Here is a 57,671-nt window from a genome sequence, read left to right as displayed (position 1 = left end):
TAGGTTGGCTGTTAGAACTCAATCTGTACGAGTGCCCACACAGATGATTGCTTTATATTTTTAAAGAACGTTTTGAGTCGCTTTAGCGCCTCAAGGGATGCGAATAATACACCCTTTATTTTTTGAGTCAACACTTATTTTTAAACTTTCTTTTGGAAGATTTAAAACCGAAGTTTTATTTAACTCTCTGAGTAGTTCGTGCCTCGCTATGCGTTGGCGTTTCCTGTCTCAGTGGGGTCGCATTATAGGGAGATTCGAGCGGGGGTCAATGTTTTATTTCAGCTTTTTGACAATTAAATGAATTTAGTATGAAAGCTATACAAATAAAGGGCTGTAGGATACTTTTAGTTTAAAAAACACTCATAATTTATGTATCAATTGATGATGTATTAGTAAGGTTTAAACTAAGCTGTATGTTAAACAAACAACACACAGCTTTATTTAAAATTAAATATTTATTTAGATGCTATTTCCCATACGGCAATAGAGCCTGATATTTCATTTCCAACAATTAAGAGTGGATTTCCTGTTGCACTTTGCTCTGCTGAAACGAATACCATTCCTTCAGGTGCCAAATCGCCTGTAATATTCGCTCCTTTAATTAAGCCTCTATTATAGAAGTAGTCTTCAAACTGCACATTATATGGATTGGTAATGTCGTAAGCCATAATCCCACCCATACGCTCAAGCCCTATAAAAGCAAATGTACGATCGTCAATTTTACCAATAGTCAGCGCTTCAGGCTCTGCGCCTTTATCATCTGAACGTGAGTCACCTTTGTTTTCATCTTCATTATTGTTAAATGATTCACCATGCACAGATGCTGTTATACGTGCTATATCGTCACCTGAATCAAAAACCACCAGCCCATTGCTATCCCAAATAGTAAAAGAACGTGCACCATAAGCATAAAGCGATTCGTATTGTCCGTCGTTATTGGTATCGCCTTTTATTGTTGTTACTTTTAAGCGACCAATATCATCATCGTCATTATTTAAGTAATCAAAATTAGCAGCAAGCGTTAAGTCTTCAACGCGGCTTTCATCTATATAAGCTAAGCAGCCATCGTCTTTATCGTAATCAAGCCCGCCCTTTGCTATACAGTCTGCTTCATCAGCTGTATCAAAAAAGTATTCTCTTGCGTCACCTTCGTTGGCAGTGACTATAAAGTTAGCGCCTTTCCAACTAAAGCTTGAAATAGTATCGGGCTGGTACATACCATAGAGCCCTGGGTATGATTTAAAATTCACGCCGCCGTCTTTATCTGAGGCATCAAGTTGTAAGCTTGACCAATTTTTAAAGCCTAAGCCCTTTAGCTCAAGACTGTTGTCTTGTAGGTTAACTATTGCAAGTGCATTGTTTTCTTGAATAGATACATAAGCATATTTGTTATCTTTAGAAATGCTAACGTACTCGGGCTCTAAATCCATAGCTACGGTGGTATTTATTAGATTACCGTTAATAGTACGACCATTTGGGTTTGCAAAAACTCCCCCTTGCGCTTCTAGTTCGGTTTGTTTGTTGTTATAGGCTTTAAAATCAATATTTATTGCTGTATCGGCTATTACATTATTTGTTATATCGATAATACTAATAGAACCTTCAGGATCTACGCTGTAGTCGCCACTTGGTTCACCTTCGTTAGCAACCACTGCCTTTGCACCATCATGGGTGAACGTCACCATGTCTGGTAAAAATCCGACTGTAACATTTTTAATAAATACAGGTGAGTCGCCGCTTATATCGTAAAAAGCAATTTGACCTGCATCACCCGTGCTTTCAGCAGCCATTGCCACTGCAAGTAGATTGTTATTTTCATCAATAGCAATGCTGTTTGCATCGCCTTGGGTAAACTCGTTTAAAGGCAACGTAATAACGGATGTTAAATTTGTGCCGTTTATAACCCCTTCGTTATCTTTAACGAGTGCGGCAGTATCAAAGGTGTCTGCGGGTAAAATATTAATAACAGCGTCATCACCTGAACTGTTAATAGCGTAAATCCATTTTTTAGATGCTTGATATGCAACTATTTCAGCTGCACCTTCTGGGCTTTGTGCATTTAATACACCTCTACCCACAAGGTTAATATTTAATGCTGAATTGGCATTTATACCATTTAACCCATTAGTCCCACCTGTGCCTTGTTCTCCCTGTAATCCTTGAGAGCCGTTTTGACCATCGTCACCATCAAGTGAGCAACCAGTAAGAACAGATATAAGTGACAGCGCAATAATTGATTTTTTAAACATGTAATTTTCCTTAGTATTGTATTTGCTAAATATCAACACACAGGCATGACAAGATTATGGCAGTTTTAATACAGCCCCTTAGCCTAAGTAATTAGCTTATACGCTAGCGGAGTTATTAAAATTAAAGCGGCCGTATAGCCAATCGTTTTTACAGTCGGGGAATAATTTCGTTTAATTGCAACCCCTAGCAAAGGTCTAAGTACATCAATACGTGTAATACCCCATGTAATAACACCGCAAAAAGACCAAGTCCCTGTAATAATGATGAATGGTTCAGCAACAGGCCCTAAACTTAAAGGCTGTAGTAAAAAACACAAAACAATCAAAATGCTTTGATGCAATAAATAAAAGGGAAACACCCATACATTGAGCTGTTTTAAATAGTAAGTATTAAAATTTAAAAATCGACGAGCGAGCGCAAGTACAAAAAATACACCTACAACACGTTGAATATTGTAGCTACCGATTAAAATAAAATGAGGAAGAGTAAACACCTTCTGATAACTTAATATTATAAGTACAAACAAAACCGCAAAACTCAAAGCTAGTAATACCAAGTTTTTATTTAAGCAGTTCCAAAAGTAAGTGTTTTTAGCAAGTATGTATCCTGCGAGTAGCAGTATTAAGCCGTTAGTCTCTCTGATTGAATCGCCAGTTAAGTAATGGCTTGTAAATAGTGTGGCAATAGTGAGCAAGGTAATTAAAAACCCAAATGACATACCCCCCTTAACAAATGTTTTTAAAGGCGCAATAAAGGGCAAGCGTGCAAAAAGAGTTAAAACAATAATGATCAGCATAAATTGCCACAACGAACGCAAATACCATAAGTGATTTACATCCACATTCGGCCACACTCCAGACTGATAATTAATAAAAAGCGTATTGTTCGTCTCTATAAAAGCTAAATAAAATTGCCAATAGCTAATATCAATAACACCTTGCTGTGACATTTCTGCAAACAGCTGTAAAGGCACTATTAACCATAACCCCACCAGCAAGGGTAATAGTAAAAAAATAGAGCGGTATAAGGTGAAATGTAACCAAGACTTAAAGCTGCGTACTTTATCAATCATAAAACGCAGTGCTACGCCCGATATAAACCAAATGAGCAACATGCGCCAAGGTGAAAACACCAACATTAAATATTCAACATACTGTGATGTATAATTACCTTTAAAATGAAATCCCCAGTTTTCGCTATACAACATGCCAATGTGATAAAAAATTAGCGACGCAAATGCGATTACCCTAAGCCAATCAAGATAATATTTACGCGAATTAACTAATGAAGGTTGTTGTACTTGAGTGCTCATGCTTTTACTACTTTATATATGTTATGCGTTATTCATACCTAAAGCTCTCGCTAAAACTATCTATAAGTGCTTATATTACAAGCAATAGTGATAAAAGGTGGTATACAGGGATAAGCGTGCCACGTCAGCAATAAGCATACATTTATGAACCTACAGCACTTTCAACGTTTTCAAAGCATTTACGCATCAGTATTACTGTGTGCTTACGTATTAATTAATAATACAGTAAACGCTACAACCCAAATAATGGAAGCCCAAAGAGAAGGGGCTTTAACTTTTTTAATGTGGGAGCCATTTGTTTGGGAGTATTCAAGTGCCTTGAGTACTTTGCTTATATTCCCTATTTTAATTTGGTTTTTAAGACACTTATCTTTTAATTGGCAAAATATTACGGCTTCATTAGGTATGTACTTTGGTGCCTCTATTATATTTAGCGTGTTACACGTTGGTATTATGGTAGGGGTTCGTAAATTCATATATTTGTTGAATGATGGGTCTTACAACTTTGGACTTAGCTGGTTTGAGCTTATTTATGAATACCAGAAAGACGCTATAAGCTTTGTGTTTTTCATCGTACTTATCAAAGTATATCAATATGTGGTGCAGCAGTTACTAGGTGAAGCCTCTTCAATTGAAGAAAGTGAGCAGCAAACAACATCGACCATAAACCGCCTATTAGTTAAAAAGCTCGGAAAAGAATTCATTATAAAAATAGAGGATGTTGATTGGCTTGAATCGTCGGGTAATTATGTAAACCTACATATAGGCTCACGCATATATCCGTTAAGGGCAACGCTTACAGCATTGAGCAAACAACTTGAAGTACAGGGATTTTGTAGAATTCACCGCAGCCATGGCGTAAAACTCGATAAAGTGGAGTCCATTACAGCACTCCCCAGTGGCGACAGTGAAATAAAACTAACAACAGGTAAAGTACTTAACTTGTCTAGACGCTATAAAGAGCAATTTAAACTTCAGCTAAAATAAAAAAGGCTACCTAAGTAGCCTCTATTGTTATTTTTTAACTGGGCGTTTCCAACCCGTTAAATTACGCTGTTTAGAGCGTGCAATTGCTAATTGGTCATCTTCAACGGTACTGGTGATCACAGAGCCTGCACCAATTGTTGCAGTTGCACCTATATTTACTGGGGCAACGAGTGATGAATTAGAACCAATAAAGGCATTATCGCCAATAATAGTTTTTGCTTTGTTAACACCATCGTAGTTACAGGTAATAGTGCCAGCGCCAATATTCACTTTTTCGCCAATTTCAGCATCACCTAAATAACTTAAGTGGTTGGCTTTAGAGCCTTTACCTAGTCGGGTTTTTTTCATCTCAACAAAGTTACCAATGTGCGAGTCTTCTTCCATTACAGCGCCTGGGCGAAGGCGAGCATAAGGACCAAGCGTACACTTATCTGCAACTGTGGCATCTTCAATCAGCGTATTAGCTTTAATAATAACGTTATCGCCAATACTACAATTTTTAAGGACACAGTTAGGACCTATTTGTACATTATTACCAAGCGTGACCGTGCCTTCAAAAATAACGTTTACGTCGATAAGTACATCTTCACCGGTGGTAACTGTTCCTCGCACATCAATACGCGCAGGGTCAGCAAGTGTTGCGCCATTTAACATTAACTCTTCTGCTTGCCATGCTTGGTAAGCGCGCTCTAAGCCTGCAAGTTGTACGCGGTTATTTGCGCCCTCAACTTCCATTGCATGGTCTGGCTGAGCTGAAGTGATTTCTACGCCTTCACTGTGAGCCATTGCAACGATATCTGTTAAGTAGTACTCGCCTTGTGCATTATTGTTAGATAAGTTACCTAACCATGTTTTTAATAGCTTACCGTTAACAGCCATAATGCCTGTATTTACTTCGTTAATAAGTAACTGCTCTGGGCTTGAATCTTTTTGCTCAACAATACCGACTAACTTACCACCGGCACGAAGCATTCGACCATAGCCATTTGGGTTTACCAAATTTACCGTTAATACAGCTAAACCATTTTTAGGTGTTGCGGCTAATAAACGCTCTAGTGTTGATTGCTTTGTTAGTGGTACATCACCGTATAAAATTAATACCGTGTCTTCATCATTAACATGAGAGTTGGCTTGCGCTACTGCGTGGCCAGTACCAAGTTGTTCAGCTTGAAGTACCCAATTTACATTGTTATCGGCAAGTTGTTGTTGTAATAGTTCGCCGCCGTGTCCGTAAACTAGGTTTGTAGTCGTTGCACCTAATGCCATCGCATTATCAATAACGTGCTGTACCATTGGTTTACCTGCAACTTTGTGCAAAACTTTAGGTAGAGCAGAGCGCATACGAGTACCTTTACCCGCAGCAAGAATAATAGTTGTTAGAGCCATTAAAACAATTTCCTTTTTTCGTTGTTTTAGCTAAATAAGTCTTATGTTTGATCAGAAGATTACGTAAATCACTTCTTGTGCAAATACTCAGTAGGTTAGTTTATTAGTACTGAATCTTGACTGAAAAAACACACTTAATTGGATGACGTTATTGTAGCGAGGATTGGTGAAGGATATAAGTGTAAAAGTGTAGATAATAATCGGACTAAGGTATTTAGTGTAAATACAAAAGTAACAGGCACAAAAAAGCCCACTTAAAGTGGGCTTTTTACAAACCGGATAGGCTTACTTGTGACGTAATTGCTGAATTACGCGTAACTGAGCAACTGCTTCTGCCAGTCGCGTAGCCGCTTGCTGATAATCAAACTCAACAGCTGACGAATTCGCCATATGTTCTTCAGCTTCACGTTTAGCTTTTTGTACAGAATCTTCATCTAAATCTTCACCACGAACCGCAGTATCTGCAAGAATCGTGATGTGATTTGGTTGAACTTCTAATGTACCGCCAGCAACATATATCACATCTTCGTGACCAAATTGCTTAACTAAACGTACCATACCAGGTTTAAGGGCAGTTAGTAGTGGAGCATGGCCTAGGTTTACACCCAGCTCGCCTTCACTACCAGATACTTGAATCGATTCAACAAGACCAGAGAACAAACTCTGCTCAGCGCTTACTACGTCAAGATGTACAGTCATAGCTGTCATACTACCCTCCTAGTTACATGCCTTTGGCTTTTTCTTGAGCTTCTTCGATAGAGCCAACCATGTAGAACGCTTGCTCTGGCATATCATCAAATTCACCGTTTAAGATGCCTTTAAAGCCAGAAATTGTATCTTTCAGTGATACGTATTTACCAGACGCGCCTGTAAACACCTCTGCCACGAAGAATGGCTGAGATAGGAAACGTTGGATTTTACGTGCACGAGATACAAGTTGCTTATCTTCGTCAGAAAGCTCGTCCATACCTAGGATTGCAATGATGTCTTTAAGTTCTTTATAACGCTGAAGAACTGTTTGAACGCCACGTGCTGTATCGTAGTGCTCTTGACCAATTACTTGTGGGTCAAGTTGACGTGAAGATGAATCAAGTGGGTCTACCGCTGGGTAGATACCAAGTGATGCGATATCACGTGAAAGTACTACTGTTGCGTCTAAGTGAGCAAAGGTAGTTGCTGGAGATGGATCCGTTAAATCATCCGCAGGTACGTATACCGCTTGGATTGATGTAATTGAACCCGTCTTAGTAGAAGCGATACGCTCTTGAAGCACACCCATTTCTTCAGCAAGTGTAGGCTGGTAACCTACCGCTGATGGCATACGACCAAGTAGTGCAGATACTTCTGTACCAGCAAGAGTATAACGGTAGATGTTATCTACGAAGAAAAGTACATCGCGACCTTCATCACGGAACTTTTCAGCCATAGTAAGACCTGTTAACGCTACGCGTAAACGGTTACCAGGAGGCTCGTTCATCTGACCGTATACAAGCGATACTTTATCAAGTACGTTTGAATCGTTCATCTCATGGTAGAAATCGTTACCCTCACGTGTACGCTCACCAACACCTGCGAATACTGAGTAGCCGCTGTGCTCGATTGCGATGTTACGGATAAGTTCCATCATGTTTACAGTTTTACCAACACCGGCACCACCGAATAAACCAACTTTACCACCTTTAGCAAACGGACATACAAGGTCGATAACCTTGATACCAGTTTCTAAAAGTTCAACTGAACTTGATTGCTCTTCGTATGAAGGTGCTGCACGGTGAATAGACATACGGTCTTCTTCGCCGATTGGACCCGCTTCATCGATTGGCTCACCAAGTACGTTCATGATACGACCAAGTGTTGCTTTACCAACTGGAACTTGAATCGATTCACCTGTATTCATAACTAAAGCACTACGACGTAAACCATCAGTAGTACCCATAGCGATAGTACGCACTACACCGCCACCTAGCTGTTGTTGAACTTCTAGAGTCAAACCAGCTAAATCGCCATCTGTTACTCTTAGTGCGTGGTATACCGCTGGCACGCTATCTTGTGGAAATTCAATATCCACAACGGCGCCGATAATTTGGACGACCTTACCTAAACTCATGTCTATTCCTCTCGTTAATCTTTACCCGAAGCATTAAACTGCTGCTGAGCCAGAACAAATCTCACTAATTTCTTGTGTGATTGCTGCTTGGCGAGCCTTGTTATAAACAAGCTGTAGCTCGTCCATAAGGTCACCTGCGTTATCAGTTGCAGCTTTCATTGCAACCATACGAGCAGCCTGTTCAGAGGCAGCATTTTCTACCACACCTTGGTATGCTTGAGACTCAATAAAGCGTACTAACAAAGACTCTAAAATAGCCTCTGGATTTGGCTCGTATAAGTAATCCCATGTGTGAGCAGATACTTCTTCTTCAGCTTTTGGCAAAGGGAGTAACTGATCTATAATTGGCTCTTGCCTCATGGTATTAACGAATTTGTTATATACCAAGAATAAACGGTCTATTTTGCCTTCAGAAAATGCATCAAGCATAACTTTTACAGGACCAATAACGTCTTGTACTGAAGGTTTATCTCCTAGGCCCGCTTTTTTAGCGAGTAGTTGACCACCAAAACGTTGAAAGAAGCCAGCTGCTTTACTACCTAAAGTAGCAAATTCAGCATCAACACCTTTTTCTTTCCACGCTTTAACATCAAGTGCAACTTTCTTAAACTCGTTTGAGTTTAGACCGCCACACAGACCACGGTCTGTAGAGATAACAATATAACCAACTCGTTTCACTTCACGATCTTTTAAGAACGGGTGAGTAAAATCAAGATTTGCTTGAGCAACACGACCAATTACTTCACGTAATTTGTCAGCGTATGGACGGCTTGAAGCAACGCGTTCTTGCGCCCTTTTCATTTTAGACGCAGCAACCATTTCCATTGCGCTAGTGATCTTTTGAGTATTTTTAATACTCCCGATCTTGCTTTTAATCTCTTTTCCGCTGGCCATGACTCTCTCTCCGAATCAAGGTGTGCTTTAGTTTCCTAAAGCGCACCATTAATAACTAAATTACCAAGTTTGCGTAGACTTGAACTTCGTTAGAAGTTCTTTAAGCTGCGCTTCGATCTCGGCATTCAAGTTACCAGTTTCATTGATTTGAGCCACAAGCTCTGCGTATGTGCTATTTGCATACGAAAGTAAAGCTGCTTCAAAGTCACCGATTTTCGCGATTTCGATGTCTTGAAGGAAGCCTTTTTCAGCAGCAAATAACGACAAAGACATATCAGCAACAGACATTGGCGCGTACTGTTTCTGCTTCATTAGCTCTGTTACACGCTCACCATGCTCAAGTTGAGCACGAGTTGCATCATCAAGGTCAGACGCGAACTGCGAAAACGCAGCTAATTCACGGTACTGAGCTAGGGCTAGACGGATACCGCCACCTAGTTTCTTAACGATTTTAGTTTGTGCAGCACCACCAACACGCGATACCGAGATACCAGCATTTACTGCCGGACGGATACCTGAGTTGAATAAGTCAGTTTCTAAGAAGATCTGACCATCGGTGATAGAGATAACGTTAGTCGGTACGAACGCAGAAACGTCGCCGCCTTGAGTTTCAATGATTGGCAATGCCGTCAATGAACCAGTTTTACCTTTCACTTCACCATTAGTGAACTTTTCAACGTAATCTGCGTTTACACGCGATGCACGCTCTAAAAGACGAGAGTGGAGGTAGAATACGTCACCTGGGTATGCTTCACGGCCTGGTGGACGCTTAAGTAGTAATGAAATTTGACGGTAAGCAACTGCTTGCTTAGACAAATCATCATATACGATTAATGCGTTTTCACCACGGTCACGGAAGTATTCACCCATAGTACAGCCCGCGAACGGTGCTAAGTACTGAAGTGCCGCAGATTCAGAAGCAGATGCAACAACTACGATAGTATTTGCTAATGCACCATGCTCTTCTAATTTACGAACTACGTTTGCAATAGTAGATGCTTTTTGACCAATCGCAACGTACACACACTTAACGCCTGTGTCTTTTTGATTGATGATTGCATCGATTGCTAGTGCAGTTTTACCTGTTTGGCGATCACCAATGATAAGTTCACGTTGACCACGACCAACTGGAATCATCGCATCAATAGATTTATAACCAGTTTGAACTGGCTCATCTACAGATTTACGCTCGATTACACCTGGTGCAATTTTTTCTACAGGTTCAAACCCGTCGTTATCTAGAGCGCCTTTACCATCGATTGGAGCACCTAGTGTGTTTACAACACGACCAAGTAAACCAGGACCAACAGGAACTTCTAAAATACGACCAGTTGTATATACTTTTACGCCTTCAGTAAGGTCAGCGTACGGACCCATTACTACTGCACCAATTGAGTCGCGCTCAAGGTTTAGTGCGATAGCATAACGGCTGCCAGGAAGCTCAATCATTTCACCTTGCATACAGTCAGCAAGACCGTGGATGCGGATGATACCGTCAGTAACAGATACAATAGTACCTTCGTTACGAGCTTCACTTACAACTTCGAACTTCTCAATACGTTGTTTGATCAGATCTGAAATTTCAGTGGAATTAAGTTGCATGCTCTTTTTCCCAATTACGATTGTAGTGTTGTAGCTAAGCGGTTTAATTTACCGCGAATAGTACCGTCGATTACAGTGTCGCCAGACCTAATAATAAGTCCACCAACCACTGACGCGTCTTCACTACAATTCAGCTTAACTTTGCGTGCGAAACGTTTTTCAAGTGCCGCTACCAATGACTCTTGTTGCGCAGCAACAAGAGGAGTTGCAGAAATCACATCTACTTCGATTTCTTTATCGTATTCTGCTTTAAATTCAGCAAATAACTGTGCAACTTCAGGTAGAGCTGTCAAACGTCCATTTTCAGCCATCACCTTAACTAGGTTCTGACCTTGTTCGTTGAGCTGCTCAGCACAAAGTTGAATAAATAATTCAGCTTGTGCAGTAGCTGTAGGCATACTCGCTAAAACAGACGATGCTTGCTCATTGCTGGCTACATGGCCTGCAAAGAACAACATATCATTCCAGCTTTCTAGAGTGCCTTTCTCAACGGCAAGTTCAAAAGCCGCTTTAGCGTATGGGCGAGCGATAGTAGTCAAATTAGACATGCTCATACCCTCCTAATTACAGCTCAGCGACAAGTTTTTCAACGATGTCACTATGTGCGGCTTGATTAATTTCACGCTCTAAAATACGTTCTGCGCCAATCACTGCCAGAGTTGCTACTTGCTTACGTAGTTCTTCTGTTATGCGATTACGTTCAGACTCAACTTCAGAGTGCCCTTGAGCAATGATACTTTCACGCTCTTGTTGACCACGAAGTGTTTCTTCGTCAACAATTAGCACTGCACGCTTTTTAGCTTGATCAATGATATCAGCCGCTTGAGCTTTTGCATCTTTAAGCTGTTCAGCAGCTTTCTTTTGCGCAAGTTCTAAGTCTTTTTCGGCTCTATCAGAGGCAGCTAAACCATCTTCGATTTTTTTCTGGCGAGCTTCAATTGCACCGTTTAGTGGTGGCCATACGTATTTCATACAAAATAATACGAACACCGTAAACGCAATCAATTCACCGATAAGAGTGGCGTTTAAATTCACAACCGCTCCTCCTTAAATAGTAAGCTGTTCAAAGAATAAAATTAAAGTACGAACAACAATACCATAGCGATACCAACACCAATCATTGCTACAGCATCGATTAGACCAGCAAGAATAAACATCTTAACTTGTAGCGAAGGTGCAAGCTCAGGTTGACGCGCACATGCTTCAAGGAATTTACCGCCCATGTTACCAAAACCGATTGCTGTGCCGATTGCACCGAAACCGATTAGTAAAGCTACTGCGATGTATTTTAAGCCTGTTAATAATTCTAAAGCTTCCATTTATTTCTCCAAAGTTTCAATTGTAAAGTTAAAAGTAAAAGTAAAATTGTAAATCTAAAAATTAGTGATTATCTGAACTTGCCATGCTTAGGTATACAATCGTAAGCATCATGAATAAGAATGCTTGTAATGTAATAACTAGAATATGGAATACTGCCCAAACAAAGTGCAACGGTAGTTGCATAAAACCGATAGCGCCGATCAAGATGAAAATCAACTCACCAGCATATAAGTTACCAAACAAACGTAGTGCTAATGAAAACGGTTTAGAAACGAGTGCAATCAGTTCAAGTAATAAGTTAAATGGTATCAAAATAATTTGAACGAACACGTTATTTGAGTTGAACGGATGAAGCGTTAACTCTTTAATAAACCCGCCAATACCTTTTATTTTGATTGAAAAGCCAACCATTAGTATAAATACACCCAGCGCTAGCGCTGAAGTCATATTAATGTCAGTCGTTGGTACAATTTTCATGTACACATCGTGTGAATCCATACCAAATGCAGTCTCACCAACGAAACCTGCAAATGCTGGAAGGAAATCAACTGGTATTAAATCCATTAAGTTCATTAAGAACACCCAAACGAAAATCGTTAAGGCTAATGGTGCAATAAGCTTGCTTTTACCATGGAAAGTATCGCGTACGTTGTCACCAACAAATTCTACGATTATTTCAATAAAACACTGAAATTTTCCAGGTACACCTAGTGTTGATTTTTTAGCGGCACTACGAAAGATCCATAAAAATATAAGACCTAAACCGATAGACCATGCAAGGGTATCTATATGCCATGTCCAGAATCCACTGTCCGTACATGCTTTATTGAAGGCGAGACCTGTATCGGTCGAACACATCTTAGCATTGGTCAAATGGTGCTGGATATGGCCAGATAGAGTAACTTCTTCTGCTGCCATGTTATATCCCAAAAGTTAATGTTTAAAAAAAACGGGTGCGAACAATCCAGTAAAGAGCGCCAGTATATAAGTACTAAAAAAGGGTAATAAAATTACCGGAAAATGCTTCAGTACTAGCGCAAACAATACAATTGTTAGCATAAACTTTAATCCGTTGCCGCGTTTCAACGAGGCATACGCTTGATTTGCTCGACTTGCACCCATATATCTGAATGCATAAAGTGCAAATACAAAGTGCGGAAGTACTGCTACAGTTCCACCAGCGAGTGATGAAAGCGAGGCATTGACTCCCGAACTAAAAAAAATAATTACAGCAGCAACTAATGCTACAACACCCTGAAGGCAAATTAACTTTAATACGGCAAGTCGATATGGACTCGCTAACTTATCAGTCACGTTTAGTTAACCTTTATTGCGTTCTAATTGTTAGGGTGTGAAAACTGGCGAAATTATACTTAATCCTGCCAGTTTTGCAACTTGAGTAGATGCTTTGTAACACGAAATAGCTACAAATGTCCCTTTTTAGACATGTAGAAAACTAATGGTGGGTATTGTCGTGATTGATACGATTTAAAATGCCGTCAAGTTCATCTAGGTTAGTATACGAAATAACCAGTTTACCTTTGCCTTTTTTATTGTAGTTAATCTCTACTTTAGCACCTATATTTTCAGCGAGTTGTTGTTCTAACTGCTTAACATCTGGATCTTTTTCGGTTATTTCTTTAGCAGGTAAAGGTTCTAAAATTGAGCGTACGAGCTTTTCAGTTTCTCGAACTGTTAATGCTTTAGCTACAGCTAAACGAGCAGCATCTGACTGCGCTTCACCTTCAAGGGCTAACAGGCAACGAGCATGGCCCATTTCAATATCGCCATGTTCTAACAGAATTTTTACATCACTATTTAAGTTATTTAAACGAAGTAGGTTAGTTACAGTCGTACGTGATTTACCCACCGCATCTGCTACTTGCTGATGTGTTAATTCAAATTCTATTAGCAAACGATTAAGTGCAACTGCTTCTTCCATGGCATTTAAATCTTCACGCTGAATATTTTCTATCAGTGCAATCGCAACAGCTGCTTCATCAGGTACATCTTTAATAATACAAGGTACTGTTTCAAGCTTAGCTATTTGCGCTGCGCGCCAACGACGCTCACCCGCTATAATTTCAAAGCTATTATGTGCAATAGGGCGCACAACAATGGGTTGAATAATACCTTGTGAGCGAATAGAACTAGCAAGCTCTTCTAGCGCCTCTTCAGACATGTCTTTACGAGGTTGGTATTTACCAGAGTGTAAAAACTCTATTGGGAGTTTTTGTAATTCACTATTATTAGCCGCGGCATTTTGCACAGCCTCAGAAACATTTGATGTGTCTTGTTCCTTGCTTGGGCTTGGTGCAGGCTTTGACGAACTTAAAAGTGCATCGAGTCCTCGGCCTAAACCTCGTTTTTTAGCAGACATGTTATTTTTTTACCTCAAAGTTAGGCGACAACGGACGCTGTTTTTTCTTTTCTGCGTAACATTTCACCAGCGAGTGCTAAATATGCTTTAGCGCCACTTGATGCCCGGTCATAGTACATAGCAGGAGTACCAAAACTAGGTGCTTCAGCTAAACGAACATTACGCGGGATCACCGTACGGTATACTTTATCGCCAAAATGTTGTTTTAATTGTTCTGATACATCATTTGCCAAACGGTTACGCGGGTCGTACATAGTACGAAGTATGCCTTCAATTTGTAAGCTAGGATTCACTAACTTAGCAAGCTGCGTAATCGTATCCATTAATGCGGTTAACCCTTCAAGTGCATAATACTCACACTGCATTGGCACTAAAATAGAATCAGCTGCGGCCATTGCATTAACAGTTAACATATTTAGAGAGGGTGGACAGTCGATAAAAATAAATTCGTACTGGTCCTGAATTTTTTCAAGTGCATTACGTAAACGCACTTCACGGGCAAATAATTCCATCAATTTAACTTCTGCAGCGGTTACATCACCGTTTGCAGCAATCATATGGTATTCGCCAGACGTTTCTTTAATGATAACGTCTTCTATAGGTTTATCTTCAATAAGTAGGTCGTAAATAGTTGGCACGTCGCCATACTTATCTACGCCACTACCCATAGTCGCATTACCTTGCGGATCGAGATCAATTAACAGCACTTTACGTTTCGTTGCAGCCATAGACGCAGCGAGGTTAACAGCGGTTGTAGTTTTACCCACTCCACCTTTTTGATTTGCTAATGCGATGACTTTTGCCACTGTGTCTCTGATCCCTAGTCTTTAGAAAGAATAATTAAATGTCGTTGTGCATCTAAATTAGGTACTTCTAATGCAATTTTTTGCTCAAACTTAACGCCTGCAGGTAGTGACTCTAGCTCTTCGCTAGGGAACACGCCTTTAAGTGCTATAAATTTACCCGAATGATCGATTAAGTGCGAACACCAGTCAACCATATCTTGTAATGAAGCAAAAGCACGACTTAGTACGCCGTCTAATTTAACACTTGGTTGATATTCTTCAACTCTTGACTGAACCGGGGTTACATTATCAAGACCAAGCTCATGTTTAACATGCATTAAAAATCGTACACGTTTACCTAAGCTATCTAATAACACAAAATGTGTATTAGGTAATGCAATTGCTAATACGATACCCGGTAATCCAGGACCCGTTCCAACATCAATATAATGATGACCGGGTAAGTGAGGCGCAACAACTAAGCTATCCATTATATGCTTAATCATCATTTCTTCAGGTAAGCGTACTGAGGTTAAGTTATAAGCCTTATTCCACTTATTCAATAACTCGACGTAACGAACTAGCTGTTGCTGTTGTTTTTCTGTTAGCGCAATATCAGTTTGCGCTAACAATGTAGTTAATTGTTGCTGTAACACTATGTACCCTTACCGTTACGCGGATTTGCGTAATAAGCCTTGCTTCTTCAGATACACTAATAATAGCGAAATCGCCGCTGGGGTGATACCAGAAATACGCGATGCTTGACCAATAGTGTCAGGACGCGACTCAATAAGCTTGGCAACTACCTCATTTGACAAACCAGATACGGTTTTATAATCAAACTCTTTTGGTAAAATTGTTTGCTCATGACGAAGCTGTTTGTTGATCTCATCTTGTTGACGCGCAATATAACCTGCGTACTTAGTATGGATCTCAACTTGTTCAAGTGCCGCTTTGTTTGTAAATTCAGATCCTAATCCTTCTATAGCCATAAGATCGTTATAACGAATCTCTGGGCGACGAAGTAATTCTTCTAAACTTGCTTCACGTGTAAGCGGTGTTTTCAGTAATGCATTTACTTGTTCTACAACGGCGTGATCTTTATGAATCCACGTATCTTTAATGCGTTGCTTCTCTTTTTCGATTACTTCCATTTTTTCGTTAAATGCCTGCCAGCGTTCGTCATTAACTAAACCTAGTTCACGGCCTTTTTCAGTTAAACGAATATCAGCATTATCTTCACGAAGTAATAAACGGTATTCGGCACGACTGGTAAACATGCGGTATGGTTCTTTTGTACCCAGTGTTGCTAAGTCGTCGATTAATACACCAACGTAAGCTTCATCACGACGTGGTGTCCAAGAATCTTTGCCTTGTACTTTTAGTGCAGCATTCATACCTGCAATTAAGCCTTGTGCACCCGCTTCTTCATAGCCGGTAGTACCGTTAATTTGACCCGCAAAAAATAAACCTTCAATAAATTTAGTTTCTAAAGATTGTTTTAAATCACGTGGATCAAAGTAATCATATTCAATTGCGTAACCAGGTCGACAAATATGTGCATTTTCAAAACCTGTAATCGATTGCACAATTTCAAGTTGTACATCAAACGGTAAACTAGTCGAAATACCATTTGGGTATAATTCGTATGATGTTAAACCTTCAGGCTCAACAAATATTTGATGTTTATCTTTATCTGCAAAACGAACAATTTTATCTTCAATTGAAGGGCAGTATCGTGGACCAATACCTTCAATAACACCTGAGTACATAGGTGAGCGATGTAAGTTTTTACGAATAACATCATGTGTTTTTTCGTTTGTGTAAGTGATGTAACACGGTATTTGTTGTGGGTGATCAGCTTGCTTACCCATAAATGAAAATACAGGGGTAGGTGTATCACCTGGTTGTGCTTCCATTTTAGTAAAATCAACAGTACGTGCATCAATACGTGGTGGAGTACCCGTTTTTAAACGATCAACTCTAAATGGATGTTCACGTAAACGATCAGCTAAAGCGATTGAAGGAGGATCGCCTGCACGACCGCCTTTATAATTTTCTAAACCAATATGAATTAAGCCGCCTAAAAAAGTACCCACGGTTAAAACAACACTTGGTGCACTAAAACGTAAACCCATTTGAGTTACTACGCCAGTAACACGATCGTTTTCAACAATAAGATCATCACATGATTGTTGAAAAATCTTAAGGTTATCTTGGTTTTGTAATGTTGTTTGAATAGCCGCTTTGTACAAAGCGCGATCTGCTTGTGCTCGAGTAGCACGAACAGCAGGTCCTTTTGAAGAATTTAGTGTACGAAATTGGATCCCGCCTTTATCAATGGCCTGTGCCATTGCACCACCAAGAGCGTCGATCTCTTTTACCAAATGACCTTTGCCAATCCCACCAATTGCTGGGTTGCAAGACATTTGACCAAGGGTATCCATATTGTGAGTCAGTAGCAGGGTATTCATCCCCATACGGGCAGCTGCTAATGCGGCTTCAGTGCCAGCATGTCCACCACCTACTACGATAACGTCAAAATTTTCGTGAAAAATCATTAATGGGATCCTACTTAAATCAAACCGGTAAACTTCAAAAGGGAGCGTATTCTACCTAGAAATTGGCAGAAGATAAATGATTAAACAAAGGGCAAGATCTAAGTATGTGATCTCTAATAATATAAAGGATCTTTTAAAGAGATCTTTTATTACTATTACTACTACTGATCGACTTTTCTGTTGATAAGGTTTAGATCTTCATTTAAAACATGAAATTAGATCAGATCTAAAGGTGTTAATATGATCGGATCATCCAGCAAATAAGCTCTGATCAAAAAGGCACTTTATGCACAGGGTTGAATCAGTTGGATCTTATCCAATGGATAAGCATGCTTTAAAACGCAGTTTATTCAATCTTTATCCACAAAACCTATTAAATTATTAGTAAATTGTGGGTAACTTTATATATAACTTTTTACTTGATCTATCTATTTTATGCCTGTTTGAGCTATCCAAGAGTCTAACCACGTTAATGCAGTGTCTTCTGGTAGTGCTTCATCGAGAATATTAAGCTCTAAACGTTCTGCTACTTTTATAGCGCCTTTTTGAGTTAATAAGGCATCTATATTACGTCCTGCTAGGTTATAAGTGTCATAACTAGTGTCGCCTAAAGCGATTACTGAATATTTTAATTCAGATAAATCATCTGCTTGAGTTACATCTTCAACAAAACTAATAAGGTTTTCAGGGTAATCACCTGCACCATAAGTTGATGTGCAGATTAACCAAATGGTATTTTGCTGATCAATATCGCTAAATTCAGGTTGATCATGTAGTTGCGTAGTAATACCAAGGTTATTAAGCGCGTCGCTTAATTGCTCTGCAACATACTCGGCTGATCCCATTTGGCTGCCGACAATAAGATTTACTGAACTCATGAATATTAGTGATCACATTGGTTATAATTGCCGCCTATGATAACTGAGTGAGGATAACAGTAAAGTTAAGAGTGCTTTTTTGTATAACTATTTTTGCGGTAATTTTACACTCATTCAAAATTGTGTCTTTAAGTTGTTGATAATATAGTGTTTAACAAATTATCTTTAAATGTAATCTTCTGATCAAGTTGTTGATAACAGTGGGGGAAGCTCTGCTTAAACTGTTTTTTTAGGTTGTTTTATATTCGCTAAGTTATTGATATTACTTATCAGTAAAAAATTAAATTGTAAATATCTCAATTAAAAATACATGTTGATCATAATGTGGATATAAAGCCTGTTGATAACCTTAAATTTAGATCGAAAATAATTTTTAAAAATGATCTAATAAAGCAGATCTAATGAAATTAATTAAAAATAAGTTCATAAATAGATAAATTACAATTGATCATGAGGTTTTTGCGACTGATTTACCTCGTTTTGGTATTTATTTGAGCTGAAAATTAGGTATTGTGGATAAGTGATCTCGGTATTTTTAATTTTATGCGAATTTAGAGCTGCTATTTTTATTAATTTTGCTGGTGGAGTTAGCAGATCAAAAGTGTTGAATACTTAACAGTTGAGTTATTTTATTTAAAAATCACGGTGATTATCAAATTATATGTTGTCAAAAGTAAGCTTTTTAGAGTACTAATCAGTGTTTTTTAGCTCTTTAATTGAGCGAATAGCATTATTTTTTGCGTGTATGAGGTGTGTTTTAGTGCATTTTTGTGAGCTAAAGTAAGTATAAGGAAGCCATTTATAACTACTTTTTGTATGACATATAATGCTATTAAAGCGTGCGGTTGTTTGAAAAGGCATCGGTTTTAGCCTTAATAATAGGTGTAATTTGTGCTATTAATTCCCCCAATAAGCACTCTCAGTATTGCCTACTTTATATAATCTGACCTCTCTTAGCACGTAACAAAGGTAGTTTTGGATATGATTTTATTGGCAGTAATTTGCAGGCATCAGGTGTATAAATACATATTTTACAGCAGAATATTTTACATAAAAAAAGAGCACCTAAGTGCTCTTATAATAAAAATATATCTGTAATAGGGTGTTTATTTACCAATACAAAACGAGCTAAATATTTTGCCAAGTAAGTCGTCTGAGGTAAATTCACCTGTAATTTCATTTAAATGCTGTTGTGTTAAACGCAGTTCTTCAGCGAGTATTTCACCAGCAATGTGCATTTCTAACTGCGTTTTACCCGTTTCTAAATGATACGCAGCACTTTCTAGTGCATCCAAATGACGACGGCGTGCCATAAAGCCACCTTCTGTTGCGCCTTGAAAACCTATACAAGCTTTTAAATGCTCGCGAACAAGTTCAATACCGTCAGCATTTTTAGCACTTAAGCTGATGACCGGGTATTGTTGCTCTTGCTCCATTCCGACTATGTCGCCCGATAAATCAGCTTTATTTCTGATGACCGTAACCCCCATACCTTCTGGTAATTTTGCCATAAATTCAGGCCAAATTTTGTGCGGGTCAGTATCTATAGTGTCAGTGCCATCAAGCATAAATAAAACGCGGTCGGCTTGGTTTATTTCATCCCATGCACGCTCAATACCTATTTGTTCTACTCTGTCTGGGCTTTCACGAAGGCCTGCGGTATCTATAATATGCAGTGGCATACCATCTATATGTATATGCTCTCTTAGTACGTCGCGAGTGGTACCGGCTATTTCTGTTACGATTGCGGCTTCACGACCGGCTAGAGCGTTAAGCAGGCTTGATTTACCCGCATTAGGGCGACCTGCAATAACAACACGCATACCTTCGCGCATGATGCTGCCTTGCTTGGCTTGGTTGGTTACAGTGTTAAGCTGAGTAATAATCGCGTCTAAGTCGCCTGACACTTTACCATCTGATAAAAAATCAATTTCTTCATCAGGAAAATCTATTGCCGCTTCTACATACATACGTAAGTGAATTACTTTTTCTACGAGTGTTTCTATGTGCTTAGAAAATTCACCTTGGAGAGACTGTAGGGCACTTTTAGCGGCTTGCTCGCTCGTAGCATTAATTAAGTCGGCGATAGCTTCTGCTTGTGTTAAATCAAGCTTGTCATTCATAAATGCGCGCTCTGAGAACTCACCAGGCTTTGCTAAACGAACGCCCTCTATTTTACTAATTTCTTTAAGTAACATATCCAGTACTACAGGACCGCCGTGGCCTTGCAATTCAAGTACGTCTTCACCAGTAAATGAGTTAGGACCTGCAAAGTAAATGGCAATACCTTGATCAAGTTGCTCGCCAGCAAGGCTTTTAAATGGCACATAATCGGCGTAGCGAACTTTAGGTATTTTACCTACTACTTTTTCGGCGACACTTTTAGCAAGGCTACCTGAAACGCGAATAATACCAACACCACCACGTCCAGGTGCTGTTGCTTGTGCTGCAATTGTATCTTGATTGATCATGCTATTAATTTGCCAACGATGAGTAACTTTATGCCCGTATTGTAACCTATCGATTTATTTGTAGCGAATAGCTGTGGTGAAAAACAGGCAATAAAAAAGGCGACCGAAGTCGCCTTTATATAAGTAGGAGCTTAGTTAGCCTCTTACTTTAATTCCTTTCTTTTCCATGCCACGGTAGATGATTAACATCTGGACAATAGAAATAAGGTTAGACACTAACCAGTAAAGAACTAAACCAGATGGGAACCATAAGAAGAATACAGAGAAGATAACCGGCATAAAGGTCATCATTTTTTGCTGCATTGGATCAGTAACCGTCATAGGTTGTAGCTTTTGCGTTACAAACATACTCGCACCAAATAATATTGGCAAGACGTAGTACGGGTCTTTCGCAGAAAGGTCAGTTAACCAAAAAATGAATTCAGCATGGCGAAGTTCAGTAGACTCTAAGAATACGTAGAACAAGGCTAAGAAAATTGGCATTTGTAGCAAAATAGGGAAACAGCCACCCATTGGGTTAACTTTTTCTTTTTTGTACATTTCCATAGTTGCTTGGCCGAACTTTTGACGGTCATCACCAAACTTTTCTTTAAGGGCTGCCATTTTAGGCTGTAGGGCACGCATTTTTGCCATTGAAGTGTATTGCGCTTTAGTAAGTGGGTACATTAACGATTTAACGATAATAGTGATGGCAATAATTGCTACACCCCAGTTACCTAAAATGCTGTGTAGCCATTTTAGCAATACAAATAAAGGTTGCGAGATAAAAAATAACCAACCGTAATCTACGGTTAGGTCTAGGTCTGGGTGAATCGCTTCAAGAATATCTGACTCTTTCGGGCCCATATAATAAGTAGCAGTTAATGTTTGCTCACTACCAGCTTGAATATTTACAGCGGGATCTTTAGCACCAATAATAGCGGCATTACTTTTTGTAATTAAGCTATAAAGTGTATTTGATTGATCCTGCATTGGAACCCAAGCACTTACAAAGTAATGTTGAATAAAGGCAACGTAACCACCTTGTGTGCTTTTATTTAGGTTTTTATCAGCCATATCTGAAAAACTATACTTTTCGTATTTTTCTTCATCAGTACCGTATGCAGCACCTAAATAGTTTTGATCAACCATGCTACCTTTTTCTTGTACGGTACGCTTAATTTGCGTGTATAGCTGTACTTGAAGAGGTGCGCTGGTAGTGTTGTTAATTTTGTATTCTAAGCCTACGTCATACTGACCTTTTTTGAATACATACGTTTTAGTAAAACTAACACCATTACTATCAGTAAACTGAAGTGGAACGCGAAGCTCATCACCCGTTAAGGTATATGACTTTTGTTCGGTATTGTAAGTAGGGCGACCGTTAGCTGATGCGTCAGGGCCATTTAAGCCAATTAAGCCACTTTGTGAAAAGTATTGTTTGCCACCATCAAGCTGACCAAGAAGCATATAAGGCGTTTCACTGCCTTTTGTCTCTTCGTATTGAAGAAGGTCTGTTTCAACAATGTCACCGCCTTTGGTGTCAATTTTAACTTTAAAAACGTCAGTTGTAATTTCAATAACTGAACGCTTAGCTAAAGTTGCTGAAGCAGGTAACTCTGAATCTGACGATGAAGGAATATAATCATCCGACTCTGGTGAATTTGCTTGTAGTGTTTGTGTTGTGGCACTTGGATCGACTTTAGGCTTGTTGTAATCATTATCCCATTCTTGGAACAATAAAAACGACACTAGCATTAGGCCAATTAATAAAAACGTGCGTTGCGATTCCATAACAGCTCTTATTTCTCGTGTTGGTGGTTAATATGGGTTAATTTTTCAGGAACGGGGTCGTTTCCGCCTGAATGTAAAGGATGGCATTTTAATATGCGTTTTAAAGCTAACCAACTACCTTTTATAAATCCATGCAAATTAATTGCTTGAATTGCATAATGTGAGCAGCTTGGATTAAAACGACAATGCGGACCTAACAGCGGGCTAATCCACTTTTGATAACCGCGGATAAATAACACTAAACAAATCTTAGGAAAAGCAACAAGTGGTTTAATTAACCTCATGATGTTTATGCCCCTACTTAAGTTTAGTGAGATAGATATCATGTATTTAAAGACTCAATTAGAAAATTTAAATGCATGATTAAAAGGTGAGCTAAAGATACATTAATTAACCCTGCAATTCTATTGCAATTAGGTTTGTTTATTAGATTTAGCTGATTTGTTTGGGCGTTTCTTAAAAGGTGGCGGTTTAGGTGCACCTGGTTTACAGCGTTCGTTAATTTTTCGCCATAATTTAGTAAGTTGTTTGGTTATTTCTTCATTAGACTGCTCATCAATACCATTTTTAACCATAAGCACAATATCAATATTATCGATGCTGTGTTGATTTAAACGAAAACTTTCGCGAGCGAGACGTTTAATACGGTTTCGTTGGCATGCCTTTTTTACACGTTTTTTAGCAACAGTAAGACCTAACCGAGGTTTTTCTTGGTCATTTGGTTTAGCTAATAGAGTAAAGAAAGGAGTTGCAGCCCGAGCGGGTTCATTAAATATGCGAGAGTAATGCGAGGGAGTTAACAGACGTAACTCCCTGCCAAAGCTAAAGTCTTCCACTTATAAATTAAGCAGAAAGAACTTTGCGGCCTTTAGCGCGGCGACGTGCTAATACTTTACGGCCATTTACAGTTGCCATGCGAGCACGGAAGCCGTGTGCACGTTTGCGTTTTAAAACGCTAGGTTGAAAAGTTCTTTTCATAACAATCTCATCCGATCGGTTAAAGTTAAAACATCCTATACAGGTCGCGATCCTGGCATAGGTGCCATTGCGAGCGCGAGATATTATAGAGTAAGTAATGTAAAGTCAATCATAATTACGTTAAGGGTATATAACCCACCTACTACTATATAAGAGATCATATAAGGCGATCTGTTAGGATCATCATAAATAAGAAGTTTTCCACAGCCCCTGTATAAAAAGTGAATAAAAGCGGGGGAAAAGTAAATTGGATCGTAAATTTGGTTCGCGATCTTGGTGTTATTTTGTTATGATCTCCTCTCAGGATCTAAAATAAAAACTGTTTTAAATCAGCTTGTTAATGATTTTATACATCGATATCAACAATTTTATAAAAATCAATCTTTTACTTGTGGATAAAGTGTCTTCATAATACGCGGTCTTGGGTCGCTTATTGGACCATTTGAACGCAATAAATGTATGATTTATAATCATTAATGATGTGCGGGAATAAAAATTATATCTCTGGGAGTTTAACTGTGTATCTGTCGGTTTGGCAAAGTTGTTTATATGTATTGCAAGATGAGCTGCCTTCGCAGCAATTCAGTATGTGGGTAAGACCGCTACAAGCAGAAAGTACCGAAGATACCTTGACGATTTATGCACCTAATCGCTTTGTGCTTGATTGGGTGAGAGAAAAGTACCTAAATAGAATTAACGAATTACTAGTAGAGATTTGTGGTGTTGAAGCACCAAAACTACGTTTTGATGTAGGTAGTAAACCTTTATTAAATGCACAAGCTGCACCGGTTATAGAAACTCAATCGGCACCAAGTGCACACGCTTCAGCAAAACAACAGCCTCGCGAGCAAAAGCCAGTTGTTGAACCTGCACCTAAGTCAGGTTACAAATCTAACATTAAAGAAAACTATACTTTTGATAGCTTTGTTGAAGGTAAATCAAACCAACTAGCAAAAGCTGCGGCCACACAGGTTGCCGACAATCCTGGCTCTGCTTTTAACCCTGTATTTATATACGGTGGCACTGGTTTAGGTAAAACTCACTTATTACATGCAGTAGGTAATGGCATTATGGCAAATAAGCCAGATGCTAAAATTGTTTACATGCATTCAGAACGCTTTGTTCAAGACATGGTAAAGGCACTTCAAAATAATGCGATAGAAGAATTTAAGCGTTATTACCGTAGTGTTGATGCATTAATGATTGATGATATTCAATTTTTTGCTAACAAAGAGCGTTCACAAGAAGAATTTTTTCATACCTTTAATGCATTGCTTGAAGGCAACCAACAAATTATTTTAACCTCTGACCGTTACCCTAAAGAGATTGAAGGTGTTGAAGACAGGCTAAAATCACGTTTTGGTTGGGGATTAACAATTGCGATTGAGCCACCAGAGCTTGAAACACGCGTTGCTATTTTAATGAAAAAAGCCCAGCAAAGTAAGATTAACTTACCACACGAAGTTGCTTTTTTTATTGCCAAAAAATTACGTTCAAATGTTCGTGAACTAGAGGGTGCACTTAACCGTGTAATCGCTAATGCGAACTTTACTGGTCGTCCAATTTCAATTGATTTTGTAAAAGAAGCGCTACGCGATTTACTTGCCTTGCAAGATAAACTGGTTACCATAGACAATATTCAGCGCACTGTTGCTGAGTACTATCGAATTCGTATATCAGACCTGTTATCTAAGCGCCGCAGCCGCTCTATAGCGAGGCCACGCCAGGTAGCTATGGCATTGTCTAAAGAATTAACTAATCACAGCTTACCTGAGATTGGTGACGCATTTGGTGGGCGCGATCATACGACCGTATTACATGCATGTCGTAAGATAAAATCACTACGTGATGAAAGCCACGAAATTAAAGAAGATTACCAAAACTTAATAAGAACATTGTCATCTTAGGGCTGACTTTATTATGCAAATAACAATATCAAGACAACAATTTTTAAAGCCATTGGTGCAAGTGTCGGGCGCAATAGAGCGCAAACACACGTTGCCAATTTTATCTAACGTTTTGTTAGTGGTAGAAAACGGACAACTTTCAATGACGGGTACTGACCTTGAAATTGAACTAGTTTCTGGCGTATTTGTAGGTGATGATATTGCCGATACAAAACTAACGTTACCCGCTAAAAAGTTACTCGATATTTGTAAAAGTCTACCAGATGGTTCAGACATTACTTTAAGCTTGCAAGAGCATCAATTACTTTTGACCAGTGGTAAAAGCCGTTTTTCATTAACGACTTTATCGGCTGATGATTTTCCTAACTTAGAAGAGTGGGACGGAGAGGTTGAATTTCAACTAACTCGTTTAGAGCTTCGTAAGTTACTCGAAAGCACGCATTTTTCGATGGCAAATCAAGACGTACGTTATTACTTAAATGGTATGTCGTTTGAAGTAGATAATACCGACATAAAAACAGTAGCAACAGATGGTCACCGTTTAGCTATAGCGCAAAAGCAATTAACGCAATCGCTTAATACGCAGCGCCAGCTAATTATACCTCGCAAAGGTGTGCAAGAAATTATGCGCCTTATGGTAGCTGACGATGAATTGGTAACAATTCAGTTTGGTGCTAACCATATCCGTATTATTGATATTGAGTTTACATTTACAAGTAAACTGGTTGATGGGCGTTTTCCAGATTACCGTCGTGTATTACCACGTGGTGGCGACAAAGTAATTACAGCTAACCGAGAATGGTTACGTAATGCGTTCCAACGAGTGTCCATTTTATCTAATGAAAAGTTTCGTGGTGTACGCTTAAACTTATCAAATGGTTTATTAAAAATTACGGCCAACAATCCAGAGCAAGAACAAGCTGAAGAAGTTGTTGAAGTAAGTTACGAAGGTGCCGACCTAGAAATAGGGTTTAACGTGTCTTACGTATTAGACGTACTAAACACATTAAAAACAGAAGACGTACTATTTACATTAGCCGACTCAAACAGCAGTGCATTAATTGAAGGTGCAGGCGATGAAGAAGCAATGTACGTTGTTATGCCTATGCGTTTATAAGACTATAAATACATAATGAGCTTAAGTCATTTGAGCCTCAAATATTTTCGTAATATTGAGGCGCTGACGCTAGAACCAGTTAACGGCGTTAATATAATATATGGTGAAAATGGCAGCGGAAAAACCAGCCTTTTAGAGGCTATCTATTACCTTTCTCACGGCAAATCTTTTCGTACTCCAAAACACAAAAGTATTATCGCGCATCAGCAAGAGCAGTTTGTAATTCACGGGCGCAAAACAATACACGACTTATCTATTCCAATTGGTATTAGTAAAACCCAAACGGGTGAAACTAATTTAAAAATTCAAGGTAAGGCGAGCCGTAAAATATCCGAACTAGCTCAACTCATGCCAGTGCAAATTATTACACCAGAGAGTTATTCTTTATTTTTTGGTGGGCCTAAAGAGCGCAGAAAGTTTTTAGATTTAGGTTTGTTCCACGTGGAACATGAGTTCTTTTTTTTATGGCAATCGTTCAATAAAGTACTTAAACAACGTAATGCATTGTTAAAAACTAAGCCCAAGAATTATTTTGACCAAATTAAGTTTTGGGACAAAGAATTTGTTAGACTGGCTGAAGAAATAAATAAATTAAGATTGGCGTATATAAGTAGGTTTAAGCAGCAGTTTTTTGATAAAATGTGTGCAGAATTAACGCTTGTACGTGATTTAGAAATGACCTTTAACGCAGGCTGGAAAGAGACCGAATCTCTTGCAGATGCGTTAGAGCAAAACTTTGAGCGAGATGCTCGCCAAGGATTTACAAGTAAAGGCCCTCATAAGGCCGATTTTAGTTTTAGTGTCGCTGGCAACAGTGTGGAGAATACATTCTCACGCGGTCAATTAAAGTTACTATTGTATGCGTTAAAAGTTACGCAAAATAGCTTAATTGAGTCAGAGACAGATAAGCAATCTATATTGCTAATAGATGATCTACCTTCAGAGTTAGGCGAAGATACAAAAGAGAAAGTGGGACAATTACTTGCTCACTGCAGTTCTCAAATTTTTATCTCTTCAATTTTGTCTGAAAGTATTTCTGCTGTGGTGGAACCCATGCAACGAGAACTACAAATGTTCCACGTGAAACATGGCAACCTAATAACAAGATAAGTGGGATTAACCATGTCTGAGAATTATGACTCGTCGAGTATTAAAGTACTTAAAGGATTAGACGCAGTAAGAAAGCGTCCTGGAATGTATATTGGGGACACCGATGATGGCACAGGCTTACACCACATGGTGTTTGAGGTCGTTGATAACTCGATCGATGAAGCCTTAGCAGGTCATTGTGATGATATTTATGTAACGATTCACTTAGACGGTTCTGTCTCAGTACGAGATAACGGTCGTGGTATTCCAACTTCTATCCATGAAGAAGAAGGCGTATCAGCAGCCGAAGTTATTATGACGGTACTTCATGCCGGTGGTAAGTTTGATGATAACTCTTATAAAGTATCTGGTGGCTTACACGGTGTTGGTGTTTCTGTTGTAAATGCACTTTCAGAAAAGCTAAAACTTACAGTTCGCCGTGAAGGTAAACTTCATGAGCAGTTTTACACTATGGGTGTTCCAGATGCTCCTTTAGCTGTTATTGGTGAATCAGACACGACTGGTACAGAACTGCGTTTTTGGCCAAGTGGTGAAACATTCACAAACTTAGATTTTCATTACGAAATTTTAGCTAAGCGTTTACGCGAGCTTTCATTCCTAAATTCAGGTGTGAGCATCATTTTAAATGATGAACGTGAAGAAAATAAATCTGACCACTTTAAATACGAAGGCGGTATTCAAGCTTTCGTTGAATACTTAAACCGTAATAAAACACCTATACATAAAGGTGTATTCCATTTTACTCACGAACGTGAAGAAGATGGTATTAGCGTTGAAGTATCAATGCAGTGGAATGATGCATACCAAGAAAATATTTACTGTTTCACAAATAATATTCCACAACGTGATGGTGGTACTCACTTAGCCGGTTTTAGATCAGCGCTAACACGTACACTTAATAACTACATGGAAAAAGAAGGCTTTAACAAAAAAGCTAAAACAACCAGCAATGCTACCGGTGATGATGCCCGTGAAGGCTTAACGGCTGTTGTTAGTGTTAAAGTTCCTGATCCTAAGTTCTCATCGCAAACTAAAGACAAGCTCGTTTCAAGTGAAGTTAAGTCTGCAGTTGAACAAGCAATGGCTGAAAAATTTACTGAGTTTTTATTAGAAAACCCAACTGATGCCAAAATTGTTGTAGGTAAGATTATTGATGCCTCACGTGCTCGTGAAGCGGCGCGTAAAGCCCGTGAAATGACACGTCGTAAAGGTGCAATGGACTTAGCAGGCTTACCTGGTAAGCTAGCTGATTGCCAAGAAAAAGATCCTGCCCAATCTGAACTATATATAGTGGAAGGGGACTCTGCTGGCGGATCAGCCAAGCAGGGACGTAACCGTAAAAACCAAGCTATTCTTCCGCTTAAAGGTAAAATCTTAAACGTAGAAAAAGCACGTTTTGATAAAATGTTATCTTCGCAAGAAGTAGCAACACTAATTACTGCATTAGGATGTGGTATTGGTCGTGACGAATATAACCCTGAGAAATTACGTTACCACCGTATCATCATCATGACCGATGCGGACGTGGATGGTTCTCACATTCGTACGTTACTATTAACATTCTTCTATCGCCAAATGCCTGAAATTGTAGAACGCGGCTATATTTACATTGCTCAACCACCACTTTATAAAGTGAAAAAAGGTAAGCAAGAGCGTTATATTAAAGATGACCCTGCATTAGTTGAATACCTAACATCGCTTGCTCTTAATGGTGCAGCGTTGTATGCAAGTACAGATGCACCTGCTCTTGAAGGTGAAGCACTAGAAGAAATCGTTCACGATTATCAAAACACAGTTAAAGTAATTGAGCGTTTAAAGCGTAAATACCCTAACACGGTAATGGAACGCTTAATTTATCAGACAGAATTGAAAACTGATGACCTTTCAGATGAAGCTAAAGTAATTGCTTGGACTAAAGTGTTGGTTGACGACCTAATTGCACGTGATGAAGATGCGACTATTTTCCATGCTGGTACAGAGCATGATGCTGAGCGTAATATGTATTACCCGGTTGTGAATATTCGTCAGCACGGTGTAGATAAAGCACACGTACTTCATTATGACTTTATTGCGTCACGTGACTACCAACGCATTGCTGTGACTGGTACTAACATCGCAAACATCCTTAGCGAAGGTGCATATATTCAACGTGGTGAGAAAACAAAACCTGTTGATAACTTTGTGGATGCTTTGGAATGGTTGATCACAGAATCGAAGCGAGGGATCTATATTCAACGCTATAAAGGACTGGGCGAAATGAACCCAAGCCAGCTTTGGGAGACCACAATGGATCCTAGTGCTCGTCGTATGTTACAAGTAACGATCGAAGATGCTGTTGGCGCGGATCAATTATTTGCGACCTTAATGGGTGACCAAGTAGAGCCTCGTCGTGAGTTTATTGAAAAGAACGCACTACGTGTAGTTAACTTAGACGTGTAAAAAATATTGCTTACATAGAAAAAGGAGCCTAATGGCTCCTTTTTTATTTTCTTCAATTACACAAACTGCTTAAAACCTGAGTGTACACACGGTATACTAAGGGTAATTTTCACGCTACTTCTTAGATAGTAAAAAGCCAAATATGCAAAAATATGACGTAAAAACCTTTCAAGGTTTGATCCTGGCTTTACAGGATTATTGGGCGCAGCAAGGCTGTGTCATTATTCAACCACTTGATATGGAAGTGGGCGCAGGGACATTTCACCCGCAAACTTTTTTAAAGTCTATTGGTCCAGAGCCAATGGCGAGTGCATACGTGCAACCGTGTCGTCGTCCTACCGATGGTCGCTACGGTGAAAATCCAAATCGCTTACAACACTACTACCAATTTCAGGTAGTTTTAAAGCCATCGCCAGATAACATCCAAGAGCTTTATTTAGGCTCTTTAGCGGCTATGGGTATCGATACACTAACTCACGAAGTTCGCTTTGTAGAAGACAACTGGGAATCACCTACGTTAGGTGCTTGGGGCCTAGGTTGGGAAATTTGGTTAAACGGCATGGAAGTAACGCAGTTTACCTACTTCCAACAAGTTGGTGGTATTGAGTGTTCACCAGTAACGGGTGAGATCACTTACGGCCTAGAGCGTTTAGCAATGTACATTCAAGGCGTAGATAGTATTTACGACTTAGTATGGGCAGACGGTCCACTAGGGCGCGTAACCTACGGCGACGTGTTCCATCAAAATGAAGTAGAGCAGTCTACTTACAATTTTGAACACGCAAACGTAGAAGACTTATTTGCTCAGTTTGATAAATGTGAAGCAGAGAGCCAAAAGTTAATTGAAGCAAACTTACCACTACCGGCTTACGAGCAAGTAATGAAAGCATCGCACGCATTTAACTTACTAGACGCACGCCACGCAATTTCGGTAACTGAACGTCAACGTTATATTTTACGCGTTCGTGCATTATCAAAAGCGTGTGCACAAAGTTACTATGACAAACGCGAAGCGCTTGGTTTCCCGCTGTGTAAGGATAAGTAAGTATGTCAGCACAAAATTTATTAGTAGAAATTGGCACAGAAGAGTTGCCACCAAAAGCACTGCGTAAATTAGCAGAAGCTTTTGCTGCAAACTTAACTGCAGAGCTAGAAACACTAGAGTTAGCACATCAAGGTGTAAGCTGGTATGCATCGCCTCGTCGTTTAGGTTTACAAGTAAAAGCGCTTGAAGCTAAGCAACAAGACAAAGAAGTTGAAAAACGCGGCCCAGCAACTAAAGCCGCATTTGACGGTGACGGTAACCCAACAAAAGCAGCAATGGGTTGGGCACGTGGTTGTGGTATTGAAGTAAAAGACGCACAAACACTCGAAACAGACAAAGGCGCATGGTTATTGCACATTGCTAAAGTTGCAGGGCAAGAAACTAAAACGCTAATGACAGGTGCAATTACTAAAGCGTTGGCTAAATTACCAATTCCTAAACCAATGCGTTGGGGCGCGAATAAAACACAATTTATTCGTCCTGTGCATACGGTAACTATTTTGTTTGGTGATGAGTTACTTGAAGGTGAGATCCTTGGTAAGAAAATAACTAACCAGCTTCAGGGTCATCGCTTTCACCACCCAGAAAAAATTAGCATAAACCATGCGGACGACGTTTTTGACGTACTTAAATCTGCTTACGTTATTGCCGATTACGAACAACGTAAAGCACAAATTCGTACGCAAATAGAAGAGGCTGCAAAAGCAGTTAATGCTGTTGTTGCAATGGATGAAGATTTACTAGAAGAAGTAACATCACTTGTAGAGTGGCCAGTTACTTTAACGGCAACATTTGAAGAAGCATTTTTAGATGTACCAGCCGAAGCGTTAATTTACACCATGAAAGACGATCAAAAATACTTTCCGTTATTAGATCAAAACGGCAAACTTTTAAATAAATTTTTGTTTGTATCTAACATCGAGAGTAAAGATCCAAGTGTGGTTATTTCTGGTAATGAAAAAGTAGTGCGCCCGCGTTTAGCCGATGCACAGTTCTTCTTTGAAACAGATAAAAAGAAAACTCTAGAAAGCCGATTAGAATCGCTTGATAGCGTATTGTTCCAAAAGCAACTTGGTACGCTTAAAGATAAGTCTGAGCGCATTAGTGAGCTTGCAGGTTATATTGCTGAGCAATTAGGTGCTGATAAAGTGTTAGCGCAGCGTGCAGGCTTATTAAGTAAAACTGACCTAATGACTGAAATGGTAATGGAATTTACCGACGTGCAAGGTGTAATGGGAATGCATTACGCTCGCCACGATGGTGAAGCCGAAGATGTAGCCGTAGCGCAAAACGAGCAGTACATGCCACGCTTTGCAGGCGACAACTTACCTACAAATTTAATTAGCTGCGCAGTAGCGATTGCTGATAAGTTTGATACGCTGGTGGGTATTTTTGGTATAGGCCAAGCACCTAAAGGTGACAAAGACCCATTTGCTCTTCGTCGTGCTGCTATTGGTGCACTTCGCATTATGGTAGAAAAAGAACTACCACTTGATATTTTAGACCTAGTAGCTAAATCGCAAACATTGTTTGGCGACAAGTTAACTAACTTAAATGTATCAACTGACGTATTTGAATTTATGCTAGGGCGCTTCCGTGCTTGGTATCAAGACGAAGGTATTGAAGTAGACGTAATTCAAGCAGTGCTTGCACGTCGTCCGACTAAACCTGTTGATTTTGATCGCCGTGTTAAAGCCGTAAGCCACTTCCGTACATTAGACGCAGCAGAAGCGCTTGCAGCAGCTAATAAGCGTGTAGGTAATATTCTGGCTAAAAACGACATTACCAGCCAAGGTAGTGTTGATGAGAGCTTATTAAGCGACGACGCTGAAAAAGTATTAGCATCACAAGTAGCAAAATTTGCCACTGACCTTGCACCACTTTACGCAGATGGAAACTACCAAGAAGCATTAAGCCAATTGGCAGGTATTCGCGAAAGTGTTGATAACTTTTTTGACAACGTAATGGTTATGGCCGACGATGAAGCTGTTAAGCAAAATCGTCTTGCGCTGCTAAGCCAGTTAAGCGGATTGTTTTTAGGTATTGCAGATATTTCTGTTTTACAAAAATAACACCGATTAGCAATTTTAAAAGCCAGCGTTTTGCTGGCTTTTTAGTTTTCACTGTATGCAAAGGAAACCCCATTGATGATTTCTATGAAACGAATTTTAACCTTAGCAATTGCTGGTTTACTTACTGCCTGTACAAGCCAAATTTCGATTAACGATGTATTACCACAGCAAGAGCTTGACCGCACAATTTACTTACGTGGCGACTTTACACTGTGGGATGCAGAACCCCAGTATCAGTTTGCACCAGTTGGCCCTGCGCTTTATCAAGCAGAAGTGAAATTTTCGACGCCTGGTAAAGTGTACGAATTTAAAATAGCCGATGTCGATTTTAGTGAAGGTTACAACTGTGGTTACAGCGACGCACAACCAGCAGGGCAAAGCCTAACACTCGGCCAACCAGCTATCGCAGACTGTAATACTATTTATAACTACTTTAGTTTCACACCAGCAATAAAAGGCACATACATAGTAAGTATTGATTACAGTGACTACGACAAGCCACAAGTGACGATAACGAAGAAGTGATAGCTGTATTTTTAAAGCAGCCCGAGTGAATTAATGGATTTGTGACAAGGACGTTGTAGTGTTTATTCAGCATTAACACCAAGGGGATTTCGTAGGTTGGGTAGAGTGAAGCGAAACCCAACATGTGTGGCGAATAAAACTATTTTGGTGATTATTAAATATGTTGGGTTTCGTAAAACTCAACCCAACCTACGTTATTTTAAAGCCCTTTCTTAACCACATATCTATACGGTGCTTCTTCTGCATCTTTAGCCACCAGCGTGTGATCCATAAACGTACAAAAACTCGGAATGTCGCGAGTTGTTGACGGGTCATCAGCAGTTATTAATAACGTTTCACCATCACTCATTTTACGAATAGCAGCACGTACCATCATTACTGGCTCTGGGCAGCGAAGGCCTATGGCATCTAATTGGTGATCGGGATTATCAAAGCTCATAATAAATTGACCTGTTTAATTAAAGTGATTGCTGCGTACGCGAGTGCTTAGGTATAGCAATTAATAAGTTTGGGAGTTTAACGCAATTTTAAGTGTAATTTAACTATTTTACTTATCTTAATATGTTCATTTTATTTGAAACTTTATTGCTTCAAAATACGTTATTTAATAATACGCCCGATCACATAATTCCGTAGTACTACATACTGGTGTTATAGCTGATAATTTTTACTAAATTAAAGCTAATAAAAAAGGCGAACTGAATAAAATCAGTCCGCCTTTTTAATCACCAAGATGGTTTTACATGTTTAAAACTAATTAGTCTTGAACACGTTCAAATACAGTTGCAATGCCTTGGCCTAAACCAATACACATAGTTGCTAAACCGTATCGTACATTTTTGTCTTCCATTAAGTGAATAAGCGATGTGCTAATACGCGAACCCGAACAACCCAGAGGGTGACCAAGTGCGATTGCGCCGCCATTTAAATTCACTTTTTCGTCAACAACATCCATTAACCCTAAATCTTTCATTACAGGTAATGATTGTGCTGCAAAGGCTTCGTTAAGTTCTACTACGCCTAGGTCATCAATTGTAATACCGGCTTGAGCAAGTGCTTTTTTACTTGCTGGTACTGGGCCGTAACCCATAATTGATGGATCGCAACCAGCGACTGCCATTGCTTTAATACGCGCACGAATTGGTAAGCCAAGTTCTTTTGCTTTCTCTTCGCTCATTACTAACATTGCAGATGCGCCGTCAGAAAGTGCAGAAGACGTACCGGCTGTTACCGTACCCGATGCAGGATTAAATACAGGGCGAAGTTTTGATAGGCCTTCTACTGTTGTTTCTGGGCGAATTACTTCGTCGTCTTCAACTAATATAAGCGAACCATCTGCTGCGTGACCTTCCATTGCTAAAATTTCGCGACGAAAACGGCCTTCAACAGTTGCAGCTTGTGCACGTTGATGTGAGCGATAAGCAAATTCATCTTGTTGCTCACGGCTAATGCCATGAAGTGTTGCAAGGTATTCTGCTGTTAAACCCATTGAGCCCGATGCTTGTGCAATCGTTGTTGCAAGGCCAGGGTGAAAGTCGTTGCCGTGAGTCATAGGTACGTGACCCATGTGCTCAACACCACCAATTAGGTAAGTGTCGCCAGCGCCTGTCATTATTGCGCGTGCAGCGTCATGCAATGCTTGCATTGACGATCCACATAAACGGTTAACCGTTACAGCAGGTACGCTGTGTGGGATACCGGCAAGTAATGCTGCGTTACGTGCTACGTTAAAGCCTTGCTCTAATGTTTGCTGTACACAACCCCAATAAATATCGTCAATTGATGCTGGATCAACTGCTGGGTTGCGATCAAGTAAGCCTTTCATTAAATGTGCGCTTAAGTCTTCAGCACGTTTATGTTTGAATACACCACTTTTAGAGCGACCCATTGGTGTGCGGATACAATCTACAATTACTGGATTATTCATGATATTAACCTTCCACCTTATAGAAAACACGACCTTCTTCGGCCCACTTGCGAGTTTGCTCAGATACTTGGTAAATCGCACCTAGGTGAGCGTATTTGTCTGCTGCTGCAACAAAGTTAGCTAAACCAGTTTGATCTAAGTAACGGAACGCGCCGCCTCTAAATGGAGGGAAACCAACACCGTAAACTAATGCCATATCTGCTTCTTGCGGAGAGGCAACAATGCCTTCTTGCAAACACAGTAGCACTTCGTTAATCATTGGAATCATACAACGGTCGATGATTTCTTGTTTATCAAATTCTTTTGGTGCGTCTGTAATTGGGCTTAGTAGCTCAACTGCTGTCTCGTCATGAGACTTTTTAAGACGACCGCGACGATCTGTTTCGTATTTGTAAAAACCGGCTTTGTTCTTTTGACCAAAACGTTTTTCGTTGGCAAAAATAGTTACAGGGTCTTTATCAGCACGCGCCATACGCTCAGGGAAACCGTCAGCCATTACGCCAGTACAATGGAATGCTGTATCAATACCTACAACATCAAGTAAGTAAGCCGGACCCATAGGCCAGCCAAATACGTTTTCCATTACTTTATCTACTTTTGCAAAGTTAGCGCCTTCAACCACTAATTTGCTAAAACCTGCAAAGTAAGGGAATAAAACACGGTTTACAAAAAAGCCTGGGCAATCGTTAACAACAATTGGCGATTTACCTAATTTAAGTGCGTAATCAACTACTGCATTAATTGTTTTATCTGAGGTTTTTGCGCCACGGATAATTTCTACTAATGGCATTTTTGGCACAGGGTTGAAAAAGTGCATACCACAGAAGTTTTCTGGCTTATCTAGCGCTTGTGCTAGTAAATCAATACAAATAGTTGATGTGTTTGAAGTAAGTACCGTACCTTCTGGCATGGTCTTTTCAAGATCAGCGAGTACTGCTTGCTTAACTTTAGGGTTTTCTACAACGGCTTCAACAATAATGTTGGCGCTTTGTAGGTCTGACGCGTTAAGTGTTGGCTTAATTTTGCTAAGTGTTGCCAACATTTTTTCCATTGGCATGTGGCCACGCTTAACTTTTGCACCTAATAACTTAGACGCTTCACCCATACCTAAATCAAGCGCATCTTGTTGGATGTCTTTCATTATAATAGGTGTGCCTTTATAAGCAGACTGGTATGCAATACCGCCACCCATAATACCAGCCCCTAATACAGCGGCTTGTTTAATTTCTACATCGCTTTGTTTAGCAAATTTACGTGCTTTACCTTTAATGTATTGGTCAGCTAGGAATATACCTGTCTGTGCAGCTGCTTCTGGTGTACGTGCTAATTTAGCAAAGTTAGCGTTTTCGATTGCCATTGCTTCATCGCGAGTACAGTTTGCCGCTGCTTTAATAGTACGTACAGCCATAACCGGTGCAGGATAGTGGCCTTTGGTTTTACCCATTACCATACCTTCTGCCATAGCAAAGCTCATGCCTTGCTCAACACGGTTTAATTTAAGTGGCTGTAGTTTTACGTTACGTTTTGCTTGCCAATCTAGCTTGCCAGAAATCGCTAGCTCAAGTGTTGATACACTTGACTCTAAAAGTTTGTCAGCACTAACTACCGCGTCAAACGCACCTACTTTAAGGGCATCTGCTGCGCGGTTTTCTGCGCCTGAGGTAATCCACATCATCGCGTTATCGGCGCCAATGATACGTGGTAAGCGCACTGTGCCACCAAAACCAGGCATTATGCCAAGTTTAACTTCTGGTAGGCCCATTTTAGCTGTTTCGCTTGCTACACGATAATCGGTAGCAAGTGCCCACTCACAACCACCGCCAAGTGCCATACCGTTTATAGCGCTTAGAGTTGGAAATGGTAAATCTTCGATTGCATCAAAAACGTCAGTTGCGTTTTTGATCCACACTACTAATTCTTCTTCAGGTTTAGTAAATGTAGGTAAAAATTCGAAGATATCGGCACCAATAATAAAGTGGTCTTTATCACTGGTAAAAATCATGCCTTTGATATCAGTATTGGCAGCTAATTCTTTTAATGCTGCTGCGCAATCTGAAAGAGTTTTTTGAGATAATGTGTTTACAGAACCTGCAACACAAAACTTAAACTCGGCGATGTTTTCCTTTAGGAAGCTAACTTCAAAGGAATCGCTTTTATATAACATTATTATTCTCCCTAGTTGACGAACTAAGACTGGTACGATGAGTTTGCATTTCAATCAGTGTGCTTGCTTTAAATTAAAAATGCAACGAAAAATTTAACTCGGTTACAATCGACTGGTTAAAATATAGCTGGTTTGGTGCTAAGGTGGTTGAAAAGTTTTTATTCACTACTTTAATTTTTATTAAAGGACATTATGAAAAAATATTTACTAAGTGTTGCGGCAGCTGCATTCATTTTCCCTCTTCACTCTGCCGAGGCAAGTATCGATAACGATGCCTTTTTAGATGCCGAAAAAAAAGTAAGGTACGGAAGTTACCAAGACTTTAAACAAGCGGTTAGTAACCTAAATCATCCGTTAAAACCGTATGTTGAAAAAACATATTGGCAACGTCACCCGAGTATTAAGCATCAGGCAGAGATAGAAGACTATTTAAATATATACCAGCATACACCGCTTGAGTGGCCTGTGCGCAAAGCGTGGTTGGAGTATTTAAAAGAGAACAATGAAAAAGCGGCGTACATACGCAACTACCGTGAAACTTCTAATACTGGGCTTACCTGTACTTATTTAGATTTTCAGCTCGACTTGGGCGCGCCTGAAAAGGCGATTCTAAATCAGGTGACCAACTTATGGGCCGTTGGTAAATCGCAACCTAATGGCTGTGATAGTTTGTTTTCTACGTGGCGTAAAAAAGGCTACATGAAAGAAGAAACGGTTTGGAAGCGTGTAACACTTGCTGCACAAGGCGGGACGCAAAGCTTATTACCTTACTTAAAAACTTTATTGCCAAGTAAGGATCGTTACTTAGCTGACTTATATTTAAAAGTGCGAAAAGATCCAAGCACGGCAGCTGGATTATATCGATATAAAAATAAGTCGGCTAAAGAAGGCCAAATAGCAATTTATGGTGTTAAGCGTTTGGTTTGGCGCGATAAAGAGCTTGCTTTAAAAGCATGGGAAAAACTAGAAAAAATATTTAAGTATAGTGATGAAGATAAAGCTGACGTGTATTACACCTTTGCGTTGTCACTTGCTTCAAGCGGGCATAAGCAAGCGAGCTTTTGGCTAAATAAAGTGCCGAAAGAGCGATTAGACAGCAAGCTTATTCAATGGCAACTGGGCAATATGCTCAAAACCCAAGATTGGGAAGGGATTGCTGCGTTTTTTACAGGAAAAGAGGATTTAAGCCTTGGCCAGCAATATTGGTTAGCTTATAGCTATGCTAAACGTGGCGAGCAACAAAAAGCAGACGATATTTGGAAAAAAGTAGCGGCTAATCGTGATTATTACGGCTTTTTAGCAGCAGCACGTTTAGGTTTGCCCGTTGATTTAAATAATCAACCTTTAGCAGTCGATAAGGTGCTTGTAGATAAAGTAAGTAATGCACCTGGCTTTAAGCGTGCAAAAGCACTTTATGATATTGAGCGCTTTACGTCGGCGCGCCGTGAGTGGAATTATTTAACGGATACGTCTAGCGATGAAGAAAAGCTAGCAGCATCACAACTATCTACCGATTTAGGTTGGCACGACAGTACTATCTTTACTTTAGCAAAAATTAAAGCGTGGGATAACGTAGAGCAACGTTTTCCGTTTGCGTTTCAAGATGTTTTTGAGCGCTACAGTAAACGTAGCAAGATAGATGTTGCCTGGAGTATTGCTATTGCAAGGCGCGAAAGCTCTTTTGCGCCAGATGCACGCTCGCATGCTAATGCGCGTGGTTTAATGCAGTTATTACCTAGTACTGCTGAGTATGTAAATAAAGGCAGTGTGACAAGTAGTCGTTTATATCAACCTAAAACAAATATTAGGTTAGGTACTAGTTACTTACAGTACTTAAAAAAGAAAAACCATGGCAATGAGGTGCTGGCAACAGCTTCTTATAATGCGGGTTATCACCGTATAAAGCGTTGGTTACCTGATGACGCTATTCCGGCTGAGTTATGGGTAGAGCTTATTCCGTATCGCGAAACCCGCGATTACGTAAAAAATGTATTTGCGTACAGGCAGGTTTACCATACAAGAATGGGTCGAGAAGGTAATGTATTAGCGCCGCTACTCGAAATGAAAATGGGCGGTTGAATATATGATACCAATCGACCAATCGACCAATAACTTAACACGATAGGTATAGGTATTAATAAGGGGGATGTTTACATGTTAAATATCCCCCTTTTTTGAGCGCTTAGTGTTTAAGTGGTAGACTCAGAGCAAGTTAAATTTAACAGATGGATTAACAATGGATAAATTAGCCGTTTTATACGCCGAACATATTGCAACACTGCAACAGCGTACTCGTACAATTTGTAATAGCGAAGGGTTAGAAGGATTAGTAATTCATTCAGGCCAAGCTAAGCGCCAGTTTTTAGATGATATGTATTATCCATTTAAAGTTAATCCACAGTTTAAAGCGTGGTTACCGGTTATTGATAATCCTCATTGCTGGATTGTGGTAAATGGCAGCGACAAACCAAAACTAATATTTTATCGCCCGGTAGATTTTTGGCATAAAGTACCAGACGAGCCTCGCGACTTTTGGGCTGAGTACTTTGATATAGAGCTATTACTTCAGCCTGATCAAGTTGAAAAGTTATTACCATACGACAAAGCTAAATACGCTTACATGGGCGAATATATTGAAGTAGCGCAAGCACTTGGTTTTAGTATTATGAACCCTGAGCCTGTACTTAACTATTTTCATTACCACCGCGCTTATAAAACGCAGTACGAACTTGAATGTTTACGCAACGCTAACCGCATTGCAGTAGATGGGCATAAAGCTGCACGCGACACATTCTTTAATGGTGGTAGCGAGTTCGATATTCAGCAAGCGTACTTAATGGCAACACGTCAAAGCGAAAATGAAATGCCGTACGGCAACATTGTTGCGCTTAACGAAAACTGCGCTATTTTGCACTACACGCACTTTGATCCAAAAGCGCCACACACTCATAACTCATTTTTAATTGATGCTGGTGCAAACTTTAATGGTTATGCTGCTGATATTACTCGTACGTATGATTTTAAAAAGCAGGGTGAGTTTGCTGAGCTTGTACAAGCTATGACAGTTCAACAAATAGAGTTAGGTAAAGGTTTAAAGCCGGGTATGCTTTATGGTGATTTACACGTTGAATGCCATAACCGTATCGCACAAATACTCAGTGACTTTAAAATTGTTAACCTACCCGCTGAGGAAATTGTTGAGCGTAAAATCACCTCTACTTTCTTCCCGCATGGACTAGGGCATCACTTAGGTTTACAAGTGCATGATATGGGTGGTTTTATGAGTGACGAAAAGGGCGCACATCAGCCATCGCCTGAAGGGCATCCGTTCTTGCGTTGTACTCGCCTGATTGAAAAAAACCAAGTATTTACCATTGAGCCAGGCTTATATTTTATTGATTCACTGCTTGGTGATTTAGCGCAAACCGATAATAAGCAATTTATTAATTGGGAAAAGGTTGAGTCATTTAAACCATTTGGCGGTATTCGTATTGAAGATAACATTATTGTTCACGAAGATAGCTTAGAGAATATGACACGAGATTTAGCGCTCGATTAATTCTAGTTAACACTAATTAGTTTATACACGTTAAAATACGTACATTATTTAAAGGGGCCTTTTGGCCCCCTTTTTACAAGTTTAAAATATGTCTGAATATAAATATCCCGCTGCTGACGTTTTTCATCAAGAAGAAATTAAAAAAAGTACGTTTATAGTTCACATTGCACATACCCCCGATTTAAATTCAGCTAAAGCATTTATTAAAAGCATTGAAGAAAAGTATAGCGATGCGCGTCATAACTGCTGGGCACATGTGGCAGGCAACCCCGGTGGCAGCCATGTTTATGGTTTTTCGGACGATGGTGAACCAAATGGCACTGCAGGAAAACCTATGTTAAATGTGCTGGTGGGTTCAGGCCTTGGCGAAATCACAGCTGTTGTTACACGTTACTTTGGCGGCATAAAATTAGGCACGGGCGGGTTAGTACGTGCTTATGGTGGCTCATTAAATAATGCATTAGTAAAATTGCAAACGGTACTTAAAGTTCCCAGTGTTGAAATTACAGGGAGTAGCGAGTACAGCATGCAAGGTGCGATTGAGCAGTTATTAAAAACAAAGTATCAAGTGCTTAATATTGATAAGCAATTTACTGCTAATATTGAATGGGTGATTACAATAGATAGTCGCGAAGCTCAGCAAGCAATCAAAGATATTTTTGATTTAAGTCACGGCGCAGTTGAGTTAACTATTAAAGAGTAATAACCTACACAAATTGCATGTAATGCATACTGACCCTATTTAATTTGGTTGATACTACTCAGCCTGAATTTACTAATAATAAAAGCGACAAGCTAAATGCAATTTCGTACCATCATAAAAATTCTTGGCCAACTTGTTGCGCTGTTTAGTATTACCATGGTGCCTCCGGCACTGGTGTCTTTAATATATAAAGACGGTGGTGGTGTTCCTTTTGTTTTAGCATTTATCTTTAGTGTTGTTATTGGCATGATGGCTTATTACCCAAACCGCCATGAAAACGGTGACTTAAAAGCACGTGAAGGCTTTTTAATTGTTGTTTTGTTTTGGCTGGTACTTGGGGCGTTTGCGTCCTTGCCGCTTATATTTTTACAAGAACCTAATTTATCGCTCGCCGATGCGGTGTTTGAAGCATTCTCTGGCTTAACAACCACCGGCGCTACAGTACTTACCGGTATTGAGTACTTACCTAAGTCGGTGTTGTTTTATCGCCAGCAACTCCAGTGGTTTGGCGGTATGGGTATAATCGTACTCGCTGTTGCTATACTCCCCATGCTAGGTGTTGGTGGTATGCAGTTATATCGCGCTGAAATACCTGGGCCTGTAAAAGATTCCAAAATGACCCCGCGAATTGCCGATACAGCAAAGCACCTTTGGTATATTTATGTGTCACTGACTATTGCTTGTATGCTGGCTTATTGGGCAGCCGGGATGGAGTGGTTTGATGCGATATGTCATGCATTCTCAACGGTCGCGATAGGTGGTTTTTCTACTTACGATGCTTCTATGGGGCACTTTGACAGCCCTGTAATTAACTTTATTTGTGTGTTCTTTTTAATTATTGCCGCTGTTAACTTCTCCCTGCATTACGCCGCAGTGGCCAGTCGTAACATACAAGTTTATATTCGAGACCCTGAGTTTAAGGTGTTTTTGTGTATTCAATTAGCGCTGGTGGTTATTTGTTTTACCGTACTTTCCTCTAATGAAATATTTGCTAATGGCGATGAAACCCTCGATCAGGCGTTATTTCAGGCTGTTTCTATGAGTACAACAGCAGGCTTTGCTACTGATAACTTTTCAACATGGCCTTTGTTTTTACCTATTTTACTTATATTTTCGAGCTTTATTGGTGGCTGTGCAGGCTCTACTGGTGGTGGTATGAAAGTAGTGCGCGTGTTCTTACTTTACTTGCAGGGTGTGCGTGAGCTTAATCGTTTGGTGCACCCACGGGCTATATATTCAATCAAGCTGGGTCGAAAGGCGTTGCCAGACAAAGTAGTAGAAGCCGTGTGGGGATTTTTCTCTGCATATGCGTTGGTGTTTATTATTATTATGTTAGCGCTTATGGGCACGGGTATGGATAACATAACTGCGTTCTCAGCCACTGCGGCTTGTTTAAATAACTTAGGTCCAGGTCTGGGGGATGTAGCGTCGCATTATGGCGCTATAACCGATGGTGCTAAATGGTTACTGACCATTGCAATGGTGTTTGGTCGGCTAGAAATATTTACGTTACTAGTACTATTTACGCCTACATTTTGGCGTGGATAAACGAGCGGCTTAAGTTTTAAATTACGAACTATTGGGAAAGGGATATGCCAACAAATTTAGAAAAGCTAAAGCATATAAGTGTAGGCAGCTTAGTCGACCTAGAAATATTAACACCTACAAGCAGTAAGCGTGTTAAAACTGAATTAGTTGGTTTACTCGATAAACAGTTTATTATTTTAAATTATCCCAATGCAAAGCGTTTACCTGTGGCGAGTGACTATTTACGTGATGGCGTAATGGTTGTTGTAAGAGCGCTTATTGAAGGCAGTGGCGGGCAAGTTATTGCGTTTCGCCAGCAAATTATGTCGGTAGCCTCTCATCCCGCTAAACTCGTGTTTATAAACTTTCCAAAGCAAGTGCAGTTATTTGCGCTACGCTCACAAACACGCATACCTACCTTATTACCTGCAAAGCTAAAGCTAAGTGACGATAGGGTACTTGAAGGCCTTATTAAAGACATTTCACTCACTGGTGTAATGTTTGATATTAGAGACGATCAGCAAGTTGAAAGTATTAAAGATATGCAATGCACTGTCGTACTTAATAGCAGTGATAAAGATTTTGAAGGTGAAATTTGCAGTGTTAAAGAGCATGCTGCCGGTGTGCACTGTGGAATTAAGCTACTAGCAAGCGAGGATGAAATGAAAGCCTTCATGAAAGAGCATTTTATAGACCCTTCTGCGCTTGAGCCTAGCGTTGAATAAATAGGTTTTCGCTTATTTGCAACAAAAAGGCATTTTACGTCAGTATTTATAAAATGTTTTTTTCTCTTTCATAATTAAAATTATTATTTAAATAAAACAACTGATTACGTATTATTTTTTACAGCTTATTTTTTGTTATTAAAGCTTCCTCGTTAAAATTTATCTCAATTATTCTTTAAAATCCCTCCTTTAAAACCGTACATTTAAAAATGTATCTTTTTATATAAACATAACTATATGTTTTTAATGACTTTAATGTCATCTCTTTAAAACGTGTTGCTAAAGGGCAACAATAACTATTTTAAAAACGCCTTCTTGTTGTACGTTTTATATTTAACTTATTGAAAATTAATAGCTTTTAAATGTTGGCATCTAAGTTGTAATAGTCTAAGTGTACTGAACGAAATCGTGATTCAAAGTGAAATACTTAATCGCACACACATAAATTTGAAGGATACATATTATGAAAAGCATTAATAAAACTTTAGCACTTATCGCTATTGCATCTTCTTCAGCCGCTTTTGCTGCAACAGATTTTGACACACTGGATGTAGACGGCAGTGGCACAATTAGCCAAGCAGAAGCATCAGTAGATGCAAAGCTAATGAGCATGTTTTCTGAGCTTGATACTGACCAAAATGGTGAGTTATCAAAAGAAGAATTTTCAGAAGCTTAATTAAAAAGTATTTATCCTGAGTTGCCAAAGACACCTAAGTAGGCAAGGGAGCTTACGAAAGAGGATAACAAGGAAGTGAAAAATTACGTTTTAAGTTAAACGAAGCAATTTTTTTGATAGAACATTGAAGGATTAAGTTATGAAACATTTAAATAAAGCATTAGCACTTATAGTACTAGCATCTTCTTCCGCTGCATTTGCAGCATCAGACTTTGACAGCCTTGATATCGATGGTAGCGGCACAATTAGCCCAAGCGAAGCGGCAGTCGATACTGATTTAATGGCTGAATTTATTGAGCTAGATACCGACGGTAGCGGCGAGCTTTCTAAAGAAGAATTCGCTAATTACTAATTAATCTTTTCAGATTAAACATTTTTCACAGTCAGGGATCTTTGAAAAGGACTTCCCATATTACTAGGAATATTATTATGAAAACATTAAATACAACACTTGCAGTTATCGTTTTAGCATCTTCATCAGCAGCATATGCCGCAGTAGATTTTGCCTCTTTTGATGCAGACGGTAACGGTGCTATTACAATGGAAGAAGCAAAGGTTAACCCTCAGCTTGTAAAGATTTTTGATGATTTGGATACTGATGGTAATGGTGAAATCTCTAAAGAAGAGTTTTCAAAAGTACAGTAATCAATATTTAAGCATACTCCATTAAAGCCGCCTTAGTCAGCGGCTTTTTTGTGTATTAAATTAACTAATTAGAGTAACTAGTTAAAGGAATATAGCACTTACTTGGAATAGTTTTTCTACAACGGTAATGTGTTTTTTGTCGATTAAAAACATGATGACATGATCGCCCGACATAATAATTGTATCATCGTGAGCTATCAACACATCGTCATTACGTACTATTGCCCCAATGGTTGTACCTGCAGGAAGTTTTATGTCGGCAATCGCACGACCAACCACTTTAGATGTGTTTTCATCACCATGAGCAACCGCTTCAATGGCTTCTGCTGCGCCTTTACGCAGTGAATACACGTTAACAATATCACCACGGCGTACGTGCGTTAATAACGCTGATATAGTTGCTTGTTGTGGCGATATGGCAATATCTATTTCGCCGCCTTGTACCAAATCAACGTAAGCTCCACGTTGAATAAGTACCATGGTTTTTTGTGCGCCCATACGTTTTGCAAGCATGGCCGACATAATGTTTGCTTCATCGTCGTTGGTTACGGCAATAAATACATCGACTTGTTCAATATGCTCTTCTGAGAGCAGTTCTTGATCAGATGCGTCACCACAAAAAACGACCGTGTTATCGAGCATTTCTGAGAGTTGCTCGGCACGTTCTTTACTGCGTTCAATTAGTTTAACGGTGTGGTTTTTTTCAAGTGAGCGGGCAAGGCCTGCCCCAATGTTACCGCCACCAGCTATCATAATTTTTTTGTACGAACGCTCAAGTTTTTGTAGCTCGTTCATTACTGCGCGTATATGTTTTGTAGCGGCAATAAAGAATACTTCGTCATCGGCTTCAATAACGGTGGTACCCAATGGTTTGATTGCTTTACCTTGACGATAAATAGCGGCAACACGAGTTTCTACATTAGGAATATGTTCTTTAAGTGCAGATAACGCATAACCTACTAATAAACCCCCATAGTAAGCTTTTACGGCTACTAACGAGAGCATGCCATCAGCAAACTGCAATACTTGCAGAGCACCAGGGTAGTCAATTAGACGGCGAATATACTTAGTGACCAGTGCTTCGGGAGCAATGTAATGATCGATTGGTAAATCATCGTTTTGAAATAGTTTTTCGCGGTATTTTAAATATTGCTCTGAGCGAATGCGGGCAATTTTAGTGGGCGTTTTAAAAATACTGTACGCCACTTGGCATGCAACCATGTTCACTTCATCTGAACTGGTTACCGCTATAATCATATCGGCATCTTCAGCGCCTGCACGGCGTAATACATCAGGGTGCGCGCTGTGGCCCATAACCCCTTGTAAGTCGTACTTATCTTGAAGTTCACGTAATCGGTTACCGTCTATATCAACAACGGTAATTTCGTTTTGTTCGCCAACTAAGTTTTCAGCAAGCGTAGCACCAACTTGCCCGGCACCGAGTATAATTATTTTCATTATTTACCCGTGGTATTGATCATAATTTAATTAAAAAAATAGCCATTTAATGTTTCATAAATGGCTAACTATTTAGTGTACGGCTATTAGGCTTTTTTAACTAGCTTAGCGTAATAAAATCCATCACTTTCACCGGGCAGTAACTGCAAACCTGGAGTTGTTACGGTATCATTTTCGTGTAGAGGTATATGTTCTACATCATCGTTATTAGCTAAAAACTTAGCAACTTGCTGTTGGTTTTCTTGTGGAAGAACCGAACACGTAGCATATACCAATGTGCCACCTGGTTTTAACAGTGGCCAAATGCTATCAAGAATATCGTTTTGTAACTTAGATAAGTCTTCGATATCTGATGCGCGACGTAACCATTTTATATCAGGGTGACGGCGAATTACGCCAGTGGCTGAACAAGGCACATCAAGCAAAATACGATCAAATAATTTTTCGTCCCACCAAGTATGTGGTTGTGATGCGTCGCCACATTGTAGGTCTGCACCTAAGCCAATACGAGTTAAGTTTTGCTTAACGCGTTCAAGGCGAGTTGAGTCGCTATCAAGTGCAAGTACATCAGCATCAGCAAGCTCTAATATATGACACGTTTTTCCGCCAGGTGCTGCACAGGCATCTAAAATATAGTCATCTGCTTTAGGTTCTAAAAAGCGGGCTGCCAACTGTGCTGCAGCATCTTGTACTGAACATGCACCTGTATCAAACTCAGGCAACGAAAATACATCACGTGGTTTGGCAAGCTTAATCCCATCAATAAAGTCAGGGTTTAAGGTGTGTTCAATATCGTTAGCGCTGAGCATTTCGCTGTATTCTTGCGTGCTAAATTGTGCTTGGTTTACACGAAGCCACATTGGCGCTTGTTGCTGGTTTTCTTCAAGTAGTGCTTCCCAGCTATCTGGGTAGGCTGTTTGCACCTGTTTAATAAACCAATTTGGATGGTTGTATAAACATACCGGAATAAGCTTCGCTTTTTCTTCAAGCTCTGCTTGTTGGCGCTGAAAACTACGTAAAATGGCGTTTATCAGCCCTTTTAATCCTAAAGCGCGTAGTTGAGCCAGTGCGTTTACAGTTTCTGAAATTGCAGCATGTGGTGGTACGCGCATATGCTGCAGTTGATAAATACCTACATATAATAAAAACTGAAATATTCTACGTTTACCTTTTAATGGCTGCTCTACTAAGTGTTGGCAGTAATTTTCAAGGCTCGGTAAGTAGCGTAAAACGCCATAACAAATTTGCTGTAGCAACGCTTTATCTTTAGGCGGCAAGCCTTGGCTTGCAAATGGAAGTTCTTGATTAAGCGATGCGCCTTTATCAACTACGTTATATAAAGTTTCAGCGGCCAGCGCTCGTACGTTTGGAACATTACTCATTGTTTTCGCCTAATATTGTGCCAGGGGTAACCCAGTCACTACGACCATTTAAAAAGTCGTTAATTGCCATTGGTTTTTTACCTTGCGGCTGTAATTGCGTAATACATAAAGCGTGTTCGCCACACGCCACTACTACGCCATTCTTATCGCTTGATAAAATTTGCCCAGGATCACCTGATTGCAGCACAACCTGCGCTTGATAAATTTTTACTGTTTGCCCACCCATTTGGGTAAAGCACACTGGCCATGGATTAAAAGAGCGAATGTTTCGCTCAATTTGCAGTGCACTCATTGACCAATCGATATTAGCTTCCTCTTTAGAAAGCTTTTTAGCGTAGTTAGCAAGTTCATCATTTTGAGGTTCAGGGGTGAGCTCGCCATTCGCTAATTTATTAATGGTTTCAATTAACGCGTCTGGACCTAGCTCAGCAAGCTTTGTATATAAACTAGCGCTAGTTTCTGTCGTGCTAATAGGGCAGCGACTTATATGTAGCATATCGCCGGTATCTAGCCCTTCATCCATTTGCATTATTGTTACGCCGGTTTGTTCATCACCTGCCCAAATTGCGCGTTGAATCGGTGCAGCGCCGCGCCAGCGCGGTAATATAGAGCCATGCACATTTAAACAACCCAAACGTGGGGCTTCTAATATAGCTTTAGGTAAGATTAAGCCATACGCTACAACAATCATAATGTCGGCATTTAAGCTTGTTAGCTCTGCTAGTGCTTCATCATTTTTTAATGACTGTGGCTGAAAAACCGGTAAGTTGTGCTCAAGCGCTAGCGCTTTCACTTCACTGGTTTTTAATTTTTTACCACGACCAGCAGGGCGATCTGGCTGGCTATATACACCCACTATTTGGTGTTCGCTTTGTATCAGCGCTTGTAAATGACGTGCTGCAAAGTCCGGCGTACCGGCAAATATAATGCGTAATGGTTGAGTCACTGAGTTTTCCTAAGGTGCTTATTACTGTTCTGCAAACTTGGCTTCTTTTTCAAGCTTTTTACGAATACGTTGGCGCTTTAATGGAGATAAGTAATCAATGAACAGCTTACCTTGAAGGTGATCTAGTTCGTGTTGAATACAAATAGCCAGTAATTCATCTGCATCTAGTACAAACTCTTCACCGTTTTCGTTAAGTGCAGCGACTGTTACTGTTTCAGCGCGGTCTACTTTTGCATACGAGTTAGGTACTGATAAACAGCCTTCTTCGCTAACGGTAGAGCCGTCTTTTTTAATGATTTGTGGATTAATTAATACCAGTGGCTCATCGCGCTCTTCTGATACATCAATAACAACGATTCGTTGATGAATATCTACTTGCGTGGCCGCAAGTCCAATGCCATTTTCATCGTACATTGTTTCTAGCATGTCTTTTACAATTTGGCGTACTGTGTCGTCAACTTGTGCAACATCTTTTGCTATAGTACGTAAACGTTCATCTGGAAATCTTAAAACTTCTAACCTAGCCATAGTTACCTTTTTCACTTGTGCTTAATTTAGGGTATTGTATGCTCTTATTTTAGCCATTCGCGTTCACCTTTAACAGGTTTTGGGCAATAATAATGAAAAAACAATACAAGGAAGCTCAATGAAATCTCCATTACTTGCAATCATGCTTACGTTAAGTGCTGCGTTTCCCGCAATTGCTGACGTGCTTAAAATAAAAAAAGATGCACCAAAACAGTATGTTGTAAAAAAAGGCGATACACTTTGGGATATTTCTGGCATCTATTTAGATGAGCCTTGGCTATGGCCTGAACTTTGGCAAATGAATCCACAAATTGACAACCCGCACCTAATTTACCCCGGTGATGCATTAGCGCTGATATACGATGCAGATGGAAACCCACGTTTAGTGATTAATAAAGGATATAGAAAGCTATCTCCTCAGGGTCGTATTACACCAAAAGGGCGTAATGCTATTACTACTTTGCCGCTTGAAATGATCAAACCGTATATCAGTTACGAGCAAGCAATGAACAGTGACGATATTAAAGGCAAACCTTATATTTTAGGTGCTAACGAAAATACTAAAACACAAACGTTAGGCCATATTTTATATGTTAAAGGCGACTTACAAGTACATAAAGCATATGCCATTTACCATAAAGGTGACCCCTACACTGATTTAACCGGTGAGGTGTTAGCAACGCGTGCATCTTACGTGGGTATCGCACGTGCGTTTAGAGCGGGTGATGAACACAATGGCGTGCCTTCGTCATTACGTGTTGAATCTGTTAAACGAGAAATTCAGCAAGGCGATTTTTTAATGCCGGCAATGGAAGGTCAAATGCTTCCTGCGTACTTTAATATTCACCGTCCTTCTGAGCCTGTAACAGGGAATATTATTGCTTCCCCACGACAAGTTAGAGAATTCAGCACAATGGATGTTGTAGTGCTAAACTTAGGCAGTGAACAAAACATAGAAGCGGGTCATGTATTAGATCTAGAACGTCAATCGCCAACGGTTATTGATGGTCCTCGTGGCCCTCGTTACCCAGAAGATTCTAGTAAATACGAGAAGCTTTTATCTGATGTGAGCCAATTATTTGGTGATGAGTCTGACGAACAAAACACAACGTGGACCATGCCTAAAGAAAAAGTTGGCGAGCTAATTGTCTTTAAAGTGTATGACAAAATAAGTTATGCATTAATAACTAAAAACCAGCACCCAATTCGCATTGGAGATATTGCAGTTATTCATTAAGAAGTAGCGAGTCGGTGCTCTAGGAGAGAGCATGGATCAGTCATCTGGCAAGCTAGCCCACTGGCTTGCCTTTTATATGTGTAAAGGGTTGGGTATCAAAACCCTTTTAGCACTATCTACAAATTATTCCCTTGGGTCGTTATTCGACTTACCTCATGACAAGCTTTTACAGCTTGGATTAACCGCTAATCAGGCGAGTAATTTACTCAACACCAATTGGCAACAAGTCAGCCATTATGAGCAACTAATTACGCTGCACAACATTACGGTTGTCTGTATTTTTGATGCGCTTTATCCAGAAGATCTCCGACAGATTGCCAGTGCGCCTTTATTACTATTTTGTAGGGGAGATGTCTCGTTATTATCTACTCCACAAATTGCAATTGTAGGGAGTCGTAATGCCACACCTACCGGGCTTGAAATAGCATCAGAATTTGCATACGAGTTAACTTTAGCGGGTATTACAGTTACCTCAGGTATGGCACGGGGAATAGATGGAGCAGCACATAAGGGCTCTCTTGCTAGTACGGGTAAAACCATAGCGGTGCTTGGTACTGGGGTTGATATTTACTACCCTAAACGCCATAAACTATTAACAGACCAAGTTTTAGAAAGCGGCCTGTTGGTGAGTGAGTTTTTACCAGGGGCAGCTGCTCATGCGCATAACTTTCCGCGCCGAAATCGTATTATTTCTGGGTTATCGTTGGGAGTGCTTATTGTTGAGGCTGAAATTAAAAGCGGTTCGTTAATTACAGTACGTTATGCGCTTGAACAAAATAAAGAGGTATTTGCAGTACCGGGTTCTATTAAAAACCCGTTAGCGCAGGCAAGTCACTTTTTAATAAAGCAAGGTGCTAAGCTGGTAGAAAGCGTGGCTGACATTCTTGATGAGGTGAGTTTTACTTACGACAATAATGTATGTAACAAAGAGCAGCCTATTCAGGCAAATTCTCAATGCGAGGTTTTAAATAGTATTGGCTTTGAAGTCACCAGCGTAGACGACATTGTACGTCGCGCACAGTGGCCAATAGACAAAGTGCTCGCTAGGTTGCTCGATTTAGAATTAGACGATCAGATTGAGCGAGTGTTAGATGGTTATATTAAGTTGAGCGCAGGAAGGTAATATGTTTGATATTCTTTTATATCTTTTTGAAAATTACATTCATAGCGAAGCGGATATATTTGCAGAGCAAAATGAGTTAACCGATGAGCTACTGCGCGCGGGCTTTAATAAGCCTGAGATATTTAAAGCACTCGATTGGTTAGAGCAACTCGCCGATTTACAACACAGTGACGAGTCTCCTTATCTTATTACTAACCCTAAAGATGCTGTGCGTATATTTACCGATAGTGAATGCCAAAGGCTCAGCGCTGAGTGTCGTGGCTTTTTAATGTTTATTGAACAAATAGGCGTAATTAACAATGTAACACGTGAAATGGTAATGGACTGTTTAGCCTCTCTCGATAAACCAATTATAAGCCTAGAAGACTTAAAGTGGATTGTACTTATGATCTTGTTTAACGTCCCTGGCTCTGAAGAGGCATATGAGCAAATGGAAGATTTGATTTTTGATGAACCCAGCGAACTTCTTCATTAGAGATAATTATCTTAATTGTACTCAAATTACTTAAAAGGATAAGCACGGCATTGCTTGTATCTTTAAGTGGTTTGGGTATATTAGGCGAAAATTCACCAACCTATTAGGATCACCATGAGTAAAATCGACCATTCGCTTTTCTCGGCGAACAAGCACGCCCTCGAAAAAGAATACGAGATATGCCCACAGTGTGGTTCAGAGTTAGTGATCCGCAATAGTAAATCTGGCCCTTTTTTAGGATGCGCAAGTTATCCTAAATGCGACTTTATTAGGCCGCTGGCACATCACGACAGTAACGAAATCAAAGTATTAGAAGATTCAGCATGTCCTGAGTGTAGCAAACCGCTGGTGGTTAAAAATGGCCGTTATGGTATGTTTATTGGGTGTACGGGTTATCCAGAGTGTCATTACATTGCTAACGAAAATGAAGAAAAGCAAAGCGAAGATACTTTGCCTAGTTGCCCTAAATGCAAAAAAGGTCATTTAGTCGCGCGCAGTAATAAGTTTGGTAAAGTATTTTATTCTTGTGATTGCTACCCAAGTTGTAAATACACGCTTAATAATAAACCGGTTGAACATCCGTGTCCTGAATGTGACTGGCCTATCGTCATAGAAAGAAATATGGCAAACGGCATATTATTGCAATGCCCACAAAAAAACTGCATGCATAAGCTAACCCCAACTGAATAACGTTTAATTATATCTGGAGACTACTTTGTCAGACCTTTCAAATACGCCCACTGCAATAACATGCTTAACGCAAGGCGAAGTTATTTTATACCCAACAGAAGCTGTATATGGTTTAGGTTGTGATCCAGATAATCAACAAGCCGTTGAGGCGCTATTAGCTATTAAGCAGCGCCCGGTTGAAAAAGGACTTATTTTAATTGCTGATAACTACGGACAATTATTAAAATACGTAGATGATGCAAAAATACCAATGGATAAACGAGCTGATATTTTTTCGAGTTGGCCTGCTGCAATTACATGGGTTATGCCTGCATCTAAAAATACGCCTAAATGGCTCACAGGGCAGTTTGATACCATCGCGGTAAGAGTAACAAACCATCCAACAGTAAAGCGTTTGTGCCAAGAGTTTGGTAAGCCATTAGTATCAACCAGTGCAAACTTAACCGGTCAAGAAACGGTAATTAGTATTGAGCAAGCCAAAGCGCAATTTGCAGAACAAGTTGGCTTTTACGTTGACGAGCCGTTAGGTGGTAATACTCAACCAAGCACAATAAAAGACGCCATGACTGGCAAAATATTTAGAGGTTAATATGCAAAGCGAATTATTAAATCAAGTAAAAGCATACTTTATGGCTTTGCAAGACACTATTTGCCAAGGTTTGGAGGCTGCAGATGGCAGTGCTAAATTTATAGAAGATAACTGGCAGCGAGCAGAAGGCGGTGGTGGTCGTACACGTGTAACCACAAATGGCACTGTAATAGAGCAAGGTGGAGTAAATTACTCTCATGTATTTGGCGCTTCAATGCCAGGTTCTGCAACAGCACATAGACCAGAGCTTGCAGGGCGAAGCTTTCACGCATGTGGTGTGTCGTTAGTTATTCACCCTAAAAACCCTCATGTACCAACAAGTCATGCCAATGTGCGCTTTTTTATAGCCGAAAAAGAAGGCGAAGAGCCAATATGGTGGTTTGGTGGCGGATTTGATCTCACTCCTTTTTATCCAGTATTAGAAGACGTACAGCATTGGCATCAAGTTGCTCACGACATTTGTGCGCCATTTGGTAGTGAAGTTTATCCAAAATATAAAACATGGTGCGACGAGTATTTTTATTTAAAGCACAGAGACGAGACGCGCGGAGTAGGCGGTTTGTTTTTTGACGATTTAAACGAACTTGGTTTTGAAAAGAGTTTTGCGTTTATGCAATCGGTGGGTAATGGATTTTTAGATGCCTATTTACCTATTATTGAACGTCGCAAAAATGACGAATACACAGAACAACAACGTGATTTTCAGCTTTATCGTCGCGGACGTTATGTAGAGTTTAATTTAGTATGGGATAGAGGCACGTTGTTTGGACTGCAAAGTGGCGGGCGCACTGAGTCTATATTAATGTCTATGCCACCACTTGCACGCTGGGAATATAACTATAAACCAGAGCCAAGTAGCCCAGAAGCTAACCTATATCAGTATTACTTACGCCCGCAAGAGTGGCTAACTAGTAAACCAAGTGAGCTGATAGCCAGAGAATGGCAATTATAACAATTACACAGTAATCAAAAAGGCGCTAATTAGCGCCTTTCTGTATTTAGTTACAATACAAATTTAATGCTGATTGATCATGTGCGTTGCTAGTTGAGAGAATGATTGTTTTAAGCCTTCACGTAACAACGGATTGTCTATTTCTATATCCAGCGTTTTATTCATGCAGTGCACCCACTGATCGCGCAATGCTTTATCTACAGTAAAAGGCATATGCCTTTTACGTAGCATTGGCTGGCCATGTTTTTCAGTAAATAGGTTTGGCCCGCCTAACCAACCAGATAAAAATTCAAAAAATACTTGGCGAATTCGATCTAATGGCAGAGGATGCATATCATATAACGGTTTAGCGTATTCATCTGACTCCATTATGTCGTAGAATCGATTGGAGATAGCACGCGCCCCTTTCTCTCCACCTATTATTTCATACGGTGTTTTTTCAGGAGTAGGAGCCTGTTGCTCGGGAGCTGGCTTAGATTTAGAAAAAAGTCGTTTAATCATATTACTTATCATCGTTAATAGGCAGTATATAGCTGCAAAGAGGTTGCTTTAAAATGGACAAATATGCGGTTTTTGGAAATCCAATTAAACATTCAAAATCCCCCGCGATACATAAGCAATTTGCTGTATCACTGGGTGAGCAAATCGACTATCGCGCAATATTAGCACCTATCGATAACTTTGAAAAAACAGTATTGTCTTTTTTTGAGCAAGGTGGTGTTGGTGCTAACGTTACAATGCCATTTAAAGAGCAAGCCTATGCAATGGCTGATGAGCTTACGCCATTAGCTAAAATTGTAGGGGCTGTTAATACATTAAAAAAACGAGATGATGGCACATTACTCGGTGATAACACCGATGGTGTGGGCTTTGTAAATGATTTACTCGCAAATGAAGTAGCCATAACTAATAAACGCATTTTAATCATAGGTGCGGGCGGTGCTGCTCGAGGGGTTATTTTACCTTTGTTAGAGCATAACCCTCAGGAAATAATAATAGTTAATCGCACAGCACAAAAAGCCAAAGAACTCGCAGAGCTGTTTACTCAATATGGACCAGTATCTGGCTTTGGCTTTAGTGATTTACCAGTAAGCGATTACTCACTAATTATAAACTCTACATCTAGCAGTATGAATAATGAGCTTCCAGCTCTTGATGAAAAACACATAACTAACTGTGAAGTCGCTTATGACATGTTTTATTCACTGCAAAATACCATTTTTATGAATTGGGTTGCACAGCATAATATTAACGCGAAGCTTTTAGATGGCAGCGGAATGTTAGTTGGTCAAGCTGCTCAAGCATATTATGTATGGCGTAATAAAATGCCAAAAATACTTCCCGTCGTTGATGCGCTCAAACAAGGAATGCTTAAATGAATCAGGCAATACAGTTTATAGATAGGCTAGAGTTTAGAGAGCCCGATCATCAGTTAGTTTTTTTTGCACAAGTTAGTGGCATGCTGGTGGAATGTATAATAGAAGTAAATACACTTAAATTAACAGACGAAAGTCACGCAACAGAATATTTTGAAAAGTATCGTTTTGATTACGAAGAACGTGCCGAGGAGCTTATCGAAGAAGAGAGCTATAACTCGGCAGGCCAAATTGAAGTAAGCTTATTAACTTAAGTTAGCGATTTCAGCTAAGTATTCATCTTTAAGTGATACATAGTTATCGGCAGATATTTTTAAGAAGGCAAGTTCTTGCTCTGTAAGAGGGCGGGCTTGCTTAGCTGGACTTCCAACATATAAGTAACCAGACTCTAAGCGTTTGTTTGGTGGTACCAAAGAGCCGCCACCTATAATTACATCATCTTCAACAACCACGTTATCCATAATAATAGCACCCATACCTACAAGTATACGGTTTCCTAATACACATCCGTGCAGCATTACCTTATGACCAACTGTTACATCGTCACCTATAATAAGTGGATAACCATCTGGATTGCTTTTAGTTGCGCGAGATAAATGCAATACACTGCCATCTTGTATATTTGTACGCTCACCAATACGTATATAGTTAACATCACCACGTGCAGCTACTAACGGCCACACACTACTATTATCACCTAAAGTAATGTTACCAACCAAAACCGATGACTCATCAATATAAACAGACGAATTAAATGAAGGAGTAGCACCTTTATAAGAACGAATTGCCATAGTTAGTACCTTTTAGATCATGATTATTAGTATTTGAGTGTATCAGCAAGGTGATTTTTGTACCATACAGCGCACTGTTTGGTTACAAAACTATCAGTTTTAGGGGGTTTAGTTCAGATACTAACCGAACAGTATCTTTTTTTACTTTTTCTTTAAAAAAGTGCTTGCGTAAAAATATGATCTCCCTATAATGCGACCCCACTGAGACGGGAAACGCCAACGCATAGCGAGGCACGAACAACTCAGAGAGTTAAATAAAACTTCGGTTTTAAATCTTCCAAAAGAAAGTTTAAAACTAA

The 57,671-nt window shown here is 39.8% G+C and carries 55 protein-coding genes; 24 read left to right on the top strand and 31 right to left on the bottom strand.

Annotated features, from left to right (window positions below; genetic code table 11):
* Positions 1 to 455: 455 nt before the first annotated feature.
* Together I6E82_RS19270 and I6E82_RS19265 are read right to left on the bottom strand one after the other, a co-directional pair.
* Positions 456 to 2,249 (bottom strand): choice-of-anchor I family protein, encoded by a 1,794-nt coding sequence (locus I6E82_RS19270; protein WP_197118499.1) that lies wholly within the window; start codon positions 2,247 to 2,249, stop codon positions 456 to 458.
* Positions 2,250 to 2,332: 83 nt separating this feature from the next.
* Positions 2,333 to 3,562 carry an acyltransferase family protein gene (locus tag I6E82_RS19265; protein ID WP_197118498.1) on the bottom strand — a complete coding sequence of 410 codons (1,230 nt, stop codon included), beginning with the start codon at positions 3,560 to 3,562 and terminating at the stop codon, positions 2,333 to 2,335.
* A 144-nt stretch (positions 3,563 to 3,706) separates the two neighbouring features.
* Between I6E82_RS19265 and I6E82_RS19260 the strand changes: the two genes are divergently transcribed.
* Positions 3,707 to 4,549 carry a LytR/AlgR family response regulator transcription factor gene (locus I6E82_RS19260; RefSeq protein ID WP_165722850.1) on the top strand — a complete coding sequence of 281 codons (843 nt, stop codon included), beginning with the start codon at positions 3,707 to 3,709 and terminating at the stop codon, positions 4,547 to 4,549.
* A gap of 27 nt (positions 4,550 to 4,576) precedes the next feature.
* Here the strand turns inward: I6E82_RS19260 and glmU are convergent, their stop codons facing one another.
* The 20 genes from glmU to rpmH form a co-directional block, all read right to left on the bottom strand.
* On the bottom strand, positions 4,577 to 5,935 hold the full coding sequence (gene glmU / locus I6E82_RS19255; RefSeq protein ID WP_101163105.1) for a bifunctional UDP-N-acetylglucosamine diphosphorylase/glucosamine-1-phosphate N-acetyltransferase GlmU: 1,359 nt from the start codon (positions 5,933 to 5,935) through the stop codon (positions 4,577 to 4,579).
* A gap of 285 nt (positions 5,936 to 6,220) precedes the next feature.
* Positions 6,221 to 6,643, bottom strand: coding sequence for a F0F1 ATP synthase subunit epsilon (locus I6E82_RS19250; RefSeq protein WP_007377666.1), 423 nt, complete (start codon positions 6,641 to 6,643; stop codon positions 6,221 to 6,223).
* 13 nt (positions 6,644 to 6,656) lie between these two features.
* Positions 6,657 to 8,042, bottom strand: a complete 1,386-nt coding sequence (gene atpD / locus I6E82_RS19245; RefSeq protein WP_007585971.1) for a F0F1 ATP synthase subunit beta — start codon at positions 8,040 to 8,042, stop codon at positions 6,657 to 6,659.
* A gap of 33 nt (positions 8,043 to 8,075) precedes the next feature.
* Positions 8,076 to 8,936, bottom strand: coding sequence for a F0F1 ATP synthase subunit gamma (gene atpG / locus I6E82_RS19240; RefSeq protein ID WP_007585974.1), 861 nt, complete (start codon positions 8,934 to 8,936; stop codon positions 8,076 to 8,078).
* 60 nt (positions 8,937 to 8,996) lie between these two features.
* A complete protein-coding gene (atpA, locus tag I6E82_RS19235) occupies positions 8,997 to 10,538 on the bottom strand; it encodes a F0F1 ATP synthase subunit alpha (protein ID WP_007585976.1) in 1,542 nt (513 codons plus the stop codon).
* A gap of 14 nt (positions 10,539 to 10,552) precedes the next feature.
* Positions 10,553 to 11,086 (bottom strand): F0F1 ATP synthase subunit delta, encoded by a 534-nt coding sequence (gene atpH / locus I6E82_RS19230; RefSeq protein WP_007585978.1) that lies wholly within the window; start codon positions 11,084 to 11,086, stop codon positions 10,553 to 10,555.
* A 16-nt stretch (positions 11,087 to 11,102) separates the two neighbouring features.
* On the bottom strand, positions 11,103 to 11,573 hold the full coding sequence (gene atpF / locus I6E82_RS19225; RefSeq protein WP_004335264.1) for a F0F1 ATP synthase subunit B: 471 nt from the start codon (positions 11,571 to 11,573) through the stop codon (positions 11,103 to 11,105).
* A 41-nt stretch (positions 11,574 to 11,614) separates the two neighbouring features.
* Positions 11,615 to 11,857: a F0F1 ATP synthase subunit C gene (gene atpE, locus I6E82_RS19220; RefSeq protein WP_007585980.1), complete on the bottom strand. Its 243-nt coding sequence runs from the start codon at positions 11,855 to 11,857 to the stop codon at positions 11,615 to 11,617.
* 61 nt (positions 11,858 to 11,918) lie between these two features.
* Positions 11,919 to 12,776 carry a F0F1 ATP synthase subunit A gene (gene atpB, locus I6E82_RS19215; protein WP_024592268.1) on the bottom strand — a complete coding sequence of 286 codons (858 nt, stop codon included), beginning with the start codon at positions 12,774 to 12,776 and terminating at the stop codon, positions 11,919 to 11,921.
* 15 nt (positions 12,777 to 12,791) lie between these two features.
* Complete coding sequence (locus I6E82_RS19210; RefSeq protein WP_197118497.1) at positions 12,792 to 13,172, bottom strand: ATP synthase subunit I; 381 nt, start codon at positions 13,170 to 13,172, stop codon at positions 12,792 to 12,794.
* Positions 13,173 to 13,314: 142 nt separating this feature from the next.
* A complete protein-coding gene (locus tag I6E82_RS19205; protein ID WP_197113439.1) occupies positions 13,315 to 14,238 on the bottom strand; it encodes a ParB/RepB/Spo0J family partition protein in 924 nt (307 codons plus the stop codon).
* 20 nt (positions 14,239 to 14,258) lie between these two features.
* Positions 14,259 to 15,044, bottom strand: coding sequence for a ParA family protein (locus tag I6E82_RS19200; protein WP_004335235.1), 786 nt, complete (start codon positions 15,042 to 15,044; stop codon positions 14,259 to 14,261).
* A gap of 14 nt (positions 15,045 to 15,058) precedes the next feature.
* The gene (gene rsmG / locus I6E82_RS19195; protein ID WP_007585988.1) at positions 15,059 to 15,679 is read right to left on the bottom strand and encodes a 16S rRNA (guanine(527)-N(7))-methyltransferase RsmG; all 621 of its coding nucleotides are present in this window, start codon (positions 15,677 to 15,679) and stop codon (positions 15,059 to 15,061) included.
* 15 nt (positions 15,680 to 15,694) lie between these two features.
* Positions 15,695 to 17,584, bottom strand: a complete 1,890-nt coding sequence (gene mnmG, locus I6E82_RS19190) for a tRNA uridine-5-carboxymethylaminomethyl(34) synthesis enzyme MnmG (protein ID WP_197118496.1) — start codon at positions 17,582 to 17,584, stop codon at positions 15,695 to 15,697.
* Between the two features lie 428 nt (positions 17,585 to 18,012).
* Positions 18,013 to 18,462 carry an FMN-binding protein MioC gene (gene mioC / locus I6E82_RS19185; RefSeq protein WP_024591277.1) on the bottom strand — a complete coding sequence of 150 codons (450 nt, stop codon included), beginning with the start codon at positions 18,460 to 18,462 and terminating at the stop codon, positions 18,013 to 18,015.
* Positions 18,463 to 19,568: 1,106 nt separating this feature from the next.
* Positions 19,569 to 20,933, bottom strand: a complete 1,365-nt coding sequence (gene mnmE, locus I6E82_RS19180; protein ID WP_165729271.1) for a tRNA uridine-5-carboxymethylaminomethyl(34) synthesis GTPase MnmE — start codon at positions 20,931 to 20,933, stop codon at positions 19,569 to 19,571.
* Positions 20,934 to 21,068: 135 nt separating this feature from the next.
* Entirely contained in the window at positions 21,069 to 22,706 is a 1,638-nt protein-coding gene (gene yidC, locus I6E82_RS19175; protein WP_024592270.1) for a membrane protein insertase YidC, read from the bottom strand.
* A gap of 8 nt (positions 22,707 to 22,714) precedes the next feature.
* Positions 22,715 to 22,990: a membrane protein insertion efficiency factor YidD gene (gene yidD, locus I6E82_RS19170; protein ID WP_182696213.1), complete on the bottom strand. Its 276-nt coding sequence runs from the start codon at positions 22,988 to 22,990 to the stop codon at positions 22,715 to 22,717.
* A 129-nt stretch (positions 22,991 to 23,119) separates the two neighbouring features.
* Entirely contained in the window at positions 23,120 to 23,542 is a 423-nt protein-coding gene (gene rnpA, locus I6E82_RS19165) for a ribonuclease P protein component (protein ID WP_007584204.1), read from the bottom strand.
* 7 nt (positions 23,543 to 23,549) lie between these two features.
* Positions 23,550 to 23,684, bottom strand: a complete 135-nt coding sequence (rpmH, locus tag I6E82_RS19160) for a 50S ribosomal protein L34 (protein WP_004335215.1) — start codon at positions 23,682 to 23,684, stop codon at positions 23,550 to 23,552.
* A 518-nt stretch (positions 23,685 to 24,202) separates the two neighbouring features.
* Here rpmH and dnaA point away from each other — a divergent pair.
* The 7 genes from dnaA to I6E82_RS19125 all read left to right on the top strand — a co-directional run bounded on the left by dnaA (position 24,203) and on the right by I6E82_RS19125 (position 33,899).
* Positions 24,203 to 25,591, top strand: coding sequence for a chromosomal replication initiator protein DnaA (gene dnaA, locus I6E82_RS19155; RefSeq protein WP_010555148.1), 1,389 nt, complete (start codon positions 24,203 to 24,205; stop codon positions 25,589 to 25,591).
* Positions 25,592 to 25,604: 13 nt separating this feature from the next.
* Positions 25,605 to 26,708 carry a DNA polymerase III subunit beta gene (gene dnaN, locus I6E82_RS19150; RefSeq protein WP_010555149.1) on the top strand — a complete coding sequence of 368 codons (1,104 nt, stop codon included), beginning with the start codon at positions 25,605 to 25,607 and terminating at the stop codon, positions 26,706 to 26,708.
* A gap of 15 nt (positions 26,709 to 26,723) precedes the next feature.
* Positions 26,724 to 27,818: a DNA replication/repair protein RecF gene (recF, locus tag I6E82_RS19145; RefSeq protein WP_008138030.1), complete on the top strand. Its 1,095-nt coding sequence runs from the start codon at positions 26,724 to 26,726 to the stop codon at positions 27,816 to 27,818.
* A gap of 12 nt (positions 27,819 to 27,830) precedes the next feature.
* Positions 27,831 to 30,257 (top strand): DNA topoisomerase (ATP-hydrolyzing) subunit B, encoded by a 2,427-nt coding sequence (gene gyrB / locus I6E82_RS19140; protein ID WP_008172005.1) that lies wholly within the window; start codon positions 27,831 to 27,833, stop codon positions 30,255 to 30,257.
* 142 nt (positions 30,258 to 30,399) lie between these two features.
* Positions 30,400 to 31,302 carry a glycine--tRNA ligase subunit alpha gene (gene glyQ / locus I6E82_RS19135; protein WP_007584197.1) on the top strand — a complete coding sequence of 301 codons (903 nt, stop codon included), beginning with the start codon at positions 30,400 to 30,402 and terminating at the stop codon, positions 31,300 to 31,302.
* A 2-nt stretch (positions 31,303 to 31,304) separates the two neighbouring features.
* On the top strand, positions 31,305 to 33,374 hold the full coding sequence (gene glyS, locus I6E82_RS19130) for a glycine--tRNA ligase subunit beta (protein ID WP_165736327.1): 2,070 nt from the start codon (positions 31,305 to 31,307) through the stop codon (positions 33,372 to 33,374).
* Positions 33,375 to 33,449: 75 nt separating this feature from the next.
* Positions 33,450 to 33,899 (top strand): hypothetical protein, encoded by a 450-nt coding sequence (locus tag I6E82_RS19125; protein ID WP_101163031.1) that lies wholly within the window; start codon positions 33,450 to 33,452, stop codon positions 33,897 to 33,899.
* Positions 33,900 to 34,098: 199 nt separating this feature from the next.
* Here the strand turns inward: I6E82_RS19125 and tusA are convergent, their stop codons facing one another.
* The 3 genes from tusA to fadB all read right to left on the bottom strand — a co-directional run bounded on the left by tusA (position 34,099) and on the right by fadB (position 37,990).
* Complete coding sequence (gene tusA, locus I6E82_RS19120; RefSeq protein WP_007377644.1) at positions 34,099 to 34,338, bottom strand: sulfurtransferase TusA; 240 nt, start codon at positions 34,336 to 34,338, stop codon at positions 34,099 to 34,101.
* A gap of 318 nt (positions 34,339 to 34,656) precedes the next feature.
* Complete coding sequence (fadA, locus tag I6E82_RS19115; protein WP_007584192.1) at positions 34,657 to 35,826, bottom strand: acetyl-CoA C-acyltransferase FadA; 1,170 nt, start codon at positions 35,824 to 35,826, stop codon at positions 34,657 to 34,659.
* A 4-nt stretch (positions 35,827 to 35,830) separates the two neighbouring features.
* A complete protein-coding gene (gene fadB, locus I6E82_RS19110; RefSeq protein ID WP_024591283.1) occupies positions 35,831 to 37,990 on the bottom strand; it encodes a fatty acid oxidation complex subunit alpha FadB in 2,160 nt (719 codons plus the stop codon).
* Positions 37,991 to 38,182: 192 nt separating this feature from the next.
* On the opposite strand from fadB, the gene I6E82_RS19105 reads away from it, so the two are divergent.
* From I6E82_RS19105 to I6E82_RS19070, 8 genes are all read left to right on the top strand, one after another.
* On the top strand, positions 38,183 to 40,069 hold the full coding sequence (locus tag I6E82_RS19105) for a transglycosylase SLT domain-containing protein (RefSeq protein ID WP_197118495.1): 1,887 nt from the start codon (positions 38,183 to 38,185) through the stop codon (positions 40,067 to 40,069).
* A 157-nt stretch (positions 40,070 to 40,226) separates the two neighbouring features.
* Positions 40,227 to 41,549, top strand: coding sequence for a Xaa-Pro dipeptidase (gene pepQ, locus I6E82_RS19100; RefSeq protein ID WP_024592280.1), 1,323 nt, complete (start codon positions 40,227 to 40,229; stop codon positions 41,547 to 41,549).
* 88 nt (positions 41,550 to 41,637) lie between these two features.
* Positions 41,638 to 42,252, top strand: a complete 615-nt coding sequence (locus I6E82_RS19095; protein WP_007377640.1) for a YigZ family protein — start codon at positions 41,638 to 41,640, stop codon at positions 42,250 to 42,252.
* A gap of 96 nt (positions 42,253 to 42,348) precedes the next feature.
* On the top strand, positions 42,349 to 43,800 hold the full coding sequence (locus I6E82_RS19090; protein ID WP_007584186.1) for a TrkH family potassium uptake protein: 1,452 nt from the start codon (positions 42,349 to 42,351) through the stop codon (positions 43,798 to 43,800).
* A gap of 44 nt (positions 43,801 to 43,844) precedes the next feature.
* The gene (locus I6E82_RS19085) at positions 43,845 to 44,504 is read left to right on the top strand and encodes a flagellar brake domain-containing protein (protein WP_197118494.1); all 660 of its coding nucleotides are present in this window, start codon (positions 43,845 to 43,847) and stop codon (positions 44,502 to 44,504) included.
* Between the two features lie 463 nt (positions 44,505 to 44,967).
* Positions 44,968 to 45,180 (top strand): EF-hand domain-containing protein, encoded by a 213-nt coding sequence (locus tag I6E82_RS19080; RefSeq protein WP_004335175.1) that lies wholly within the window; start codon positions 44,968 to 44,970, stop codon positions 45,178 to 45,180.
* 139 nt (positions 45,181 to 45,319) lie between these two features.
* The gene (locus tag I6E82_RS19075) at positions 45,320 to 45,532 is read left to right on the top strand and encodes a calmodulin (RefSeq protein WP_004335174.1); all 213 of its coding nucleotides are present in this window, start codon (positions 45,320 to 45,322) and stop codon (positions 45,530 to 45,532) included.
* A gap of 77 nt (positions 45,533 to 45,609) precedes the next feature.
* On the top strand, positions 45,610 to 45,825 hold the full coding sequence (locus tag I6E82_RS19070) for an EF-hand domain-containing protein (RefSeq protein WP_007584177.1): 216 nt from the start codon (positions 45,610 to 45,612) through the stop codon (positions 45,823 to 45,825).
* Positions 45,826 to 45,906: 81 nt separating this feature from the next.
* On the opposite strand, the gene trkA is transcribed toward I6E82_RS19070, so the two are convergent.
* From trkA to def, 4 genes are all read right to left on the bottom strand, one after another.
* The gene (gene trkA / locus I6E82_RS19065) at positions 45,907 to 47,283 is read right to left on the bottom strand and encodes a Trk system potassium transporter TrkA (RefSeq protein WP_004335170.1); all 1,377 of its coding nucleotides are present in this window, start codon (positions 47,281 to 47,283) and stop codon (positions 45,907 to 45,909) included.
* An 86-nt stretch (positions 47,284 to 47,369) separates the two neighbouring features.
* The gene (gene rsmB, locus I6E82_RS19060; protein WP_007584175.1) at positions 47,370 to 48,665 is read right to left on the bottom strand and encodes a 16S rRNA (cytosine(967)-C(5))-methyltransferase RsmB; all 1,296 of its coding nucleotides are present in this window, start codon (positions 48,663 to 48,665) and stop codon (positions 47,370 to 47,372) included.
* Positions 48,658 to 49,611 (bottom strand): methionyl-tRNA formyltransferase, encoded by a 954-nt coding sequence (gene fmt / locus I6E82_RS19055; RefSeq protein ID WP_197118493.1) that lies wholly within the window; start codon positions 49,609 to 49,611, stop codon positions 48,658 to 48,660. Before fmt ends, rsmB begins: the two co-directional genes overlap by 8 nt.
* A gap of 21 nt (positions 49,612 to 49,632) precedes the next feature.
* Positions 49,633 to 50,139, bottom strand: a complete 507-nt coding sequence (def, locus tag I6E82_RS19050) for a peptide deformylase (protein ID WP_024607305.1) — start codon at positions 50,137 to 50,139, stop codon at positions 49,633 to 49,635.
* Positions 50,140 to 50,257: 118 nt separating this feature from the next.
* Here def and I6E82_RS19045 point away from each other — a divergent pair, with 118 nt between their 5' ends.
* From I6E82_RS19045 to hemF, 6 genes are all read left to right on the top strand, one after another.
* Positions 50,258 to 51,376 carry a LysM peptidoglycan-binding domain-containing protein gene (locus tag I6E82_RS19045; RefSeq protein ID WP_197118492.1) on the top strand — a complete coding sequence of 373 codons (1,119 nt, stop codon included), beginning with the start codon at positions 50,258 to 50,260 and terminating at the stop codon, positions 51,374 to 51,376.
* A 31-nt stretch (positions 51,377 to 51,407) separates the two neighbouring features.
* The gene (dprA, locus tag I6E82_RS19040; protein WP_197118491.1) at positions 51,408 to 52,499 is read left to right on the top strand and encodes a DNA-processing protein DprA; all 1,092 of its coding nucleotides are present in this window, start codon (positions 51,408 to 51,410) and stop codon (positions 52,497 to 52,499) included.
* Position 52,500: 1 nt separating this feature from the next.
* Entirely contained in the window at positions 52,501 to 52,974 is a 474-nt protein-coding gene (locus I6E82_RS19035) for a DUF494 family protein (protein ID WP_007584155.1), read from the top strand.
* Between the two features lie 114 nt (positions 52,975 to 53,088).
* Positions 53,089 to 53,664: a DNA topoisomerase family protein gene (locus I6E82_RS19030; protein WP_197118490.1), complete on the top strand. Its 576-nt coding sequence runs from the start codon at positions 53,089 to 53,091 to the stop codon at positions 53,662 to 53,664.
* 25 nt (positions 53,665 to 53,689) lie between these two features.
* A complete protein-coding gene (locus I6E82_RS19025) occupies positions 53,690 to 54,253 on the top strand; it encodes an L-threonylcarbamoyladenylate synthase (protein WP_004335153.1) in 564 nt (187 codons plus the stop codon).
* A 1-nt stretch (position 54,254) separates the two neighbouring features.
* Positions 54,255 to 55,205: an oxygen-dependent coproporphyrinogen oxidase gene (gene hemF, locus I6E82_RS19020; RefSeq protein ID WP_138489870.1), complete on the top strand. Its 951-nt coding sequence runs from the start codon at positions 54,255 to 54,257 to the stop codon at positions 55,203 to 55,205.
* Between the two features lie 63 nt (positions 55,206 to 55,268).
* Here the strand turns inward: hemF and I6E82_RS19015 are convergent, their stop codons facing one another.
* On the bottom strand, positions 55,269 to 55,706 hold the full coding sequence (locus tag I6E82_RS19015) for a group II truncated hemoglobin (RefSeq protein WP_197113405.1): 438 nt from the start codon (positions 55,704 to 55,706) through the stop codon (positions 55,269 to 55,271).
* Positions 55,707 to 55,759: 53 nt separating this feature from the next.
* On the opposite strand from I6E82_RS19015, the gene aroE reads away from it, so the two are divergent.
* Both aroE and I6E82_RS19005 read left to right on the top strand, forming a co-directional pair.
* Complete coding sequence (aroE, locus tag I6E82_RS19010; protein ID WP_165723095.1) at positions 55,760 to 56,584, top strand: shikimate dehydrogenase; 825 nt, start codon at positions 55,760 to 55,762, stop codon at positions 56,582 to 56,584.
* Positions 56,581 to 56,835 carry a DUF1488 family protein gene (locus I6E82_RS19005; RefSeq protein WP_007584142.1) on the top strand — a complete coding sequence of 85 codons (255 nt, stop codon included), beginning with the start codon at positions 56,581 to 56,583 and terminating at the stop codon, positions 56,833 to 56,835. Before aroE ends, I6E82_RS19005 begins: the two co-directional genes overlap by 4 nt.
* Here I6E82_RS19005 and I6E82_RS19000 read toward each other — a convergent pair.
* Positions 56,827 to 57,372, bottom strand: coding sequence for a gamma carbonic anhydrase family protein (locus I6E82_RS19000; protein ID WP_197118489.1), 546 nt, complete (start codon positions 57,370 to 57,372; stop codon positions 56,827 to 56,829). The genes I6E82_RS19005 and I6E82_RS19000 overlap by 9 nt on opposite strands.
* Between the last annotated feature and the right edge of the window lie 299 nt (positions 57,373 to 57,671).

Source organism: Pseudoalteromonas sp. NZS11 (assembly GCF_015864765.1).
GTDB lineage: Bacteria > Pseudomonadota > Gammaproteobacteria > Enterobacterales > Alteromonadaceae > Pseudoalteromonas > Pseudoalteromonas arctica.
The sequence above is the reverse complement of the archived record's forward strand: the minus strand, read 5'-3'. Positions and strand labels throughout refer to the sequence as shown.

Coding starts and splice junctions, on each gene's coding strand:
- I6E82_RS19260 (WP_165722850.1), top strand. CDS start 3,707: ATGAACCTACAGCACTTTCAACGTTTTCAAAGCATTTACGCATCAGTA.
- I6E82_RS19035 (WP_007584155.1), top strand. CDS start 52,501: ATGTTTGATATTCTTTTATATCTTTTTGAAAATTACATTCATAGCGAA.
- rsmB (WP_007584175.1), bottom strand. CDS start 48,665: ATGAGTAATGTTCCAAACGTACGAGCGCTGGCCGCTGAAACTTTATAT.
- fadB (WP_024591283.1), bottom strand. CDS start 37,990: ATGTTATATAAAAGCGATTCCTTTGAAGTTAGCTTCCTAAAGGAAAAC.
- glyS (WP_165736327.1), top strand. CDS start 31,305: ATGTCAGCACAAAATTTATTAGTAGAAATTGGCACAGAAGAGTTGCCA.
- I6E82_RS19085 (WP_197118494.1), top strand. CDS start 43,845: ATGCCAACAAATTTAGAAAAGCTAAAGCATATAAGTGTAGGCAGCTTA.
- dnaN (WP_010555149.1), top strand. CDS start 25,605: ATGCAAATAACAATATCAAGACAACAATTTTTAAAGCCATTGGTGCAA.
- I6E82_RS19015 (WP_197113405.1), bottom strand. CDS start 55,706: ATGATTAAACGACTTTTTTCTAAATCTAAGCCAGCTCCCGAGCAACAG.
- glyQ (WP_007584197.1), top strand. CDS start 30,400: ATGCAAAAATATGACGTAAAAACCTTTCAAGGTTTGATCCTGGCTTTA.
- I6E82_RS19070 (WP_007584177.1), top strand. CDS start 45,610: ATGAAAACATTAAATACAACACTTGCAGTTATCGTTTTAGCATCTTCA.
- yidC (WP_024592270.1), bottom strand. CDS start 22,706: ATGGAATCGCAACGCACGTTTTTATTAATTGGCCTAATGCTAGTGTCG.
- aroE (WP_165723095.1), top strand. CDS start 55,760: ATGGACAAATATGCGGTTTTTGGAAATCCAATTAAACATTCAAAATCC.
- I6E82_RS19005 (WP_007584142.1), top strand. CDS start 56,581: ATGAATCAGGCAATACAGTTTATAGATAGGCTAGAGTTTAGAGAGCCC.
- yidD (WP_182696213.1), bottom strand. CDS start 22,990: ATGAGGTTAATTAAACCACTTGTTGCTTTTCCTAAGATTTGTTTAGTG.
- atpD (WP_007585971.1), bottom strand. CDS start 8,042: ATGAGTTTAGGTAAGGTCGTCCAAATTATCGGCGCCGTTGTGGATATT.
- I6E82_RS19105 (WP_197118495.1), top strand. CDS start 38,183: ATGAAAAAATATTTACTAAGTGTTGCGGCAGCTGCATTCATTTTCCCT.
- atpB (WP_024592268.1), bottom strand. CDS start 12,776: ATGGCAGCAGAAGAAGTTACTCTATCTGGCCATATCCAGCACCATTTG.
- atpA (WP_007585976.1), bottom strand. CDS start 10,538: ATGCAACTTAATTCCACTGAAATTTCAGATCTGATCAAACAACGTATT.
- mnmE (WP_165729271.1), bottom strand. CDS start 20,933: ATGATCAATCAAGATACAATTGCAGCACAAGCAACAGCACCTGGACGT.
- I6E82_RS19095 (WP_007377640.1), top strand. CDS start 41,638: ATGTCTGAATATAAATATCCCGCTGCTGACGTTTTTCATCAAGAAGAA.
- atpE (WP_007585980.1), bottom strand. CDS start 11,857: ATGGAAGCTTTAGAATTATTAACAGGCTTAAAATACATCGCAGTAGCT.
- I6E82_RS19080 (WP_004335175.1), top strand. CDS start 44,968: ATGAAAAGCATTAATAAAACTTTAGCACTTATCGCTATTGCATCTTCT.
- dprA (WP_197118491.1), top strand. CDS start 51,408: ATGGATCAGTCATCTGGCAAGCTAGCCCACTGGCTTGCCTTTTATATG.
- atpH (WP_007585978.1), bottom strand. CDS start 11,086: ATGTCTAATTTGACTACTATCGCTCGCCCATACGCTAAAGCGGCTTTT.
- I6E82_RS19250 (WP_007377666.1), bottom strand. CDS start 6,643: ATGACAGCTATGACTGTACATCTTGACGTAGTAAGCGCTGAGCAGAGT.
- I6E82_RS19125 (WP_101163031.1), top strand. CDS start 33,450: ATGATTTCTATGAAACGAATTTTAACCTTAGCAATTGCTGGTTTACTT.
- I6E82_RS19090 (WP_007584186.1), top strand. CDS start 42,349: ATGCAATTTCGTACCATCATAAAAATTCTTGGCCAACTTGTTGCGCTG.
- hemF (WP_138489870.1), top strand. CDS start 54,255: ATGCAAAGCGAATTATTAAATCAAGTAAAAGCATACTTTATGGCTTTG.
- mnmG (WP_197118496.1), bottom strand. CDS start 17,584: ATGATTTTTCACGAAAATTTTGACGTTATCGTAGTAGGTGGTGGACAT.
- rpmH (WP_004335215.1), bottom strand. CDS start 23,684: ATGAAAAGAACTTTTCAACCTAGCGTTTTAAAACGCAAACGTGCACAC.
- trkA (WP_004335170.1), bottom strand. CDS start 47,283: ATGAAAATAATTATACTCGGTGCCGGGCAAGTTGGTGCTACGCTTGCT.
- glmU (WP_101163105.1), bottom strand. CDS start 5,935: ATGGCTCTAACAACTATTATTCTTGCTGCGGGTAAAGGTACTCGTATG.
- fadA (WP_007584192.1), bottom strand. CDS start 35,826: ATGAATAATCCAGTAATTGTAGATTGTATCCGCACACCAATGGGTCGC.
- pepQ (WP_024592280.1), top strand. CDS start 40,227: ATGGATAAATTAGCCGTTTTATACGCCGAACATATTGCAACACTGCAA.
- I6E82_RS19030 (WP_197118490.1), top strand. CDS start 53,089: ATGAGTAAAATCGACCATTCGCTTTTCTCGGCGAACAAGCACGCCCTC.
- I6E82_RS19000 (WP_197118489.1), bottom strand. CDS start 57,372: ATGGCAATTCGTTCTTATAAAGGTGCTACTCCTTCATTTAATTCGTCT.
- I6E82_RS19265 (WP_197118498.1), bottom strand. CDS start 3,562: ATGAGCACTCAAGTACAACAACCTTCATTAGTTAATTCGCGTAAATAT.
- mioC (WP_024591277.1), bottom strand. CDS start 18,462: ATGAGTTCAGTAAATCTTATTGTCGGCAGCCAAATGGGATCAGCCGAG.
- I6E82_RS19045 (WP_197118492.1), top strand. CDS start 50,258: ATGAAATCTCCATTACTTGCAATCATGCTTACGTTAAGTGCTGCGTTT.
- I6E82_RS19205 (WP_197113439.1), bottom strand. CDS start 14,238: ATGTCTGCTAAAAAACGAGGTTTAGGCCGAGGACTCGATGCACTTTTA.
- recF (WP_008138030.1), top strand. CDS start 26,724: ATGAGCTTAAGTCATTTGAGCCTCAAATATTTTCGTAATATTGAGGCG.
- gyrB (WP_008172005.1), top strand. CDS start 27,831: ATGTCTGAGAATTATGACTCGTCGAGTATTAAAGTACTTAAAGGATTA.
- I6E82_RS19270 (WP_197118499.1), bottom strand. CDS start 2,249: ATGTTTAAAAAATCAATTATTGCGCTGTCACTTATATCTGTTCTTACT.
- atpG (WP_007585974.1), bottom strand. CDS start 8,936: ATGGCCAGCGGAAAAGAGATTAAAAGCAAGATCGGGAGTATTAAAAAT.
- def (WP_024607305.1), bottom strand. CDS start 50,139: ATGGCTAGGTTAGAAGTTTTAAGATTTCCAGATGAACGTTTACGTACT.
- tusA (WP_007377644.1), bottom strand. CDS start 34,338: ATGAGCTTTGATAATCCCGATCACCAATTAGATGCCATAGGCCTTCGC.
- I6E82_RS19075 (WP_004335174.1), top strand. CDS start 45,320: ATGAAACATTTAAATAAAGCATTAGCACTTATAGTACTAGCATCTTCT.